Genomic DNA, 57,671 nt, shown 5'->3' with positions numbered 1-57,671 from the left:
ACAAGATAGAGCCACTCTTCGCTCACTCCATCTCCTCACCGACGGAGTGCGATGCCCTATTGCGACCTGTCACATCACTCGCAGCTATTCACTCCTTCCTGCAAACCCATGCAAATGAGCTGGCACGCTTGGTTCACCAAGCCACTGGTTATGAGTTGAGATCCAGCGAGATCACAAACATAGCCGACGAAACGCAGAAGGTTCTGCATGCCTATGTCTTCCACGAATGGCACAGAACAGATCTTGACGTCATCAACATTTCAATGGCGGACTGTGTTGCAGCCTTATCAGCCATCACGATCCAAAAGAAGATCAAAACGAAGTACACGCCCAACTGGAAAGGACAGAGCTCAAGCGAGAAAACGGTATCTCGCCTACTGAGTCACCTGGACACCTCAAGAGACATCGAAGAGCTATATGAAGAGGACTACATCCCGCAAGGCGCGATGCTCACCCTCTATCATCGATATTGCATCGCCTACGCATTACTTTTCGGTCGCAGCAACCGCATGGAAGCGTTTATGCGATTCCAGATCGCATATCTGAAGCACATGTCCATAGCTCACTCTCATTTCGATCTTGAAGCAGGCAACGAATACGAGACAGATATCAACATTTTTTGCGAAGACCTTATTCAATACATCGAAGATCAAGCCACCTCGCATGCAATGTAATTTTTAACTTGCATCACCCTTATACATATGTAGAAACTCACTCACGTCCTTCGAAGTAACAACACGAAGAACGAAAGGCATCGAAGGGAATAGAATCAAATAGAACTTACGATAGATTACAGGCAGGGTATGGTACGCGCACTTACCCTTTCTATCTAATCGCAACACCCTTTGATCGTGAGCATCTACCTACAGCCGACAAGAATCACTCTTGTCGGCTTTTTTATTCTCCAAAGAGAAAGGGTGATACAGCAATGGCAAGTTTCCACTACAGCATCAAAAGCGGAAAGAAAGGCAGTGCACGCAGGCACGCCAACTACATCGAACGGCAAGGTTCACATAGCGACAAAAAAGACCTTGTCCAAACAGGACATGGGAACATGCCCGAATGGGCAGGAGATGATCCGAAACGGTTCTGGAGCGTTGCTGACAAGCATGAGCGTGCCAACGGAGCAGTGTACCGAGAACATGAAATCACTCTTCCGAGTGAGCTCAGCACTGAACAGCAGGTCGAACTTGCCGACCGGCTTGCAAAGAATCTCGCAGGGATCAAACCCTACCAATACGCGCTTCATGCGCCTGAAGGAAAACTCGGAGGGGATCCGAACCCACACATCCACCTGATGTGCTCGGACAGACTGCCTGATGGCATCCCCCGTACACCTGAACAGACCTTCGCCCGCTACAACGCCAAGAATCCTTCCGCAGGCGGATGCCGCAAGGATAGTGGCGGAAAGAGCCCAATGGAGTTGAAGCAGCAGGTGACTGCACAGCGAAAACTTGTAGCGGACACCCAGAATCAGTTCCTTGAAGAAAACGGTTATTCAACCCGCGTAGACCACCGCAGCTTGCGTGATCAAGGCATTGCCAGGTCCCCTGAGCGCCACCTCGGCCAACGCTTCGTCAAGGAGATGGCAGACGCCGAGAAGTCGCAGTATGCTCAATGTCGTAAAGCCGTAAAGGCAGCTTCAGCAGTTAAAAATCTGGGAGAGGTAAGTGCCTAACCCAGCGATTCTGCGACAAAGTAGCAGAATCGCGATGGCACCTACTGACCACAGCAGAAAAGCCCCGGCATATCGCCGGGGCCCCCTTGGCATCAAGACCGCTTACAGTGCCCTCCGGTCAAAGTAGTGATTCATCAAGCGCAGATACGTCCTCTTGTCCCGGTACCCACTGCAGACCTGAATTGCTCCCTGACCTTCAAGAATCGAGATAGCTGCATTCAGCCTTGCTCGGTTACGTACAGGTCCACAGCGTAAAACCTGGTTCTTGGGAACGTACGTATCCGAATAAATCCCTCTCCACCACTTGGCATACAGATACCGATCCAGAGCTTGAGCATCGGCCTGATCCTGCGATACTACGAACGCTGGTGAGAACAGATGCTTGTACTCCTCAACATGCCACCGAACGATGTCGAAGGCACGATTGATCGTATCGAGGGTGATGTCACCACCCTCTCCACTGAAGTACTGCATAGACGCAGCGAGTCGAGCAACGATCTCCATGATCTTTGCCGCGAAGTCATTGATATCACTCAAGTACTCCCCGTCGCGCAGCAAAGACTCAGTTTCTGATGCCAACTCTACCCAGCGTGCCCTGGCATCGATGGAGAAGGACACCACTTCACGAGTAATGACTCCCAAAGCTGACAGCTCCTTGTACTTGTACAACAGCTCAGAGATCCGATCATGGAATGCCGGCAGATGTTCCCATACCGGCTCCACGTCCTCGATTCGCCGGTAGCCCATCATGGAGCGAGGCCACGCAACCAAATAGCGTGCCCAGTGTCCACTCCCCTTTGCGACAGAGCCTCGCCTATTGAGGAACTGCTTGAGCGGTTCGTACTGGGTCATGATGCTCACAGAAACGCGCGGATTCATCGCAATCAGATGCTCGTTATCCGCACGGTCTAACGGCATCATTCCTGGCGAATCCCAGAGACGATTGAGCAGGCCCACATTCGCCATTGCCTCGCTCTTGAACAGCATATGACCTTCGTCAGTCGTGATGGCGATGGACTCACCATCCCCCTGAACGGCCTCCATGATGGCCTTGGCCGTGATGTCCTGCCTCAGGAAGCAACGCAGGCGGGGCTGCAGAGGTTTCTTTTCTGAAAACTCCTTCAGCTGTGCCTCGAGTGCTTCGACAGACTTGCCACCAGCAACTGTTTTACTGATCGCGCTCCTTAGCCCCTTCATCTTGGCCGTCCAGAGTCCATAGTCGATCTCATAAGCCACAGTCTGCTGCTTGAACGCAGCCATCGCCTTCGTGTCTGCATCGCGGAAAGGCGCCTGCAGCAGCTCGAACACCGTGGACTTGCGCTCACCAGACTCAGCCACAAGCATCAAGTTCTGGGTTACAGGCTTGATCTGTCCGGTCGGCAACTTGACATCAATCAGACCTTGGCACGCCATCGAAATGGCATTGATAAGACCCATGCCAACCATGGCGTCGGGAACTTGCACGTTGCGAAGGAGCTCAAGGCCTGCCTCACGAGCAACATGGTGAAAAGTTTCCAGAGGATATTTGGGGGCATAACGCTGCCGATGGATAGTCATCATGCATCCTCCTCTGTCGTGCCAACAGCGGTCTGTTCTTCGGCCTCGACCAACAGATGGCCACAGCTCTGGCACCGAGCAGCATCGCCCTCCGCATGGCGACGAGAACGCTCCTCCTTGAGCAGCTTGCGGAACTGAATCAGGGTCAGATCATGCTTGTACGCAGCATTGAACTGCTCTACCAAGATCTTCTTGCGCATCTTCTTTGCGATGTGCTGTTCCAGGATCGGATAGGCCTGCCTGAAGTCCTGCTCCAGCTTGCCCTTCCCCTTGGTCGACTGTTCACTCAAAGCGTGCGTGAGCGCGTCAAGCGGCGAAGAGTGGACTGCAAAATTAGCCATCATCACTTCTCCTCCTTCGCACGACGGAACTTCACTGCACGGCCTTCTACCCATGCCATTGCCTCATGCGTCCAGTAGAACTTCGGGGACAGTTCGCTGTCATAGAGCGGAATGCCCTTCGGGAAGTCCGGATCGGTCTTCATCAGCTCGTATGCCTTGCTCCTGCTGACGCGGAGCAGCTTGATCAGCTCCTTCAGACGCAGCGTCGGACTATCCGGCCAACCTGCTTTCCCAGCACTGTTGTTCTCTTCGGCCAAAGTCATGCTTTTGTCTACGCCCTGGCGCAGACTGGACGTCATGTGCTTCATTTGTTGATTCCTTCGTTGTGTTGAACGTTTCAGGAAGGAATCCGGCCGGTTTCCTATCGAAGGTGATTGGCCTCCGACGTGATCAGTGTCGATATGCTGCTGTTGGGGGTACAGGGAAAAAAAATCCAGGTTTTTTCCAGGGACGCGCACAACCGACCAGATCAAAGAAAAATCAAACACTTACATACCAGGGAGCTTTCGCTCCCTGGCATGTCTCGTCCTTTGCGCCCACAAACCGGTCCGTTCCATCCGATGTCCGCTCAGGACCTGAACTGCCTCTTGTCCGTACCTGATACAGATCCGTACCGGTACGGCTCTCCTACGACACCAACCGAGACGCTTGCGCTTTCAGTCTGTCCTTGAGACTTCCGTTCGCTGATACCTGCACAACTTCACCCTGGCCTGATGGATAGAACTCCTCGACCACGGCCGGCACGTCTTCGTCCAGGTCCTCGAAGGCCCCGTTAGCGAAGCCCTGTCTCGCCGCCTCATCCAGTGCAGCTTGGTCGATCCCCGCTGCAGCTCTTGTTGCGTGTCGCTCAATCGCCTCTGCGACAGCCTGTTCGAGCGTCAGCCCGCTCCGAACCACCAGATCGACGTAGTAGATCGCTGATCGGTAGCTCATCGTCGTGGACTTGCCCCGCAGCTTCAGCTCGAGCGGCAGACAAGACAGCCTTCCGCCCGACACTGCACTGAGGTAGTGCAGCCGTGCTGCCAGTGTGCGGATGGTGTTGTAGGAGGTGGTGCGCAGAACAAAGCTACCCATCACATCCCCCGCCCCGTCCCCAATGACCACATTCAAGCGGGCATAGGCTTTGCAGCCCCCACTGGCAAACTGACACCCATCCGGACCAGGACAAGGCAACGTCTCCATGCCTTCAGGCCCAGCACGCCGGCAGGTGTCTCCATTGCCTACACACAGCGGTCTTCCGTTCTCGCGATTGAACAGCGAATAGTCAGCCCGGAGGTTCAGGGTTGGATCGTCGAAGAGCAGGCGCACCGGGATGGATCGCAGCTTGTTACCCTCCGATGCCTTCCGCAGCTCTTCATCCAGCGGGTGCAGCACCCAGCCATCACGGTTCTGTACCTGGCTGGTGAGGGTGAACTGGTCGTCCTTTTCGGGCAGCCGCTTGCCATTGCGCTCTACTACCCGGCCGATGGAAATACGCCCAATCACGGGCGGCGTTATGGCCAGTCCCTTCAGCATGATGTGACCTCTTTGATCGTGGTGTTGATCCGGAATCGGCGCGACCCCGGACGGACTGCCGTGTAGGCCGCAGCGATCTCCGGGTGCTCGGCTGCGAGCCGCTTGGTATCCAGTGACGTGCCATCCTTACTACGGCGGTAGATGACTTCTCCCAGTGAGCCGAACCGGGCAATGGAAGCGTCCCCCATGGCTTGCTGCAGTGTCTGCTTGAGCAGTTCTACCTGCTGTTCCTGCTCTGCAACTGCCTCAGTGAACGAGACAAGGTTGGTGAAGGTCTCGACCAATTCCGGGTCCTGACTGAAATCGACAACGGTGTCCTTGCCTGGGTACAAGCTCCGCAACGCCCTGGCCGCTGACTCCGAGCCATCGGCTGGTGGCTCGATGTCATTGATGACGTGCTCCCAGAACCGGACCTCCAATACCACCAAGCGGCTGATGATCTCTTCGTCTCGCTCAATACGGTGGATCCTCAGCGCCTGGCCACACAGCAGCACTGCCACATCTGCTGCCTGCTTCCCCGTCACTGCCAACTGATGCTGTACCTGCAGCTGCACGTACTCGGGAACCCCGTCTTTCCACAACCGAGAGCCGAACTCCCCTGCTGTCTTGCACTCAAGGATTTGGACCCCCGGGGAACCAATTACCTCTCGATCGAGGTTGGCCAGCATGTGCGGAAAGGTCGGGTGCTGCAGAACGGCGTTGACCCGACGTACCCGGTTCCCCGTGCGCTCCTGGTAGGCCGTGGCCACCATGGGTTCGAGCAGGGTTCCCCAGTAGCGGGGATCCTCTTGTCCAGGGGGGATCTCTTCCATTGGCTTGCGGCCCGTCTTCTCCTGCCACAGCTCCAGCTGGCTCTTGTAGGGGTTCAACCCGACGGCGGTGGCAGCATCCGAACTACCGATGCCGCCATTGCGGACCTCCAGCCACTGCTGGCGATCCAGTGAACGCGTATCAACCAAACGCAACGCGGTGTGCTTGCTCATTGGCAATCTCCGGAATAGAAAAGGCCGCCTTGATGGGCGGCCTTGGTCAGGTCTTTCATTTCAAGCTATCGATGTGGGCAAGATGAATGGGCGAAGCGACAGCACTGATCGCTGCAGCTCTGTCAGACCATGCCTTGAGAGGCCATCGAGACCACCTCATGGCTGGTGACAACGAAATGGTCCAACAGCCTCACGTCCACGGTGTCCAAGGCAGCCTTCAGCCGCGCCGTGACTGCCCGATCTGACGCAGAGGGCTGCAAGCTACCGCTTGGATGGTTGTGAGCCATGAGTACCGCCGATGCATTGTGGGCAAGTGCCCTCTGAACCACGATCCGAGGATGGACCTCGGCTGCATCAATCGTCCCTGAGAAAAGCCGCTCAACTGCGATGAGCTGGAACTGCGTGTTGAGAAAGGCAACCTCGAAATGCTCGCGGTTTTCGCCTCCCAGACGTAGCCGGAAGAACAATGCACCCTGGGTTGCTCCTCCCAGCACCTCCCCTGGCAACGATGCCCGTTTCTGCAGGATCTGCAGCGCCCTCGCAATCGTCCTGTCCTCACGTACCCGGATCCTGCTCTCCTCCTCATTGGATCCGGCCCCTAATGTGGTCATGTGATAGGCCTGCGCTTCCATCAGGCCACCAACTTCATCACTTCATCCCACGCGCGCTGCTTGAGCTGAGCTCCAGCACCGAACCATGCCGCATCACGGCGGTGATCATCGCTACGAGCTCGTCGGTGGTGGTCAACGTACTCCGTGACGCTGTTGAGTACGCCCCAGGCCGTTGCACGGCTGGAAGGCAACAACGCGCCTCGACCGCCGCCCTCATACAGGGCACGGACACTGGCCAGCGCCTGCTCGTTGACGACCTCAGCGGTGGTGCCCTGGCCTTGGTAGGTAAGCACCCGTCGCAACAGACCATCGACCGTATCGGGGTCAACTGGACGGTCACAGATGGCTTTCATGCGAGACACGAAGTTGTCCCAGGTCGAGACGGTGATCCCCAACTGGCGCTTCACAGCATCCGGGTCGAACTGACTGCGGTGCGGGACCTTGATGGCTCCGCTGCTGTCTCCCAGAGCGATCTGTAAGGTGTTGTTGCACACCACCCGCACCGAGGTGAACTGCGCCGTGGTGGCCAACGTGCCGTCACAGGCAGTAGCAAGCAAAAGATAGCCATCCACCCGGTCACGCCCCTTCAGCGACGTGCTCTGGCCCGTACGAGCCATGGCCCAGAACTTCTTGCCACCCTTGAGCACACCCGCCGTCTCCAGTTCAAAGCCACTGTGCTGCGTCAGATTACGGTAGAACTCCAGGATCTCTCCCGGCTGGACCACCTTGAACCGCTTGGAGACGACTGCCAACGGCTCCCTGGTATCGGAGCGATAGAGCACTTTCTGCTCCGGGAAGGAGTGGATGGCACCGATGGCATTGCTACCCGTGATGAAGCGGACCTCGGAGTCCTCGATCTGCCAATCCATGCCTGCCTGACGCTTCCAGACCTCAATGGGCTGTTGCTGTTCAAGCTTATTGCCCAGACCGTGCCACGGCTTAGCACCGGCATAGGCCATTGTTTCAACCAGATGCATCGTATTTTCCTCGCTTCTTACGGCACAAACGCACAAGGCCCGGACGATGCCGGGCCTTGTGCGTATGCCAATGCAGTATCAATTAAAAGGGTCGATGTCTTCACTGCCCGAAGACAGAGCACATCGAGCAACCGCAGCGATGATGGATGCTGCGACGACCAAAACACAGTACAGACAATCGGATCTTTCTTTCATACAGCCATATCCAAAGCAGATGCATCATCGCGGAGCATCTACACGCGAAGCCAGCAGCCGCCAGCCTCATCAAAATGATATGTGCTTGAGATTTTTTACAATCATATTAATAAAATTAAACTGAATTTCTTTTATGGAAAATCAGGTCAAATATTTATTCCAACCCTGAATATATCAACCTTGGTCTCAAGACATTTACGCAAACTGAGATCATTTACGCCTACCTCGAACCACCCTCCGGGCTTTTGGAAGAAGTCCAACCCCCGGCCAATCTTGATCACCCAGCCGTTGTCGATACGAATCTCTCGGTCGTGCATGTTCGGGTTCAACTTCACTTCCAGCTCGACATCCAATTCCAGCAGGCTCTGCTTCAACTCATCGAGCTTCTCAGCGATGTCGGCCAACTGGGTCTTATCGTCGTAGCCGGTGATCAGGCTGATCTTCTTCACGGTTCCAGCCTTCAGCACCGTTTCGCAGAAGCGCACGAAATTCTGAATCTGGTGTTGCAGACGAATGTACGGATCTTCGATCACGACAGACTTCGCGCCTTGGAGGTAGGGGCCGAGGATCGACTCATAGCTGTACCCGGTGTCGCCATAGAGGATGGTGAAGTGCTGTTCCTTGAGCTCGATCGGTGACGGCCCAACCGCAATCGAAGCCGGGGCCGGTGATACCGGGGTCGGGCCCGCTGGAGTCTCCAGTGCAGCAGGTGCCGCTTGTGCAGTGGGTTGCACTTCGACTGCCTCAGTCGGCTGCCCATCCGCCTGATTCAAGCGACGGCGAGCTGGCTCCTGTGTTGCCGATGCATCTTTGGACTCAGGGCAGAAGACCACCACCTCCTCACCGCTGGCCTTGAAGTAAGACAGATTGATCCGGGCAAACTCGTCATCCGGTTTGCGCTTGTTCATCTGCTCCTTGACGCGGCGGCGGCACTCCGTGGCATAGGCCACGTATTCCTCGAACTCCTCATCCGTCGGCGGCCCGTTGGGGTGCAGCACCTTCAAGAATGCACAGACGGTCTTCTTGATACCTTTCTCGTCGCGCCCCTCGATTGATTTACCGAGCCGAATGCGCTTGCTCACTTCCTCATACCGATTCGTGTGCTTGAACTGGTAGTGGAAGGCCTCGGCCAAATAATCAGTGATGAAGCCGTAGTTGCTGGTCAGGAACTCGCTGCTGTTCTTCGGCATCTCCCAGCCTGGAATGTACGCGGCGAAACGGTCCATCACGGCCAAGTCGAGCTCTGGCGGCAACGGCTGGAAAAGATCGTGCTCGTTAGAGTTGACCACCTGCTGCACGGACACGTCGATGTTGCCAACGAAGCTCAAACTGGCATCAGCAATAACCTCAGCCCCGCGCGAAAAGCGCCCGTTGGCCATGAAGTCCTTCATGATCTGGATGGTGTCCGGATCGCGCACTTTGATCCCGCCAACCTCGTCAAAGGCAACCGTGTCCCAGAAGCCAACCAAGCCCACCTTGCGGCGCGCGTTGTTGTAGAACAGCGTTGCCTTGGTCGCTTGGCCGCCCGAGATCAAGGTGGCGTAGGGCGAGAATTCACTGAAGAAATAGGACTTGCCGGTGCCGCGTGGTCCCAGCTCGATGTAGTTGTAGTTGGGCTCAACCAGCGCAGCCAACCTGGCGATGAAGTGCATCTGCACGCGCTTCGAGAGCTTGCTGGGTTCCAGTCCCACAGAGCGTAACACCGCCGCGAGCCACTCATCACGCGTGAATGCCCCGCGCCCCTCTGCATAACGGTCGAAGTCAAAACGAGTCAGCTGGATCGGCCGCAGATCCTCAATGGAAAACGCATAGTCGTCTTCATCTATGTCGTTGTGCGCCAGGGTCACCTCCGCCCAAATGCCACCTTCCAGCAACCTGTCGTTGTCGCGGTAGAATTTTTCACCAATCGCGATGCGTTGCGAGTTGAAGTTCTCCAGCGATGCCCAGTGGCGCTTTTCTTTTTCGACGTAACGGACATGGACCTTGTCGATGAAGCGATGCTTGCCCTTGGTGGCGACCTTGGACTGCGCGGCGTTGGCCTCGTCCGGCCTAACGTAGTTCTCCTGCAGTGACGACAGCACGGCCTCCATGCCAGCATCCATCTCTGCCTGGTCATTGCTGGCGCAATACTTGGCAAGGAGGAACTCCAGGACGAACGTCGGGACGTTGGTGCCTTTTTTGATTCGATGCAGCAGGTCTTTGCGAAGCACCTTGCCGTCGAATGTGGCGTTTAGTTTTTGGTCGAGTTCGTCCATAGGGCTCATTCTGTATAGTCGGTTTCAAGCGCCAGATTGCTGTAGGCAGCCAGAGTCGTTGGGTTCAGCGCTTTGACCGAGAACTTGCCTCTGAACTCATCATCCATTCGCAGCGCAATCTGCTTGCGCTGGCCTGGCATCAGGGTCAAAGTTCTGGTCGCGGGGTTCACATCGCCACCTGGGCGCGGCTCTCCCACCACATTGCCCTTGCTGTCTTGCGCTTCCAGCAAGATCTCCACGCTCATGTCTTGCGAGAACATGTCGTCGGCCACCAGTATCACTTCGATGACCGGCAATCGCGTAGTTATTCGTTTGGCGCCGTTCTTGTAGCTCAACTCCACCACCACCTTGCGCAGTTCCGCATGAGCAGCGGTATCCAACCTGGCCACCAACACCGGCACAACGGCCTCGGCCAGGGATGCTCCGCCGTGGAAATACAGGTGCCCTGAGCGATAAGGCGCCATGCTGCGCGGTAGTGCCACTTGGGTGAAATCACCGCGAATGCCGACCTTCTCTGCACTGACAACCAAGCTGTGACCATCCGCTGTGCCGTCGCCCAGCATCATGCGGTCATGGGCATTCACCGGCCACTTGCCTTGCGGTTTCACGCACACATCGCCAGCTTCTGCTTGCGCGTTCAGGAAGAAGCCGTGGTCGGTGACGATGACCGCCTCTTTGAAGCCCATGCCACGCAGCTTATGCAGTGCCACGCGGATCAGCTTCAGCGTGCCAGGGATCAGCCCGAGCGTTGTCTCTGGGTTGCTTTCCAGTTGGCTGTCGATTTCCGTGGAGCGAAGCACCAGCAGATCGACGGTCTCCGCGATCTTCGGCTTACCACGGACAAAATCATTAAGCGGCATTTCCGCGAAGCGATCTCCATACCGCTTGGCCAGCACATTCATGCGCTGCGGGACGTTGCCCACCGGCGCCCCCGCCAGCTTGGGCAGGAGTGAGTCGCTCTCCAGCGCCAGGGTCAAACCCGTGCGAGCTCCCGGCAGCAAGCTCGCCATGCCCACTAGGGTGATGGTCGGCAGCTGTGCGTAGGCCGCTTGCAACTCGACGGGACCGTCTTCCGCCAGCAGCTTTTCGAGGGCCACGCCCAACTCGTAACGCAGGGCGTCCACCATCAGGTAGGCCACTTTGCGTCCGCTTTCCTTGAGTCGATCAGCTACCAGCCGATCAAAGGCATCGGCATTGGCCAGGCGCCCAGTCGGCGGCCATCCCGTAGTCTCGACGTGCTTCACGAACACGCCCTGGACCTTTTCGGCCAGGCGCCGATAGCGCGCTCGAGCCTGGCTGATCACTTCATGCATCAAGCCGTGCTGGTCGAGGAAGTCGCCTGCGGCTTGCTCAAACTCGCGCTGCAAGCGATCTGCTTCACGCAGACTGCCCAGGTAGAAGTCAATCAGCTCCGCTTGCGAGCGGGCGTGATCCGGTAGCTGGCGCTCAAAATCGTCGCAGGCCTCAACCAGGCTCAAGCCAGACCGCACCAGCTCCCACTGGGCCTGGCTTTCGCCCTTGCCGAGCCATACCGAACTCTTGTGGCGGGTCAGCACACGGCGCGTGGCATCGGTGTCACCGCTGACAATGCCCTTGATCGCAGTGCGCAGGAAGGTCCGCTCTTCGAAGGGGAAGGTGTCGCGTTCGCCCAGGTCTTCAATCGCACCGCACAGATCGGTCAGGTTGAGCTCCGCCTCGGTGGTCTCGGCGCGCTCGATGTATATCGCGCGTGACTTCGGGTCGCTGCGCAGACGGTCGCACACATCCTCGACGATGGGTTTGGCTTCCATCGGTGCGTGCGGCACCCCCTTCAAGGTGTCCGGCAACGCCACCGGCAAATCAAACACGAACTCGCTGAACAGTACGTAGCGCCACAGCTCATCCGCCAGGGCGGACCAGGTCTTGCCGCGCGTTTTCACGCTCGGGCCCAGAGTGGCTCGGAGGAAATCAAGCGCCTCTTGCACCCAGCCCTCCTGCCCCTTGAGTGCCTCGGATTGACTGGCACTCGGGGCCAGCAGTGCGGCCAGAATCTCGCGGCCCGACTCCACCCGCAATGTGGCTCGCAACTGGGGCCAACTCACACCGCCGCCAATGGCGTCAATCACCGCATACTGCGGTCGTGGTTCGCGCACAAATAGGCTTCGAATTTCTGTCGCGTAATCTGGCTTAGCACGCAGGCACAGGCTCAGATACTCGTCCCCATCATCTTGCGGGAACACCGCGCCGCATTCTGCGTATACGGCGAATGGATCAGCTTGCTTCTGCTCGTCGGTTTCTGGGCGCTTGGTGGGCACATAGATCAACACACCTTCCAGTGGCGCCTTGGGTTGCCCCACCTCGCGCAGTGCCAGCAGCGCAGCCTCGCGACTTTCGATGCTGCTTTCAGATGCATCGATGACCCGAACCTTCTCGGCTGCTAGGTCGAAGCACTGCTCGCGGTAGCGCTTGTCGGCGTCATACACCACCAAGGCACCCGCTTGCTTAAGGCGCGGCCGCAGCACGCTTTCTCGAATGAATTCTGCAATCGTCATTTGTTCTCCCGCAGGCTCAGGATGGACATCACCTCCTTGAGCATCTTGTCTGTTCGCGCCGTAATGGCGGCCTCGTTCCAATCATCTCGGCTGGCCAAGTCGGCATTCAGGTACAAGCCGTTGCGGTAGCCAATGAAATCACCCTGATCGTTCTTGCGATCGCGCTTCTTCAAGAATTCCATCGTGCCGAGCTTGGAGTTGTAGCCACTCAGGGTCAGGTTGCCGAGCTGGTGCGCACAGCGCTCGCGAATGGCAGCCGCAGTGCCTTTCTGGTTCCCTTCGAGCATCGTCACCCAGCCCGGCCCCAAGTTTTCGGTCTTCGGCAGGATGTGTTCGACGGTAAAAACGGGGCGATCATTGGCGTCATGCACCCACAGGTCGCGTTTGTTTTCACGGGTTTGGTGTGTCTCTTCCAGCTTGCAGAGCATGAACCGCGTGGCGTCGTAATTCTCCAGGTACACATCGCCCTTGAGGCGCGACTCGCAAACATCTTGTGGGGCTGCCCGTCCCAGCAACCAATTACTGCTCTGCTGGATGAAGCCGTCCAGCGCCGTGATCTCGCCACCGCGAATCTGCGTCAGCAAGTGGCTGACCAGTTCCATGAACATCGGGTCGAGTTCGCGAGTGGGCGGCATATCGGTGAGGTTGCGCCAAAAGAACCACTTGGTGAGCAAAGCGGCCAGACGGCTCACCGCATCACCCTCAGTCCATTTCTGGCTCTGCGCCACCTGGCTGGCCCACAGCAAAAATGCGTAAGCCGGCGCGGCTCCCAGGCGCTGCAAGTCTTGCAAGGCCGCTGCGGCAGCGTCGCCCCATTCCGCACGCGCCACGGCGGGGTTGAGCAGTGCCGAGTAGGTTTTGCCCTTGGCTTGCAGCGCGCCGAACAGCCAGACCGGGCGCTTGCGCAGCAGGGTGTCGTAGATCGTGATCAGGTTCGAGCGCGTGGCGCGGGTGCAGCCTTTGACCTCGACCCGCTTGAGGTACTTGAACATGTTGTACAGCTGACGCAAAAAGCGCTCCTGCACCGCCGGGTCGGGCAACTGGTCGATCAGGTCTTTCCACTCGTCAAACGCTCGGTCAATGCCGTAGTCCGGGCGCTTGTCCAACTCGGCCAGCAGGTTGTTCTTGATGATGTCGATGGCCGAGAGCGGGCTGCCCCGGTTGTTGATCGACTCGAACAACATGAATGCGTCGGAATGGCTACGCACCTCGATCTTGACCAGCATGGCCGCTTTGAGCTTTTCCAGCAGGGCCAGTGCGCTGTCCTGGCTGAGCCCTTCCAGTCGCTCACAGAAGTAGCGGTAGGCGCGCGCAATGCGGCGGTTTCCGAAATTGCTCAAGCCCTTCGGCGCTTTCACCTGCTTGGGAAACAGATCGCTCAGCACCTTCTGGAAATCTGTCTTGTTCTGCGCTTGCTCGCTGGGCTCCAGACGCCACTGGCCAGAAGTGCGGACGAAGATGCGGCTTTCCAGGTTGTCCAGCTCCACCAGCAGACGGCGATCCGGATTCGGAATGGCATTCAGCTTGTCGTAGAACGCACAGAACAACAGGCTGATGGTGGTAAACCGCTGCTGGCCGTCGATCAGCTCAAGTCGGCCGCCGGCCATGCCATCTTGCTGGGTGTTCACGCAGATGATGGAGCCCAGAAAGTGCCCACTGGGCGACTCCTCCAGGTCGTTGAACAGCGCGTCCCAGTTCTTGCCGCCCCATACATACTCGCGTTGGTACTTGGGAATGAAGAACGACGTGGTCCCATCGGGGCTCAAGTAGAAGCTGACCGGCAGCGCTTTGACATCCTGAATCATTCATCACCCCCGGCCTTCTTCTTGCCGCGCGCCTTCTTGGGTTTGGCCTCGGGCTCGATGTAGAGATCCTCCAGCCCATGCGCGATAGCCAGAGACTTGTCAGTCTTGCACTTCTCTCGAACACGATCGGGCCAGTAGTTCATGGCGAGGTGCGCCCAGTCGTAGTCGCCTTTCTCTAGCTTGGCCCAGGTGTCCTTGAGCACCTTCTGCCATGGCTTGTGCCGGAACAGCGGCCACAGCGGTGCGGCGCTGATCTGCACGCCGTCGTCGTGGTTGGGGTTGTAGGTGGGCGCCAGCTTGAGCAGGGTGTCGCGCAGCTCGATCAGTTCCAACTCGAAGGCTTGCAGCGCCTCGAACTGCTTCTCGTCGTCACGAGTGCGGGCAGAACCCATATTGCGCAGCACCGTCACGTCGCCACCGACTTGTTTGAGCTTGGGCTCAACGAAGTCATTGATGGCGGTGTACAGCGTCTGGCTGGTAAGGCTGGGGTAATAGACCCACAGGGTGTAACTGCCGGACGTCGTGGACAGCGGCCAATAGATGGGCGCTTTGCGGCGACTCTTGGAGTAGCGCTGTAGATGAAAGGCGAAAAAATCCCGTTGCAGCCAACGGCGCACGTCTTCCGGTACGGGCACCTCGACGCGAACAAGAATTTCCTCAATCAAGCGCGCGAGGTCATGCGGGTGCCCTCGGTCGTCAACCAGGATGCCCGCATACGCATGAAAAGGTGCGGTACCGTCGGGGAGCATGCCGGGGCTTTTCGCCGGTAGTGGTTCGAATGGTTCTGGCTCAGCAGGCGTAGCGCGCTCACCCGTAGCCAGGCGCCAGTCGAAGCGGCCAAAGGCCACGCCGACGGCCCAGCTCAGTAAGCCAGCCGTTTGGTCGATTGGCGTAGCGCTGTCATCGTCCTCGCTCTCCTCGTCTCTGCTGGCTTCTACATCGCCCTGGTTGGCTTCGACGTGGCTTCCCTGCACGGTAGTGCGGTCGGCTTCGCTAAAGCCATAGAGATCAAAGGCAATGGCGTCGATCTCTGACTGAATGCGAGCCAGCTCAGCTTCAATGGCTGGTGGGTCGTAATCGCCCAGGCGAGCGCGCAGTGCACCGGGCAGCGCAAACGCGTGAGACGTCTCTTCGATGGTGTCCAGGGTGCGCTTTAAGCGCCAATACTCCCTCCCCAATACAGCCAATAAGTGCTTCGAATCCGTTGAGATATCGGGTATCGGCGTCCGCTGGACTGTCCCGATTTCGTACGAACGTGCAGCCGCATCCCCCGCTGCAAGCTGCAAACCTATCAATCGCAAGAAAGGGGCTGATATACAGACAGAAAGCAAACTCAACAGATCATCGTCATTATGCTCTTCCAAGAATGCAGCCGGTCCCTTATGACCGAAAACAGCACCGGCAGGCATAGCCCGCATACCGAGTTGACTTGTTGTTCGAGCCGGCCAAGTAATGCCTGGCTGTAAGTAATAGGATTCTCGGTGAAGAACCCAGTCCGCATCACCGTTCAAATATGGGTATTTCTTGAGGACTTCCGCTTCCATTTCAGCGGCGTTATTGGCCCAATTCACGAGAAGCGGGACGTCCGAGTAAACGGGAGAGTACCCACCGCCTTTAGCGTAGGGAAACCAGAGTCTCTGATCAGCACTACACTCCCACGAAGTACGGACAAATCTGAAGTTGTCGCTAGTGGCTGCCCCTTTGAATATTCTCCGACCATTCGACTCGAAAGGAGGGGTTTGGCCGAATGCCTCTAGGAAACACTGAGCCTCCCAATACGAAAATGGAGAACTCGGAACCATCGAGAATACAGATGTGTCACGGACATAAACCCTAGCATCTAGGCCGCCAGCTCTCACTGCCCGGACTACTGAGGCCAACTCTTGCTCCTTTTCAGAGCTTGCCAATAATCTCAAGAAGATCGTCACGCGGCTTTCTCCAATACGTAAGCGGCGGCTTCGACCATCGCGTCGTCCATCACGCCATGCCCCAGGTCGGCCATGACTACTGGCTTGGCAATACCCAAGGCCACCTGCTCACGCCACTTCTGGAAACTGGAGAGGAAGAAACAAGTGCGCGAGGTGATGGCGCCGATGCGACCGCCGGGGCGCAGCAGTTCCAGGCCACGCTCCACCATAATGGCCAGCAAATCGTTCTTGCTGCGCGGATAGGCTTTGGCGAGTTGATCCTTGGTCTTGGCAGCCAGCGCGCCAAACGGTGGATTCATCACCACCACATCAAACACTTCTCGGCACAGATCGATGAGCCGCAAGCCCTGTAGCGCATCCTGCGCAAATAGGCGCCCTTGGTACGTCGACTTTGCCGCCTGGGCAAACTCAGTAAGTGCCTCGCGTAGTCGCTCCTCCGCTTGCTGCCAGTTCTCCTGCTCCTGCACAGCAAACAGGCCGGTGCCTTTGCCCACATAGACCTGCCGAATCAAATGCGGCAACTCGCGCTCGACCTGGAGCAGCACTCCGAGCTCCGGCAGGCCCTTGAGCAGTCGCAGGGTCTTCTCGAACAGCTCGGCGTCGCGCTGATCGAGGTTGGTCACGAACTGCTGGCGCAACTCACGCTCTGCCGGCGGTGCAATCGCGGCCACCACATGCCCCCGCCCGATCAGCGGGCGGTCTTTGGCTTTGACACCGGCATCGTGCCAAGCACGCTGTGCCCGCAGCCATAACGCCAATGAAGCGATTTGCGCGGCACGCGGGTCGATATCCACGCCATAGATGTTGTGTTCGATGATCAGGCGCGGCACATCTCGCAGAAATGCAGCCTCATCTTCGTAGGTCTGGCTCATTGGCTTGAGTGCAGCCTGGGGTTGGGTCGAAACATCCAGCGAGCCGGGGCCGTGCTGCTGCTCCCAGGCCCAGGCCTCGCGATAGATCTCAGCGAACAGGTCAAATGCATACAGACCAAAGTGCATGGAGCCGCAGGCCGGGTCCAGCAGCTTCAGCGTGCGCGGATCGCGCAGCTTGGTAGCGGCCTGGCGCATTTCGTCGGGCTTGACCAGCAGGTACTGACAATGCTCGCGCAGATCGGTATCGCCTCCCGTGGCGTTGAACCACAGCCGACCCAAGGTGTTGTCCACCAGGAACTCGACCACGTAGCGCGGCGTGAAGAACTGGTTGCGTACCGCCAGCTCGCGGCTGTTACGCGGCGCCTGCGACGCATCGCGCATCGCCTTGCGCTCTTCTTTGGAGTTGAAGTACTGGTAGATCCAGCCGATGGTTTCGTCCTCGCTCCATAGCGGGGCGATGTCGGCATCGTTGATCAGGTTGAGCACCTGCAGCAGCGCGGCTTCGCGCGGGAACAGGCGACCCTGCGGTGAGTAGCGGTCGAATAATCCAGGCAAGTCCTGGCTCAGCTCATCGAACACACTGAACAGGTAGGTGCGATAGGCATCGCCGGTTTCGCCCAGGCCGGTGCCAGCCAGCCGGGCGTAGAGCTGAAAGCCCTTGGCCTGGAAGCCGTTGCCGACCGACTCAACCAGTAGGCCACGCGCCTCCGCCATGCGCAGCGCCGCCAGGCGGTTGAGCACGGTAAAGGCTTGCTCGCGGACGATGCGGTCCAGCCCCTGGGTAGCATTCATGTCGCCACTAGCGGTGTAGTGGGCCAGGGTGTCGCGCAGGATGCGGGCGGATTCGCGCTGGGCGTCGTTGATATGGCGCAAGCTGGCTAGCTCCGCCACGGTGCCCGCGTTCGGGTCCATGCCATAGTCGTTCTGCAGCTGGCGGGTGAATTCCTCTTCCAGCACCCGGCGCGCATCGTTGACGAAGCGCTGGAGGCGGTTTCTTGTTGTTTGGTCGAAGGCCATGTATGCCTGTCTCTTAGAAGTCAGCGGAGAGCTGCTGCTCTTTTTTCTCGATGAATTTCACAGCACGCCAGCCGGTCTTACCCTGCTTGTTGGTACGCCGAATGGCCTGACAGGTGACGTCGTATTGCACCTCAGGAGTAAAGGTCTCTGCCATCTCTGGGGCGACGAAGACGTCATCTCGGCTGGTGCTGATGAATGCAAATGTTTTTCCCTCCTGCCTATTCAAAGTGCCGCTAAAAATTTCAAACAGGCCAGGAATGGTTTGAACCTCTGATATTCGCCAATCCAGAGCTTGGCCTTCAACCTCTGCACGCCCAATCTCCACTACAGTACCTGGCAACAAGCTTGCCACTGTGGGAAACTTTTTATGCAAAAGCCCGAGGCCGGTAGCGGCGCCGGTCGCTATATAGCTGAGCCCCTTTTCTGCATTGATGTGGTCAATGACACCGCGAGTGTAGGTAAGGTTTTGTCGGTCCAGTTGTTGAAGCAATGCACGTGCACTGGACTCAGCTTTCGGCAGCGGCTGTAGAGAGTTATTGGCGAGTGCGTCTTGATACCAGTCACTGGTAAGCAGTTGATGCAGTTCCTGGGGCACCTTATAGGCGTGCTTTTCCCTGTACTGCAGTGCCAGGTTCGCCTGTAGTGCTGCCTCATTGAAACGGCCCGCAAGCGCGAGGCGCTGTGCCAAATGGATTCGAACCCTTGCGACTTCCTGCTCCTCCCGAGCCAGCTGGGTTGCATGGGCATAACAAGTCAACGCATCCTGTGGGTGCTCAACTTCCAGGATCTCGCCTAGTAGCGCCCATGGCCAAGCCGCGCGCGACTGTCGACGTAACACTGGCGTCAATCGCTTGATCGCAAGGTCTGGCTCGCCGTTGGCCAGGTGCAGTTTGCTCTGGTAGTAGTTGAGCCATTGGTCGTTTGGCTCATTCTTTAGCGCTTGTTCCAAAACGCCAAGACCCCACTCATTCAGCGTCGGATCCGACTGAGGATCGACAGCCTTAGCCACTGTCTCACGACAGACGGCACGTATGAAGCGTTTATACAAACTATCTACAGTCTTTCCTGCCTCATTGACGAAAGGCTTCTTGTCCTCTTCTGAAAAACTTTCGTTTCCCACCCAGCGGGCAAAAAGAAGAAATTCAGACCAATCCTTGGATGCCTTCCCCGCAAGGCGAAGAAATTGTGAAAAAGCACTATCGCCACGCAGTGCGTCAGCCATGTGCGAGAACTCGCGCATGTCCGGTGACAGTTGGCCAGATAACGCCGCAGGAGATAGCTGCTTTGTCTCGTAACGATCGACGATTTCTTTTACATGGTCATACAGCGCCCATGCGTAGGCTCGAAGAAACCATACGTCACCATTGTTTTGGGGGTACTCCGACCTGGCCAAATCCAGGGCTTCTGCATGCCGTTTTTGCTTGCGAAGTGCAAAGATTTCACTGGAGCTCACTGGTTTTCCTCTTTTTGCGCCGTCATCAAGCGCTGTACTTCCTCATAGAGGCCGTGGCTACTGCCTGGGCCGCCGACTTCCTGAGCAGCCGTCCAAGTAAAGGCGCCGTCGTAAGTGAAATCAATCTCACCTTTGCGACAAGCATCAGCAAAGCTCAATCGCAGCCGATACGGCATCGACTTTTGACCGATACGTTGAATTCCCGATTCGGCAATAGCTTTATCCAGACCATCCAGAAACTCTTGTATGAACTGGCTTGGCTGCTCCGTGCTGGATTTGGCAGCCAGCACACCAAGCGATGTGAGCGCATCCTCCGCCAATTGACTATCTGATAAGGCGCCAGGAACAGATCCAGAGCGACTGACCTGTAATTTGCCATTGTAGTAATACTGAACTACGGCGCGTTTGCCATTGCGCGAAAGGGTGTAGCGCTCGCAATACTGCAAGTGCTGCAACTGTTCAATTTCGATGCCTTGAGCCCCCCACACCAGGCGTAACTGCTGATGGGTTTTCATCAAGGGGGCAATAGCGGGTGTGAACGAAAGCCTCTGCCAGTCTGGATCAGTCATGAGCTCCTGAAGTCCAGCCTTTTCAGGTTTTTCAGACGCGCCTGATGAGCCAGTCCAGGCGATGTCACCGGTGGGTGTGAAGTCAGGGGGATTCACGATGATCAGTTTCTTGGCTGCTCGCGTGATGGCCGTATAAGCCCAACGAAAGAACGATGCATTGCGAGAGCCCCTGCCGGACCCGAAGTCAACAAGGACAGTATTCCATTCCCCGCCCTGCGCCTTGTGACAGGTCATGGCATAGCCGTACTTGACCTGGAGCGCGTTGAAGTACGGGTCGTCACGGATAACTTTGCGGAATTCAGCCGACTTTGGATGCAGGTCAGGGTGGCGCTTTCGAAAATCTACCAAAAGCGCCCGCTGCTCCAACGGGGTCAATTCACGGTTAGGCGAATCTAGCAAGTTCTCTAGTACCAGGCAGTTTGTCTGGATGACGCTGCCATCCGCATCACGAAAAGCAACGGTGATATTGCGGAACCACAACTCAACATGGTGGCCTCCCTTGAGATTTACTGGCACACGTTGTGCGTCTGCTCCCACCTCTATGACCTTGACCAGATCGCCATTGCTGAGTTCGTGCGTTGTTGAGTTTTTGTTTATTAACAGCGTTTCGCCCACCTGGATAGGCAGACTGGCATCGCCCCAACGACGATCTCTGATGTTACGGTTGTAGTCCAGCGCATTGGCGTTAGAGTGCACGACTGCGACGTTAGAAGTTTTTGTCTGCAACCATTGAACGACCAGATCGACGGCTCTTTGGGCATCTACCTGTTCAATATCCTGTCCATTGGGCTGCAGTGAAAATTTATTGAACCGCTCGGCCAGCATCGCGTCGCGCAACTCCGTCGCGCGGTCGAGAATGGCACTGCCCTGCGCCTGACGCATGACATTTTTCAAATCGAACGAATCCACCTTCAACTTGAATTGCTCACTCAGATACGCATCTGACAAGGCCGGTGACGCATTTTCTCCAACCGGAGGTAGCTGCGCAGGATCGCCGACGAAAAGCAGCTTGGTAAGGTGATTCTTTGTGCGACCTGATCTGTTCATTCGGGCAAAGGTCACGATATCCAGGAGCAATCGGCCTGAACCGAACTGCATGAAATCACCGTGATTCTCCTTATCTCCAACCATTGACGATTCGTCGATCACAAACAAGGAAACAACCGGTTCTTCCTCCTTCAACGGGAAGATCATCCGCATCCCCGGGTCGTTAGCCGTCTCGGCCCCTTCATTCACCTCCAAATTGGTAAGCATGTAAATCGCCCGATGGATAGTCGACCCTTCGTATCCAGAGTTTCCAGTGATTTGCTTGATCTTGTTGCCCAGAATTCGGGCTGCCCGGCCTGTCGGTGCCAGGAGGCTGCAGGAAAGGTTCATCTCCTCTAGAGTTTTGACCAGTTGGGCAACAAGTGTGGTCTTACCAGTGCCTGCACTGCCACGCAGGACAAAAGCATCTCGAGTGTCATCAAGAAGAAAGGTTCTAATGGCATCCAGCGCGGCGGACTGCTCTCCGGTCAATTGTATTTCCATGCAGCTCACGCGCCCTGACCATGCATCACAAAGTTGATTTCCGCCTCTACATAAAGGCCAAGCTGTGCCTTGATTTCCTGTAGCTGTTGGATCAGCGCATCAATGTCCGCAGCCGACGTCATCGTCACGGGAATCGCGATCGACTTTGTCAGCTTGGCCGGACCTTCTTCTCCGTTTTTGACGCGTTCTTCCTCCATGCGCTGGCGCAGACGTTCCTGGCCCTGCCGCTGGATCGACCGCTTAAGATCGTCGAGGGTGCTGTTGATGTCGTAGTCGCGAGCCAGCAGTTTCTTAAGTCCGGCCAGATCCTGGGTGGCTGACAGAGCAAGCCCATCCAACCGGTTCACGGCGTTGCCGCGCTCCTCCTGGGTGAGTTCTTCCCACTCAGTGATGCGCTGCAGATCCTCGACCCCTTCCTTCAAACGCAGCTTTTGCTGATCGGAGAGCGTGATGACCGCATCGCGCAAACGGCCCTTCAGATGGGTTAGCTGCGAATTGAAGTCGGTGGTGTGTTTGTAGAAGTCTTCTTTGCCCAAGCGCTCTGACAGGGTTCCCAAGTCTTCGGCAAGTTCGCGGCGCAGCTCTCCTGGCACGCCAGTGTCCGGCAAGGCTTCGATGTCGCGACGATGAGCTTGCAAGTCACGCAAGGTAGCGTCGAGCCCATTGTCGAACGCTCGCTTCACTTCCAGCGCCCACTTGAGATTGTCGTAAATGGCGGAGGTTTCGGCACCCAGACGCTGTGGAGCATCTGACGCATCTGTAAACAGAACATCGGCAATGTCCTGGTTCAAAGTACGGATGCGTTCGCTACCCGCCAGCCCAAGGCCGCTGAGCTTTTCAGCCAAGGAGCCGTAATCGTGCTGGAAGCGCGTGAAGTGCTTGGCCGCCGCCTTGCTGATCTCTTGCTCAAGCGGGATCACCATGTCACCGACCAGTTCAGTGAGCCGCTCTGCCGCCCGACCGAGCGTTTCGATGGACGGGCGCTCGTCGCGCAGGGCCACGCCGATCTGCTTGAAGGAGTTGTTGGTCTTCAGGGCATCGATGGCCTGTTGCCCAGCGGCCGTGACTTCGCGTCCCGAGACCTTGAGCTTGATCTCTCCAGCCATAAGCATGGCCGCGACGATGTAGCGCGTGGTGTCCGGCGACCAGCCGAACGGGGCGCTGCTGAAGTCGTCGAGCAGGCGCTTGCCATCGACCGTGCCGCGCTTGTCGATGTAGTCGTGGATGCTGATCATCGCTTTATGGTCGGTTTTGAACGAGGCACGACCGGCCACGGTTTGCACCAAACCGAGCGGGTCCAGCGCGCTGCTGATGGCCGCGGGGTTGGCGACCTTCAGGAATTTCTCGGCGGTGTCGGTTCCGGCACGTACTGGGGCTTCTACGTACCGGTCGAACACCTGGTCAGCAACGTCGGAGAGCAGCTTCTTGGCGGCCTCCAGCAAATCAGCATCCAGTGCCGACACCGCCGTGGCCTGGCCGCGGAACACAAACGAGCCGGCTTGCAGAGTTTGTTTGATCTTGCTCTGGAGCTGGGTCGCCAGCTTGGCAGCACGGTCGAGCTGGCCGGTGCAGTAGTCCTTTACCTCTTGGTCGGGCTCGTTGCGGTGCAGCTCGGCAATGCGCTGACAGCGATAGATTTCGTTCGCCAGATCGTCGAGTTCGGAATTTGCGCGAGCCAAGAGCCCGATGACGTTTCGACCCGCCCGGCTGCGGGAATCATCCAGCATCCGGTTCTTGGCGGTGTCGTAGTCACTGGCTGGCACCAACTCAACAACGGTTTGGATGGTGCTCTGATCACCGGCCAGGCTGGTGATGGCGCTGCCGGCCTGGACCTTCAGGCCCGTTGCGACGGCCATCGTGCCGTGGAGGCTGACGCGAGGCAGCGGATCGAAGGACTCGCGCAGCGCATCGTTGAAGATGCGCTTCACATCCACGGTGCGCAACGCAATCGCGCCTCGCTCCTGCTCGATATCCCGCAGCTTCTCGCTGAGGAACACGAGGTTGCCATCTTTCTCGCCGAGCGGCACATGCACATCGTTCAGCATCTCTTCGACGGCTTTCTTGACCGTGTCGAGCTGCGAAGGTGCCGTGACGGAGGGATGCATCAGGCTGGCGACGTTCTGCACCGAGACTGGCAAGTTGCCGAGGATCTGCAACACGGCGACGGACTTGGCGATGTCCTGATGTAGCTGTGAATCCGGGAAGCGAATCTGCACTTTGCCGACCGCCTGGTGGATGGACGTGAAGGCACGGCGAATGTCCTTTTCCAGTTCGTCGTACAGCGTCACCGTGGTGGCCAGCCAGCCCACGGGCTGATCGGCCATGGCCTTGGAACCGCCTTCACCTTTCAGGACATCCTGAATTACCTTGATCGCAGAGCGTAGACCGATGCCGCCGGTGGACTTTGCGAGCGCGCCGAGTAGGTGCAGCAGGATGTCGAAGTGCGCCGGCAGGAACGGGTAGAGATTGGTGAAACTCTCTTTGCTGAAGTCTGCGTCGTAGTACTTAGCGTCCTGCAGCTTGGTGTTGTGTCGCAGCGCCTGACCATGGGCATCGAAAAGCTTGCCAAGCTCGGTCTCGCCCGCTGGCGATTTACCGAGCAGACGGCGGTAGCAAATCTCTTTGATGTCGCTCGATTCAAGGTCGATCTGAATCGGGAAGCGGTCTTTCAGCTTGTAGAGCTTGTCGGAGTTCAGCGCGGCGCGCGGGTCGTCTTCCGTCAGCGTCTGCTGCGCTGTAGAGATGATCCAGGCCTTGCCGTCGCCCAGCCTCTTGAGGTTCTTCGCCAGGCCATCAAGGTTGAGGATCAGGTTGTCGCGTGAGGCCACGTACTGGCCGACTTCGTCGACGATGAAGATGATGTTCTGCTTACCACTCTTCTCGCGGACGATGTCGATCATCTCTTGCACGCGCTGGTCTTCGAACTGGAAGAAGCCTTCGGTGCTGGACGAGAATGACTTGGCCTCCGGGAAGAGTGCCGGGTACATCTCATGGGCGATTTTCGGGATCAAGCCGTCGATGGCCAGTGGGTTGTTCTGCACGCGAGCCCAGGTGGCACCTGGCAGCGCCTGGGCGATACGCTCATGGAGTTCGGGCGTGCGACCGTCCTTCTCGACCATGCGCTCAAAAGCGGCAACCTTCAGGTTGCGCGAGTAGCCAGCCCACTGCAGTACCTTGAAGTAGAGGACGGTGGAGACGTCTTCCATCGTGGCGCCAGCGAGCATTTCACTGGCGAGGTCCAGCATGACCACTGCAGCCGGGAAGCGCTTCGCTACAGTGCTGAGGAGCGCCTTGGTCTGTGGCTTGTGCAGGCGGTCTTGCAGGTAGTTGATGAACGGCGTGCCGTCGATGGTGCGCTGATCATCAAACGCCAAGCCGAGATACTTGGTGAACGAGCTCTTACCGGAGCCGTAGAAGCCAGAGACCCAGACGCCCACCTCATTTTCGCCACCGGACTCCATCGCAAGCTGCATGCGATCGAGGAGCTTGCGGAACTGCTCCTCAATACTCTCGGTGACCACGTATTCAGAGATCTCAGCCTTGAGGCGGCCTTCTTGCGAGGCGCCATAGGTGATGACCTTTTCGATGGTCCGGTAGATGTCCTTGCTTGGATCGAAGAGTGAGCGAATGGTCATAGGTTTGTCCCAGGGTTCTTTTGTCTGTTCAGCCGCCGACGTGGACGGAGCGGTAATTGCCGTCTTCCGGGTAGAAGCCGAGAAACTTCAGGCGTGTCTTGCCGGTTCGCACGCCGGGGTACAGAAAAATCGTCGGTACGTGAAACTTGCCCTGGAGCTGGCTTTCGATGGCGCCGATGCGCATAAACGGATGCAGTGCCTCAAGATCCGTTACCAACAGCAGCGCGTTCTGCTGGGCTTCGAGCGGCTGCAGGGCATCCTCCAGCCGCTTCAGCAGGCCGTTATCCGCCGTCAGGATGTCCGCCAGCGCCTTGTTGGTACGTGGCCAATCCAAGGGCGCTGACTTGTCCTCCATCACGCACAGCGACCAGAACGGGTCGTCTTTCAGTAGGGCCCAGATCTGTTCAGCGATGGAGAACGTGTGCACGTCCCAGCCTTCCTGGTGCAGCTTGGCCACCCAAGCGGGCGTTTGCCGCTTCACCTCGAGGATCTGCTCTGGTGGGAAGACAAGGTAATAAATCGGCTCGAAGCTCGCATGGCCAAGCTCGCGCCCGTGCCGGATGCGCTCGCGCAACTCGTCGAAATCAGCCTTGAGTGAGGACATCGCAGAGCGCCTCCATGTCTTGTTGTTTCCAGCTGATGCGGATCACGTCGCCAGCAGCCTGGACGATGAGCAAACCCTTCAGCGAGAGTCGTTTGATTTCTTCCAGCACGTCTTCGCGCGCCAAGCCAAATAACTGCCAGTCTTCGTGAGTCAGCAGGGCGTTATCACCGACACAGGAAAAATGCAGTTCGTAGGCCAAGTACGCGGCCACGGCTGGCGAAATACGGAACGGCAGGATGCGACGGCTTGAGCGCAGTCCACGTTCGAGCATTCCGTAGTCGGCGCAGCATCCGGTCAGATAGGCGGAGACACGCCGTACAGTGGTTTCCGACCAGCGCTTGATGGTCTTGCCGTCATCAATGCCGCGCTCGACAAAGGTCCGCGCGTCTTCATTGGTGATCTGTGTGTATCCACCGGCGTATCGAGCCCAGTAAACATGGCGCACGAAGTCGCCAAGGATCGGGTTGGCCCGACTCGTAAAAACGAGCATGAGCTGCGTCAGGTCAGCCGTGGATATCGTTGCGGACAGCCGCTTGAGATGTGCTGCTGGTGCACCACCTGCCACGAGATAGCGTGGAGCGAAGCATTCGACGACGATGTTGCGAAGTCGGCGCGCGGTAACGGTGGGGAATCGACCCGATTCCAGTGCGACCTGATGCAACTGGTTCGCCGACATGCCAGGCGACCACAGGTCGAGCAGCGTCTTGGTTTCGTTGACGAGCCCAAGGCCTGCTTGCAACTGAGTCGTGTAGGGCGTGTTGTCGGCCACGATCACCCCACCAGATACGGATAAGTTTTGGCGTTCTGTGTGAACGCCGATAGATAGGCCGCAGCGATAGCCTTCAGTGTGTCGGTGGAATCGAGATCCTTGATGCCCCCGACCGCCGTTGGACCCACGCTGGAAGTGCCGCCCGTGGCAGCCAATCGCTTCAACGCATCAAGCGCAGCCTCTTTGCTTTGTGGCGCCTGGCTGGCGAGTTCTTCTCCCACGCTACTTTGCACGGTCGCGTGCAGGTCTTGCTCGACCTCTTCGGGCAACCGGAACAGGTGGTAGCTACCCACGCTCAAATGCTCGTCGTGCAATCGTCTGGCTGCTTCCAGCACACCGTGGTACTGAGCGAGGCGAGACGTTTTCGAGAAGACCGGCTCCAGGAAGAGCTTGTTTGATGCCTCATAGAACGCCGTTGGCCACCAGGCGTACTGAGCACGCTCGCCAAGGAAGCCGACAAGCATCCTCATCTGCAGCAATGTCGGTAGGTAGGATTCTTTCATCTCAATTCTCGTCATTCGTTTGTTCTACCGACGCGACCGGCGCCGGCAGTGGTAGCTATTGTTCAGTCACATTCCGCTCCTGCTCGGGCCGCATCCAAGGGTGCATACCCTGGTGCCAGCACGGCGTTCTTGACGCCGTACAAGGCCAAGTGGTCCTTCAGCCATAGTCTGTACTCCGGCCCACGAAGGCTGTGGTCTGCGGTGCAGTCGACGCTCCACTTGCGCAGGATGTAGCCGGCAGTCGCTGCCCGAAGCTTCATCTTCACCATGCCGCCAGTCATGCCGTAATCCATCTCCGCGATCTCGGGACGGGGTTGATTGGGGTGCGGCACCAACTCCAGTTCCACGATCCTGGTCCACTGGATGTCCTGATCACTCATCTCGTGGGGCGCCACTAGCTGCGCCTTAAGCGCCACGGGGCACTTGATCCGGTTAATGACGAAATCCCGGAATTCCTGCGATTTGCGGTCGAAGGCGCGGACGAGCCAGCGCAAGCCGTTGTCGATCAACGCGAACGGGACGATCTCCCGCTCGGTGCGACCACTGGAGATGGAGCAGTACTCAATGCCGAGCGGACACTCCTGGTGGATCGCCCGGGTCACGCTCGCTAGCACGTCCAGATCCGGATGCGCGAGCCGTGACGGGCTCTCGCTCATCACCCATGCCTTGAGCCGCATAGGCTCACCGTCGCCAAAGCCCTGGGTCAACCACGACAGCACCCGCTCCGGAGGGAAGTCGAAGATGGGCTGGAAGTCCGGCCCCAATACGTAGGACTTGACCTTGGAGTCGTAGTCGATGTTGCCCGAGGCCAACTCCTTGTACAGCGCCAAGTCCCTGGATGCGGCGGCGGACTGGATGCCAAACCGCGTGACCAAGTCCTGACGGCGTATCTCCCCGATGAAGCGCACGCGCAATTCCACGAACGCGAGACGATCGCGCTGTGGCTGGGTCAAATCTGTGAAGCGTTCGTTCATCATCCGTGTGCACCCGGAAAGATCGCACATCCGGGTCAGCAATTCCTTGTGGATCCATCGGTGAAAGCCTGCTATCCATCAGCAACTACCCGGACACTAGCATGATGATCGCACAAGGGTTGCATTTTGATAACCATCTTCCTTCGAAGCCCATCTCTACCTGAATAAGCTCGACTAGCGGCCATCAGGCCACAACAGGTATCAAGATTAGCTGCCATAAGCACTGGCATGCGAACGCTTTGACCAGCAAGGCCGATGCGCGCCGCTTATAGGCTCCAAGATGTCCAGAATGGTCCAGCAGCAGCCAGCTTCCCATGGCATACCAGATGGCATACTAGCTAAGCCAGAAATGAAAAAAGCCCTTGAAACTCAAGGGCTTAGTTCAATTATCTGGCGGAGAGGGGGGGATTCGAACCCCCGAGGCGCTATAAACGCCTGCCTGATTTCGAGTCAGGTACATTCAACCGCTCTGCCACCTCTCCAGATGGTCCCCGGCGAACCGGGGACGCGCATCATACGAGGAAGCGCGGCCGACGACAAGTCATTCCGGCCAACGACGTGAAATTTTCCTGACTGCATGCCTTGCCGGATGTCCGCTCCACCGTGATGATGCCGTTCTCCCCGGCAATACCCCGCCCCCAGTACCCACCATGATCGAATTCGGACATCTCACCCACCCCGGCCTGCGCCGCGAGCTCAACGAGGACACCTACTACGGTGACGGCGAGCTGGCCCTGTGGCTGGTGGCCGACGGCATGGGCGGACACGCCTGCGGCGAAGTGGCCAGCGCACTGGCGCGCGAGACCATCGTGCGCGAGATCCGGCGGGGCGCAGCACTGGCGCAGGCGATCCGCACCGCCGACGAGGAGATCATCCGCGCCTCGCGCCGTCGCAACGACAGTCTGCCGATGGGGACCACCGTGGTCGCCGCGCGGGTGCAGGGCAACCGGTACGAAGTGGCCTGGGTCGGCGACAGCCGTGCCTACCTGTGGCGCGATGGCCAGCTGGCCCAGCTCAGCCAGGACCACAGCGTGGTGCAGGAACTGGTCGCGCAGGGCAACCTGACCGCCGAGCAGGCCCGCGCCCACCCCCACCGCAACGTGGTCACCCAGGCGCTGGGGGTCACCGACCCGACCCACCTGAACGTGGCGACCACCAGCGGCGAGCTGCGTCCGGGCATGCAGCTGCTGCTGTGCAGCGATGGCCTTACCGAAGAAGTGGATGACCGCGGCATCGCCCGCACGCTTGCCTTCGATGACGCCAGCGCGCAGGAATGCGTGGACAGCCTGGTCGCTGCCGCACTGGATGGCGGCGGTTCGGACAACATCACCGTGATCCTGGTGCGCTGCCACTGAACCATGCCGTGCCGGGTTGTGCCGGCAGCGCCGGGCCGTGCCCGGCGGCTGCATGACCGGCGCTTATGCGCTGGCGGCCTCTTCCACCTTCGGACCATCCCACAGGGCGTGGCCGGCCTTCTTGCGCAACCGCTCCAGGCGCGCGGCGTGCGCTTCCTGCTCCGAGGGTGTGGCCACCACACGCGGGCGCGGCAACAGCGCCGAAGCGTCGAACGCCTGCATCACCGCACCGCCGCCGCCTTCGTCGTCGCCCAGCCCGAAGCCGATCTCTTCCTGGCCCGAGGTCAGCGCGATGTACACATCGCCCAGGATCTGCGCGTCGAGCAGGCCGCCGTGCAGTGCACGGTGCGAGTTGTCCACGCCCAGCCGCTTGCACAGCGCATCCAGTGAATTGCGCTGGCCCGGGAAGCGCTCGCGCGCCAGGGCCAGGGTGTCGATCACCGTGCAGCGGTCGGTGATCCTGCCGAACTGCGGCCCCAGCAGGGCCAGCTCGTTGTCGAGGAAGCCCAGATCGAACGCCGCGTTGTGGATGATCAGCTCGGCGCCATCGATGAAGGCCAGGAATTCCTCCACGACCTGCGCGAACTCCGGCTTGTCGTCGAGGAACTCCAGGGTCAGGCCGGTGACTTCCTGCGCGCCCTGTTCGAACTCGCAGTCCGGCTTCAGGTACTGGTGATAGGTGTTGCCGGTCGGGCGGCGCTTGAACAGCTCGACGCAGCCGATTTCGACCACGCGGTTGCCCTTCTTCCACTCCAGGCCGGTGGTTTCGGTATCAAGGATGATCTGACGCATGGGCTCAGTTTACCGGGCTGCCGTCGCGGATCTGGATCGCCGCATTGCGGGCCAGGGTATCGACCCGCTCGTTGTCCGGGTCGCCGGAGTGCCCCTTCACCCAGCGCCAGTCGATCCGATGCCGCTGCGTGGCCGCCTGCAGGCGCTCCCACAGCTCACGGTTCTTCACCGGATCGCCGCCGGCGGTCTTCCAGTTCTTGCGGATCCAGCCCGGCAGCCACTGGGTCAGCCCCTGGCGCACGTACTGCGAATCGGTATACAGCACGATCTCGCAGGGCTCGGTCAGCGATTCCAGGCCGGAAATGGCCGCCATCAGCTCCATCCGGTTGTTGGTGGTATGTGCTTCGCCACCGCTCAGTTCGCGCTCGTGCCCCTTGTAGCGCAGCAACGCGGCCCAGCCGCCCGGGCCGGGATTGCCGAGGCAGGAACCGTCGGTGTGGATTTCGATGGTTTTCAATACAACTCCAGATCAGGTAGCAACGGTGCCGTGCCAGCGCACCGGCAACGGGGTCGGCCCAGGCAGGGCCAGCGTGCGTTTCTCCGCATGGAACAGGCAGGCCGCGCGCAGGGGCGCCCAGCCGCCGCGACGGCGGCTGCCCGCGCCCTGCCACATCGGCCCGAGATAGCGCAGGTCCTCGCATTCCAGGCCATGACGATCCAGCAGCTGGCGGATCCGCTGCGGGGTACGGACCACCAGCCCATGCTGGCGCCAGCGGGTGCGGAACGGGCTGAACGGATTGAGGCTGGTCAGCCACAGGTGGCCGCCGGGCATCAGCACGCGCTCGCATTCATCCAGCAGATGGTCGGCATCGCCTGCGGTCACGTGCTGCAGCACGATGGCGTTGACGCTCTCGTTGGGCAACGGCAACGGCAGCGCGCAGCGGGTGTCGCCGGCATAACCGCTGCCGTGGCGGTGCAGGCGCAGGCCACGGCCCGCCAGCTGCGCATCGGCCAGCCAGGCGGCACTGGGCGCGATCCACAGCCAGGGCTGGGCCGGCAGGACCGACAGCTGCGGCAGCAGCAGCTGCCGCTCCAGCACGCGCAGCGCCGCCGCCGGTTCAGTGTCGAACCACGGGGACGGGCTCGCTTGACGGGTGCTCTGCAGCGCGGGCATGGTCCAATTCTATGCGACTGACAGCCCTGCCCGCATTTGCGGACAACTACATCTGGATGCTGATCGCCGACGACGGCGCCGCCGTGGTGGTCGATCCCGGCGACGCCGCGCCCGTGCTCGCACTGGCCGAGCAGGGCGTGCGCGTGGAGGCCATCCTGCTCACCCATCACCACGACGACCACATCGGCGGGGTGCCGGCGCTGCAGGCGCGTTTTCCCGGCGTGCGGGTGGTCGCGCCGGTAGAGGAACGCATTCCCATGGCCACCGAACGGGTGGGCGAAGGTGAACGCGTTCAGGCATTGGGCCGGATGTTCCACGTACTATCCGTGCCCGGGCATACCCGCAGCCACATCGCGTTTCACACCGCTGAACATCTTTTCAGCGGAGATTCGTTGTTCAGCCTGGGCTGTGGACGCCTGTTCGAAGGTACGCCGTCCCAGCTGCTGGCATCGATGCGCACGCTGGGTGCCCTGCCCGCGCAACTGCTGTTGTGTTGCGCTCACGAGTACACCGTGTCAAATGCCGTCTTCGCGCGGCATGTCGACCCCACCAACGCTGCCCTGCGGCAGCGCCATGAGGAGGCTTTGGCCATGCGCCGCGATGATCGCTCCACCCTGCCAGTGTCGCTGGCCGAAGAACAGGCCTGCAATCCGTTCCTGCGCGTGCACACCGCACCGATCCGTGCTGCCGTCTCGGCGCACCTGGGTCGCGACGTCGTGGATGACGTCGATGTCATGGCCGGTCTCCGGCACTGGAAAGACGGCTTCCGCGCATGAGTCGCCGAAGTCTGCCGCTGGCCCTGGGCCTGGTCCTGGGGTTGGCCGGAACGGCGGGCGCGCAATCGCTGGGCGCCGGCATCAGTCAGAACTTCGCCGCCGCTGCGGCGCTGCCGCTGGACCCGGCGGCGCTGCCCGCCGCCTCGGTGCGCAACGGCCAGGAGATCTTCTCCAGCTTCCGCGACGGCCTGGCCGAACCCACCTGCGATGCCGAGGCCACCAGCCCGCGCTGGCAGAAACAGTTCGCCCACGCTCCCTCGCGCCTGGCCAACCAGGATGACGATGCACTGGTGCTGTTCGGCTACGTGGTCGAAGAACTGCGCAAGGCCGACCTGCCGACCGAGTTCGCGTTGATTCCCTTTGTCGAAAGCGGCTACCGGCCCAATGCCCGTAACGGCAGCGGCCCGACCGGGCTGTGGCAGTTCATCGCCACCACCGCACGCAACCATCGGGTGCCGATGAGCAACGGCTACGACGGCCGGCTGTCGGCGGTGGAATCCACCCAGGCCGCGGTGCGCTACCTGAAGACCCTGCATGGCATGTTCGGCGGCGACTGGCGGCTGGCCACCATGGCCTACAACGCCGGCGAATACCGCGTGCTGCAGTCCATGCGCAAGGCCGGCATGAACGCACAGAACGCCCGGCCGGCGGCCCTGCCCGGCCTGTCCCCGGTCACCCATGCCTACGTCGAGAAGCTGCATGCCCTGGCCTGCGTGCTCGAGGACGTGGAAGACAAGCCCGGCGTGATGGCCTCTCTGGACCGCACGGTGCCGGTGCTGAAGGACCACACCCTGCCGGCCGGCACCAGCATCCAGCAGTGGGCCGCACAGCGCTCGCTGGACCCGGCCCGCATCGCCCGCCTGAACCCGGCGCTTGCGGCCGGCGGGCGCCCCTCGGGCACCGCACGGGTGCTGGCCCCGGTCTCGGCGGCCGCTGCCGGCGCTGTCGAGGCACCGGTCGCGGCCGTGGCCGCTCTGGCCAGCAGCGCCAGCGTGGCGCCGGTGCCGCAGGCCACCCGGGCCGTGGCCGCCGTCGCCGACCGCCCGCGCAGCCGGCGCCATACCGTGCGCAACGGCGAGTCGGCCTGGACCATTGCCCGCCGCTACGGCATGCCGGTGAAGGCCCTGCTGTCGCTGAACGGGCTCAGTGGCAGCAGCGTGCTGAAGCCGGGCGCGGTGCTGCGCGTCGAAGACTGACGCCGGGCACAGCGCCCCCCACCGCTCCTCCTGGACCCTGCAACGCCGAGCCCACGCTCGGCGTTCTGCTGTCTGCGCCTGGCCCGCTTGCAGGCCACGCACAGGTCGCTGCGCGGAGGGCACGCGCGCCGCCCTGCGGGCATGAAAAAGGCCCGGCGGTGCCGGGCCTTGTCCTTGCCTGCCGCCGCGAGGCTTACAGGTTCGCTTCGGTGGTCTGCACCACGAACTTCTTGCGCATCGCGTCGATGTAGGCCTTGGCCGCGGCCATGCCGTCGATCTGGCTCAACTGGTCCTTCAGCTGCTTCTGCTGCTCGGCGGTCACTTCCTTGACGTCGCCCGGGTTGACCTTGTTCACCGCGAACAGCAGCGCATGGCCGTTGACGTCGACCTTGCCGTAGCTCGGCTTGCCATCGGCCGGCAGCGGTGCGCTGAAGATCGCGCGGTTGATTTCCGGCGTCGGCACCGGCTGGCTGCGCGGCAGGCCCGGCATCGGGCTCAGCTGCAGCTTCTCGCTGGCAGCCAGCGACTGCAGGGTGGCACCGGCCTTCAGCTTGGCCAGCAGCGCGCCAGCGATCTTGTCACCGGCCTGGCGCTGGCGATCGGCACGGATCGCTGCGATCACCTGCTCGCGCGCCTTGTCCAGCGGCATCGCCTGCTCGGGGGTATGGGCGGCCACACGGATCACCACGCTGTGGTTGCTGCTGCCCCCCAGCGGGATCGGATCGCTGGCAGTGCCGTCCTGCACCAGCACGTCGGAGAACGCAGCGCGCAGCACGGCCGGATCGGCGGCAATGCCGCTGGCGGTCGCGCGGGTGATCGGGCCCAGCGTCTGCAGCGTCATCCCGACCTCCTTGGCAGCAGCGGCCAGGTCGCTCGGGCTCTTGTTGATGGCATCGACCAGGCGGCCGGCCAGATCGTTGAAGCCGCGCTCGCCATCGGCCTTCAGCTGTTCGGCGGCCAGCGTGTCACGCACCTCCTCGAACGACTTGCCTTCGCCGCCACGGACCGCGGCCACCTTGATGACGTGGTAGCCGAAATCGGTCTTGACCGGGCCCACCACATCGCCCGCCTTGGCCGCGAACAGGGCATCCTCGAACGGCTTGACCATGGCGCCACGCTCGACCCAGCCGAGGTCACCGCCCTGGTCCTTGGAGCCCGGGTCTTCCGAGTTGGCCTTGGCCAGCGCGGCAAAGTCGGCACCCGCGGCCCTGGCCTCGGTGGCCAGCTTGGCGGCCTTGGCTTCGGCACCGTCGCCGGTCACCAGGATGTGCGCGGCCTGGCGCTGTTCCGGCGTGGTGAACTTGGCCTTTTCGTCTTCGTAGCGCTTGCGCAGGGTCGCCTCGTCGGCGGCGGTCGGCGCCGGCAGGTTGGCACCGTTGAGCTCGACATACTCCAGCGACACCGATTCGGCCTGGCGGAAATCCTTGCCATGGCTGTCGTACCACTGCTTGATCTGTGCATCGGTGACTGGCGCGGTATCGACCGGCACTTCCGGCAGCGCCGCCAGTTCGACGTCACGGGTCTCGCCGAGCAGCTTCAGCAGGCGCTCGGTCTCGGCCTGGGTGACGAAGCCGGAGTTCTGCAGGCCCGACGGGATGACCGACTGCTGCAGGCTCTCACGCACCAGTTCCTGGAACTGGGTCGGGGTACGCGGCGGATTGCCACCGGCCAGGGCCAGGCGGTAGTTGCTTTCGCTGAACTTGCCATCGGCGCCCAGGAAGGCGGGGATGGTCATGATGTATTCGCGCACGGCGCCGTCGCCGATCACGACACCCGCCTGCTCACCGACCAGGCGCACCACCTGCTCGTCGATCAACTGGTCGAGCACGGCCAGCTTGTTCTCGGTGCTCTCGAACGCGCGCGGATCGAAATTCTCGCCCTGCTGCTGGCGCTCGCGCATGCGTTCCTGTTCGAAACGGGTGCGGAAATCCTGCGAACTGATCTCATGGTGCTGCCACAGCATGCGCACCGGCCACCACGACGGCGCCGAGCGCCACCAGGTCGGCGGTGCGGAAACCTTGGCCACGTTCTGTGCGCCGACGCCACCGAGGTAGCTGTTGTCGATCACGAACAGGAACGGAATCATCAGCAGCCCCAGGATCACGGTGACGATCCAGCCTGAGGTCTTGTCGCGGAGTTTCTGCAGCATGGTGAGGAATCACAAGGCCTGATTGGCGAGCCCGGCAGTGTAACCCGCTTCGCCGCGTGGACCAAAAGCCGCCCGCGCAGGCCCTTGCGGCCGATCATCCGGCGCGGCGCCGGCAGCGGCGGCACCCGCGCGGCACGCACAAAGAAAAAGCCCCCGACATGCGTCGAGGGCTTTTAGAGTTGGCGGAGCGGACGGGACTCGAACCCGCGACCTCCGGCGTGACAGGCCAGCATTCTAACCAGCTGAACTACCGCTCCGCGCTTGAAACTTTGCAGGCGCTCAGTATATCCGAAGACTTCCTGAAAACCTACCCCGCTGAACACTTTTTTCAAAGTTTTTTCACGAGGATTTAAGAGTTGTGCAATGGCGGAGCGGACGGGACTCGAACCCGCGACCTCCGGCGTGACAGGCCAGCATTCTAACCAGCTGAACTACCGCTCCGTATTGCAGACCTCTTTGTTTCCTTCCCGGCCTGGACCGGGGAGAAAACAAGGCCCCCAGCTTTTCGGCCGGGGGCCTCGTTGAAAATGGCGGAGCGGACGGGACTCGAACCCGCGACCTCCGGCGTGACAGGCCAGCATTCTAACCAGCTGAACTACCGCTCCACATTTCAAACTTTACCGCGGTGCTGTGGTGGGTGCTGAGGGTTTCGAACCCCCGACCCTCTCCGTGTAAAGGAGACGCTCTACCGCTGAGCTAAGCACCCCAGCGAGCCGCTTAGTTTACAGCATCCTTCAGCGCCTTGCCAGCCTTGAAGGACGGATTCTTCGAAGCAGCGATCTTGATGGTGTCGCCGGTCTTCGGGTTGCGGCCGGTGCGGGCCGCACGGTCGCGCACCTGGAAGGTACCGAAGCCAACCAGGGTGACCGCATCGCCGTCCTTCAGCGCCTTGGTGACGGCAGCAACGACGGCGTCGACAGCGCGGCTGGACTCGGCCTTGGTCAGGTCGGCGGCTTCAGCAACGGCGTCGATCAATTCGGTCTTGTTCATTCTCTACAACTCCTTTGGCGGTGGTTTCCGCGTATTCGACAGGGAAGCAACCGCACGACGTCTGCATGCGGTTGCCATGTGGAAACGGTTCGCCGAATTCAGTGAGCGCTGACTGCGATCACTCATTCGCGAGTGCTGCTTTTATACCAGCGGCCCTACCCCCACGCAAGCTGGAAAGCCAGCAACGACGCGGGTTTCAAGCATTTCGACTGCGCCCGTCAGTGCTTGACGCGCGCGTTTCCACTCGGTTTGGCCTTGCTCCGCACCGTGACACGCTGCGCAGTCTTGCGGGCCTTCTTCGGGGCCAGCGGACGTTCCAGGGCCAGATCGAGCACCTGCTCGATGTACTTCACCGGCACGATCTCCAGGTCACGGGTGACATTGGCGGGAATGTCGGCCAGATCCTTGCGGTTCTCTTCCGGGATGATCACCGTGCGGATGCCGCCGCGCAATGCGGCCAGCAGCTTCTCCTTCAGCCCGCCGATCGCGGTCACCCGGCCACGCAGGGTGATCTCGCCGGTCATCGCCACATCCGCGCGCACCGCCACCTTGGTCAGCATCGACACCAGAGAGGTCACCATCGCCGCACCGGCGCTGGGGCCGTCCTTCGGGGTCGCACCGTCGGGCACATGCAGGTGCACATCGTGCTTCTGCAGGAACTCCGGATCGATTCCGAAACCGACCGCGCGCGAACGCACCACCGACAGCGCTGCCGACGCCGATTCCTTCATGACGTTGCCGAGCTGGCCGGTCAGGATCAGCTGGCCCTTGCCCGGCACCAGCGTCGATTCGATCTGCAGCAGATCGCCACCGACCTCGGTCCAGGCCAGGCCGGTGACCAGGCCGATCTCGTTCTCTTCCTCGGCACGGCCGAAATCGAAGCGACGCACGCCCAGGTACTTGTCCAGGTTCTTGCTGGTCACGCTCACCAGCGCCTTCTTCTTCGCGCCCTTCTTCGCCTTTGCTGCCGGCTGCGGGCCGGCCAGCGCGATCTCCTTCACCACCTTGCGGCAGATCTTGGCGATCTCGCGTTCCAGGTTGCGCACGCCGGACTCGCGCGTGTAGTAGCGCACGATGTCCTGGATCGCATCGCTGCCGATCTCCAGCTCTTCCGGCTGCAGGCCATTGGCCTTGATCTGCTTGGGCGAGAGGTAACGGCTGGCGATGTTGAGCTTCTCATCCTCGGTGTAGCCCGGGATGCGGATCACTTCCATGCGGTCCAGCAGCGGGCCGGGAATGTTGAGCGAGTTCGAGGTCGCCACGAACATCACTTCGGACAGGTCCAGATCCACTTCCAGGTAGTGGTCGTTGAACGCGTTGTTCTGTTCCGGATCGAGCACTTCCAGCAATGCCGACGACGGATCGCCGCGGAAGTCCATCGACATCTTGTCGATCTCATCCAGCACGAACAGCGGGTTCTTGCTGCCGACCTTGTTGAGGTTCTGCACGATGCGGCCCGGCATCGAACCGACATAGGTCCGGCGGTGGCCACGGATCTCGGCTTCGTCGCGCACGCCGCCGAGCGACATGCGCACGAACTTGCGGTTGGTGGCCTTGGCGATGGACTGGCCGAGCGAGGTCTTGCCCACGCCCGGCGGACCCACCAGGCACAGGATCGGCCCCTTCATCTGCTTCACCCGCGACTGCACTGCCAGGTACTCGAGGATGCGTTCCTTGACCTTCTCCAGGCCGTAATGGTCGGCGTCGAGGGTGTCCTGTGCGGCCTTGAGGTCCTTGCGCACCTTGCTGCGCTTCTTCCACGGCACGCCCAGCAGCCACTCCAGGTAGTTGCGCACCACGGCCGCTTCGGCCGACATCGGCGACATCTGCTTGAGCTTGTTGAGTTCGTTGCGTGCCTTGGCTTCCACCGGCTTGGGCATGCCGGCCTCGGCGATCTTGCGCGCCAGTTCCTCCAGCTCGCCCGGCGCATCGTCCAGGTCACCCAGCTCTTTCTGGATGGCCTTCATCTGCTCGTTGAGGTAGTACTCGCGCTGGCTCTTCTCCATCTGCGACTTCACGCGGCCGCGGATGCGCTTTTCCATCTGCTGTACATCGATCTCGCCATCGACCAGCCCGACCAGCATCTCCAGGCGCTCGCCCACGGCCAGCGTTTCCAGCAGGCGCTGCTTGTCGGACAGGCGCACGCTGATGTGCGCGGCGATGGTGTCGGCCAGGCGTGCCGGCTCATCGATGCCGGACAGGGTCTGCAGCAGCTCCGGCGGCAGCTTGCGGTTGGTCTTGACGTACTGTTCGAACAGCGACATCAGCGAACGGGCGATCGCCTCGATCTCGCGCGGTTCACGCGCATCGGCCGCATCGATCTCCACCGCCTGGCCGTGCAGCGCGCCATCGCGTTCGCTGACGCTGGTGACCTGCACGCGCGACAGGCCTTCGACCAGCACCTTGATGGTGCCGTCGGGCAGTTTCAGCAGCTGCAGCACCTGCGCCAGGGTGCCGACCTGGTAGAGATCGGCGGCCTGCGGGTCATCGGTCTCGGCCGACTTCTGCGCCAGCAGCAGGATGCGCTTGTCAGCGTCCATCGCCTGTTCCAGCGCGTGCATGGACTTGTCGCGGCCGACGAACAGCGGGATGACCATGTGCGGGAATACCACTACGTCGCGCAGCGGCAGGACCGGCAGGTCGAGGGTCTCACTTGGGGAACGGGCCATGGGGGCTCCAGGGAAGGGGAAAACCGTCTCCGGGAGGGCATCTTCCGGAGACAAAAAAAGCCGATGGCCCCGTTATGGGGCCATCGGCTTTCAGATGCAAGACGTTCCGAGAAAATTCTTTCCATTCAACAACTTGAAAGAATCACTCGGCGCCAGCGGCCTTCTGTTCAGGGGCCGGCGGGGTCTGGTAGATCAGGTACGGCTCGGACTTGTGCTCGATCACCGATTCATCCACCACCACCTTGCTGACGTTCTCCTGCGAAGGCAGGTCGTACATGGTGTCCAGCAGGACCGATTCGACGATGGTACGCAGGCCACGGGCGCCGGTCTTGCGCTTGAGCGCCTTCCTGGCGATGGCCGACAACGCGTCCGGACGGAACTCCAGCTCGACGTTCTCCATCTCGAACAGCTTCCGGAACTGCTTGGTGATGGCGTTCTTCGGTTCGGTCAGGATCCTGATCAGGGCCGGCTCGTCCAGTTCCTCCAGGGTCGCCACCACCGGCAGGCGGCCGACGAACTCAGGGATCAGGCCGAACTTGATCAGGTCTTCCGGCTCGACTTCCGCCAGCACCTTGCCCACTTCCTGCTTGCGCTCGCTGCTCTTGACCTTGGCACCGAACCCGATGCCGCCGGCGTCGTTGGAACGCTGCTGGATCACCTTGTCCAGGCCGGCAAACGCGCCGCCACAGATGAACAGGATGTTCTTGGTGTCCACCTGCAGGAATTCCTGCTGCGGGTGCTTGCGGCCCCCCTGCGGCGGAACGCTGGCCACGGTGCCTTCGATGAGCTTCAGCAGGGCCTGCTGCACGCCTTCGCCGGACACATCGCGGGTGATCGACGGGTTCTCGCTCTTGCGCGAGATCTTGTCGATTTCGTCGATGTAGACGATGCCCTGCTGCGCCTTCTCGACGTCGTAGTCGCACTTCTGCAGCAGCTTCTGGATGATGTTCTCCACGTCCTCGCCCACGTAACCGGCTTCGGTCAGCGTGGTGGCGTCGGCCATGGTGAACGGCACGTTGAGCAGGCGGGCCAGGGTTTCGGCCAGCAGGGTCTTGCCCGAACCGGTCGGACCGACCAGCAGGATGTTCGACTTCGCCAGTTCGACTTCGTCGTTCTTCTGGCGGCTCTCGATGCGCTTGTAGTGGTTGTACACGGCCACGGCCAGGGTGCGCTTGGCGCGGTTCTGGCCGATCACGTACTGGTCGAGGACCTCGAGGATCTCGCGCGGCTTGGGCAGCGAACTGCGCGCCGACTGCGCCTTTTCCTCAAGTTCCTCACGGATGATGTCGTTGCACAGCTCCACGCATTCATCGCAGATGAACACGCTCGGACCCGCAATCAGCTTGCGCACTTCATGCTGGCTCTTGCCGCAGAAAGAGCAGTAGAGGATCTTGCCGGTGTCCGTGGAACGACCTTGGCGGTCTTCGCTCATGCTTCGCTTACCCAGTTACCCCACCCGCTGAACGGGGGTTCGATTCGAGAATAGCACAGGGCCGGAGGGACACCAGTCCGCCCGACCCTGCAGGAACGGGGCCTGCCAGGGCCCCGTGGACGCCGGTCAGCCGGCCTGGATCGACTCTTCCGGACGGCGCTCCAGGACCTGGTCGACCAGGCCGTAGGCAACCGCATCGGCAGCGCTCTTGAAGTTGTCGCGCTCGGTGTCACGCGCGATGGTCTCCAGCGACTGGCCGGTGTGCTTGGCCAGCACCTCGTTCAGGCGCGAACGCAGGGTCAGGATCTCACGGGCGTGGATGTCGATATCGGTGGCCTGGCCCTGGAAGCCGCCCAGCGGCTGGTGGATCATCACGCGCGAATTCGGCAGCGCATAGCGCTTGCCGGCCGCACCGGATGCCAGCAGCAGCGCGCCCATCGAGGCGGCCTGGCCGACGCAGATGGTGCTCACGTCCGGCTTGATGTACTGCATGGTGTCGTAGATCGCCATGCCGGCGGTGACCACGCCACCCGGCGAGTTGATGTAGATGCTGATGTCCTTTTCCGGGTTTTCCGCTTCCAGGAACAGCAGCTGCGCCACCACCACGTTGGCCATGTGATCGTCGATCGGGCCCACCAGGAAGATCAGGCGCTCCTTCAACAGGCGCGAATAGATGTCGTAGGCACGCTCGCCGCGGCTGGTCTGCTCGACCACCATGGGAACCATGTTCAGGGCTTTGGTTCGGTTGTCCATTTCGTGAGGCACCTATCTTGGGGGGAAACAACCCCGCGCCAGGGGTGGCGCGGGGCATCCGGGGATCCGCCCGGGATTACTGGCGGATCGCGTCCTGGAACGACAGCTTTTCTTCGGTGTGCTGGGCGCGCTCGGCGATCCAGTCGATCACCTGCTCTTCCATCACGCGGTTCTGCAGACCAGACATCAGCTGGGGGTCGTTGCGGTACATCTCAATGACCTGTTCCGGCTCTTCGTAGGTCGAGGCGATCAGACGCATCGTTTCATTCAGGCGCTTGGGCTCCAGGCGCAGATCGTTGCTGCGGGCCACTTCGCCGACCACCAGGCCGACCAGCACGCGCTTGGCGGCGGCGTCCTTGAAGCCTTCGTGGGCATCGGCCGGGATTTCGCCGACGTTCTGGCCGTTGCGGCGGGCCTGCTCGACCTGCTGGGCCAGCATGGCGCGGGCTTCGTTCTCGACCAGGCGCGGCGGCATTTCCACCGACGAATAGGCGGCGATCAGCTGCTCGCCGACTTCACGACGCAGGCGGTTCATCAGTGCGCCCTTCAGCTCGCGCTCCAGGTTGGCGCGGATGTCGCTGCGGAACTGTTCGATGTCGCCGCCCTTCACGCCGAAGCTCTTGATGAAGGCTTCGTCGACCGCCGGCACGACCGGCTCGGACACCTCGGTGACCTTGACGGTGACCTGCACGGTCTTGCCGGCCAGCGCCGGCACGCGCCAGTCCGCCGGGAACTCGACGTCCAGGGTCTTCTCTTCACCCTTGGCCAGGCCGGCCAGGCCCTGCTCGATGGTCTCGAACATCATGCCCTGGCCGAGCACGATGCTGCCCTTCTCGGTGCCTTCGGCCGGCAGGCGCTCTTCACCGGCCTGCGACCAGGTTTCCAGCGCGACCAGGTCGCCATCCTGCGCGCCGCGGCTGACCGCGGCCCAGGTACGACGCTGGGTCTGCAGGTTCTCGATCATCTGGTCGATGTCGGCGTCGGTGATCTCGGCGGTGTGGCGCACCACGGTCAGCTTGCTGACGTCGATGTCGCCGAAGTCCGGCACCACTTCGACGGTGGCCACGAAGGAGAACTCGCCCTCGTCGCCCTTGTCGATGCGCGGGCTGCCAACGATGCGCAGGTCGTGCTCACGCACGGCGGCGTCGAAGGTTTCGCGCAGCAGGCCGTCCAGCGCTTCGCCACGGACCTGCGCGCCGAAGCGCTGCTCGATCACCTTGGCCGGCACCTTGCCAGGACGGAAACCCTTGATGCGGGTGGTACGGGCGATTTCGCCCAGGCGGCCGTTGATGTGGCTCTGCAGACGCTCTTCCGGCAGCGAGAAGCTCAGGCGGCGTTCCAGGTTGCCGGTGGATTCGATCGAAGCTTGCATGTTGACTCCTGCCACCGACGGCGCACTGGCCCCCGGCTCGATGATGGGATGAAACGGTTGTAAGGACACGACGTCTGGGACGCGCCTGCTTGCCGCAGCCCTTTAGTTTCGCCCAATTCGGGCGGCGCCGCCAGCATGGCCGGGCGCGGGGATTGACGCGGAAGCCCGATCGGGCGGGGGACGGGCCGGCCTGGTGCGAAAGGGGGGACTCGAACCCCCACGCCTTGCGGCACTGGAACCTAAATCCAGGGCGTCTACCAATTCCGCCACTTTCGCGTGGCCGGCACAGGCGTTCATTGTTGCAGGCGGGGGCCCAAAGCGGAAGCTGCGAACAAAGCTGAATACGTGCCCCGGCCCGCAACGCTGCATCGCCCGCCCCGTTCCGGCGCCGCGCCAGCGACTGCGGCAGCGCACCTTCATGCGCCGTGCCGCGCACCTGCGGACAAGAAAAAAGCCACTTGGCGGACCAAGTGGCTTTCGTCTGGTGGGCTGTCAAGGATTCGAACCTTGGACCTATTGATTAAGAGTCAACTGCTCTACCAACTGAGCTAACAGCCCGAAATCGGGGGGCGAATTATGACCTGATCCGCGCGGCCGGTGCAAGTACTTTTTTCAGACGGATCCGCATCGCCTGCCGACGCCTGCCTGGGCGGCGCGCTCCGCGCAGGCGGCCCACGCAGGGACGCAGCCGGAGCGGCGGAATCGCTGAAAACAGCAAGAAAAAAGCCACCGGGCGGACCCGATGGCTTCTGTCTTGGTGGGCTGTCAAGGATTCGAACCTTGGACCTATTGATTAAGAGTCAACTGCTCTACCAACTGAGCTAACAGCCCTTGAAACTCAGACGCACATTGTAACGTGCTTTCTGTTTATTGCAATACCGTTTCGGCAATGCCGATGCGGTTGAACCAGTGGGGTGGCTGAGGGGATTCGAACCCCCGACCACCGGAATCACAATCCGGTACTCTAACCAACTGAGCTACAGCCACCACTGAAACTTCTGCGTCACCGCCGATGCCGCCAGCGTTGAAGCCTGATGCGTTGCCCGGGGACTGTCACCGAAGTTCCGATCCGCCGAAGCGAGTCCGACATTCTGGTGGAGTCTTCATGCTTTTGCAAGCACTTCTTCACATCACCCCGTGACCTGCTGGAGTGCCGCGCCAATGGCGCGCCCGACAGGAATCGAACCTGAGGCCGCCGGCCCGGAAGTTTGCCTGACTCTGAATGCAAATCAAAGGCTTGCATTGAAGCCATTTCCGGGGCTGGACCTTCGCCTTGGGCTTGATCGCCACCAAGGTTCTGCACGGCTCCAGGCCACTTTGATGTTGCCTCGCTCGGAGCGGCTGCGTCAGCGTAGCGCCGAGCTTGCTGCAATTGCTCACGGTTGGGCGGCAGGCTGGATAGCGGCTCGGAAGGCGAGCCATCCCTCAGCCGCGCCGCGGCCGTGCGCAGCGGCAGGTCCGGATAGACAATCGGCACCGGAGCTTTGGTAGCCGGGTGAGGCAAGCTTGGCCGGGACGATGCGACCGACCGTTGCGGATACTGCAAACACGACCGCCACCTGACCGGATCGCTCGACCTGGTGTCGGCGCGGCGCTGCTCACGCGCCTGCACTCGAAGGGTTGACCTGCGCTTGGCTCTCCATCCGGAAGAAGGTGGCGCCAGCGGAGTTTTTCCTACTGATCTGCGAGGCAACCACCGATCGACCTCTCCTTACGGCGCTGGGAAGATCAGCACATGAAAGATTCATGAACAGAGAGTGCATGTGACAGCTGTGAACCTGGGGTTGGAACTTCGACCCAGGAACACTTCGCAGGGACTGTCGATCGGACCACTCTCCGCCTACGCGCCTCACACACCCATGGAGGCGCCAGGGAAAGAACTCAGCCCGCAGCAAACTTCACCATCAAGGACAAAGCGCATGGAAATCCATGGTGAGCACTGAAGCTCAAAGCAGCCCTCGGCATCGTCGAGTTGTCGCAGTCACGGCCCCCTTTCACCCTTGCTTGTTTTTCGGTGACCCTCGATGCGCGATAGGACCCTCAGCATTCAGGCACGAACGGTGAAGGCGATGTCTCGAAGAAGATTTATTGCTTGGCTCTCTGTAACCGTACTCGCGACAGGAGCGATCTGGTATGGAATCACCACACTTCGAAATGACCCAGTTCCCACCAACCCAGTTGCACAGCTGAGCAAGCCCGAGCACCTTCGGACCGCACCGGTCGCGCGCGAAAGCACGCCCAATGCACTTGGTTCCCCGCTATGGAGCGCCGCCGATCCTCAATCCGCCACAGTACATTTCAGCATACTGCGCTCACGGGCAGAAGCAGGCGACATGGTGGCGCAACGGGAACTGGCAAAGCTGTACCAACAATGTTCGGTATTCAGTCTGTCCCCAGAAAACATGTATGCGACCTTGGATGCGTATGCAGCCGCTCGTGGCGTCCCGCAAAGCACCTATACGGGAATCAAGCATCGCTTCTCAGCGACCTGCTCTGCAGTAGATGGTGGTCAAGTGATACCGCAAGACGCATACACCAGCTGGTTCGAGCGTGCCGCGAACCAAGGTGACACGTACTCCAAGGTTGCGGTGGCATCCAAGAACTTTGTAACGCTGGGGGCAGATGACTATCTATCCCTGGCGCGCGACGTGATCAATTCGGGCGATCCGGAAGCCATTTTTTCCCTCGGCGATCTTCTTGCGCTCGCTCCAGAGTCCAGCGATTTCGCAGAGTTGAAGCGTGCCACAACAGGGCCCTATGCCAACTACGCTTGGGGCGTAGTGGCGTGTCGAATGGGCGCAGATTGTGGCCCCGCATCCTATCGGTTGGATTCGCTCTGCATCAACACAGGCATATGCGGCTTGGGAAATTTTGAAGATGCCATCAGGAACGGCGCGGTTGCTGATGGGCAGCAAGAATCGCTGGATAGAGCGATAGAAGAAGTACAGAGGGCCGTTGGAAAGAAGCCATATTAAAAGGAAGTATTCATGGATCGAGTTACTAGAAGGATGAAGTGGAGCATCACTGCGCTGGCTTTCGTCACATTCGCTGCCGTTGCTGCAACTGTATCGATCAATGCGAGCGCCTTCCCCTACAACCAAGTTGCGCCAGCGCAGGAGATGTCCGTCTACAAGATGGCTGAACTCCGAGTCGGCGGCCTTGTCGGCTTGGCGGGAATGTACCGAATCACGCACGGACTTGCGTCTTTACCTGTCGGCAGCAGGATCAAGGTGACGTGGGGTGACGGGTCGGCCGAGGAAGCCGCTGTTACCTGCCTCGCCGGAAGTAATTGCGTCCAACCCCTGCCAGGAACTCAGAAACCACCAAGCGATGGCGGCGACGGCCTTGGATCAGGAAGCGGCGGTGGCAGAGGCCAGGGAGTTGGCAGGGGCGGCGGCGCCGACATTGCCGCCGGCAGCTACGGTGGCAGTGATGGAAGAAAGGGCGTCGTAACAGTCCGCCCCGGCACCCCGCTTCCGAAACTACCTAAAGGCCGGCAAGAAATTTAACGTCGACGGAAGCCGTAGGCGGCCTTGGTAGGCCGCCCTTCTATCCAGCTTCAGTCATTCATTCAGCATCGACCAAGACCTGGTCAACGCTCACGATGTGGCACGGCAGGCCGCTGGCCTTCCACATAAGCTGATCGGCATCCGGCGCCTTCGCAAGGGCGTTGGCATTACTCTACAGGACGGCCAGCGGCTCGCCTTGGTCCTCGGCGTCGGCAACGTCCTCCGCCGGCAGCCCTAATGCTCGCTGGGGGGCTATGTGGGCGAGTGGCGCAGGGTGTGCGCCAGGCTGAACGGTGGCCCCTTCCTTATGGTGACCCAGATCTCGGCGAGGCCACGGCGGACAGGTTGACGCCGAGGTTCATCCGTCGCCTGATCGACGTAATCACACAGCGCCGGCCAGGTCAGAAGCCCGGCAACAGCCCATTCCCGGTTACCCCACGAAGGCAAACCACTGGCTGCGCTACCTGCGCCGCGTCTTCGGCTGGGCACGCGAGCATGACCATGCCCCCCCCCCCCGTCGGCATCAAGAAGGTCAAGGAGAGGCGTGACCACCGCATGCCTGAGCGCGACGTTTTCCGCAGGGTTAGGACTACGCATGTCGCTGCAGCGAGCGTGGCGCGCGCGAGAAAGGAGCGCTCCCAGTCTATATATGGACGGCGATGAAGTTGACCTATCAAGCGCGCCTGCGCGGGATCGAAGTTCGAACGCTGACCGATCACCATGTGGAGGGAGAGGTCCTTCAGACCAAACGCCGCAAGGGCAGTCGCGACAATCGACAAGACCCCCACCGCGCTGGCGGACGGGATTCCTCCGTTCCGCGTGGACGAACCGCTGCGCGGCGATGAGCCAGCAGGCGTGCAACACGACGCGCGCATGTTCAACCGTGGCTGGAATGCCTGTCGTGAGGCCTTCGCCACCCTCTCCGCCCAGCCCTCCCCGGGGTGGTCAGGCGGGATTGAACTACGAACGCATGTTCGTGGACGCCTGCGCCGCGTTGTCCGATGCGTTCCAGCGCGCGCACGACCTCGCCCACCTGGCTGAAACCGTCCGCCGCGACATGAAGGCTGCCGTGGCCGATGCACGCAAGAAGGACACCACCAATGGCTGACGGCTCCCGCGCTTTCAACTTCCCCATGCCGCAGCGCTCCCGCCTGCGCCCCGGCGAGATCGTTGTGGACCTGTTCGCCGGCGGCGGCGGCGCCAGCGAGAGCCTCAAGCAGGCCCTGGGCATCGATCCCGCCCTGGCCTACAACCACGATGAGCTGGTCATCGGCATGCACGCCGCCAACCACCCGCTGACCCAGCACCACCGCGAGGATATCTGGCACGCCGACCCGCGCGTGGACGTGGCCGGCCGCCCCATCGGCTGGTTCCATGCCTCGCCGGACTGCACGCACTTCAGCCAGGCCAAGGGCGGCCAGCCGCGCAGCAGGAAGACCCGCGCCCTGTCGTGGGTGGTGCTGAAGTGGGTTGGCCAGCTGCTGCGCGCTGATCGCCTGCACGGCACCAACACCACGCCACGCATCATCTCCATGGAGAACGTCTGGCAGATCCTGACCTGGGGCCCGCTGGTTGCGAAGCGCTGCAAGGACACCGGCCGCGTCATCAAGATGGACGGCACCGTTGCAGCGCGCGGCGAGCGCGTGCCGGTCGAGAACCAGCAGCTGGTGCCGGACAAGCGGCACAGTGGACGCACTTGGCGCCAGTTCGTAGCTGCACTGCGCGCCAAGGGATATGAGGTCGAATGGCGGCGTCTCGACGCCAGCCACCATGCAACCGAAACCGACCGGGTGCGCCTGGTGCTGATCGCCCGCCGCGACGGCATGCCCATTGCGTGGCCTACGGATACGCCTACGAGGCCGATTCCAGCACCAACTGGAACAGGCGCACCACGATCATCCACGACCTTACGGGGCACCCCAGCAAACGGCCGATGCAGTTCCAGCAGGGGCCATGGAAGCCAGCCATCTGCATGCCGCACCGCGCCTGCCGCCTGGTGCTGGAAATCACCGCCGTGCGCGTGGAGCGGCTGCAGGCGATCAGTGAGACCGACGCGAAGGCAGAAGGCCTCTCGCAGACCGCGAACGGCAGTTGGTTGCCCGGCCCGTGCGACCACCCCGAATGGGCTTTCCATCAGCTGTGGGTACAGGTCTACGGCGAGCCCGCGTGGGACGCAAACCCGTGGGTGTGGGTCATCGAGTTCAAGCGAGTGGACCCCACCCATGGCTGACCAGCTGCTCACCACCGCTTCAAAGCAATCAGTCAGCTCCTTCCTGCTCGAGCTGCCAGAACACCGTGCCTGCCCCCGTGTCTTCAACTCTCTTCCAGAGAGAATTGCACGTGTAGCAGATCAAAGGAGTAATGCGTCTTCCAATTGGGCGACGCTCCACATCGCGCGGGTGGAATTGCTGCCAAGGCCAGTCACGATTTGGGGACACCCGGATCTGATCACACTCTTCGCACATCATTCCTTGCCACCCACTTTTGACGGCGGAGATTCCGCCGCGCAAATGTACCAAAGGCGGTTGCAAGGGGGCTATCGGTGATCGGGGAAATCCTCCAATTCCGTGGCCTGCAGGAACTCTGTCAGCCCGGGAAGCGCCCACGACTGGCAACGGTCGAGCGTTGGGCGCGCGATCGCCACATCCGATTTCAGTACGACGCCTGCGGTGGAATTTGGACCACCACGACGGCATTGAACGAGGCTCTTGGCCTCACAGCGCCCGCCAGCAATGGCGACACCTATTCGACCGACTTGCTCTAGCGGAAACAGCCGAGAACATGGCACGCGCTCGCAAGGTTCCTTCGAACCTCCCCAAGCACATCGACTACGGCAAGGTGCCCCAAGGCCTGTACTGGGACGGGACCGGCCGTGGGCGGTGCTATGTGCGCGACGCGCATCCGGAGGAACATGGAACGAAGTGCAAGACCGTGGCCGGCCCGGCTGCGCGTCTGTCGGACCTACACGCGATCGCAGAAGCTCGCGGTGGCGGGGCGCAAAGGGGAGCCGTCTCCTACGTCATCGATCAGCATGCCAAGAGCTTTGCATTCTCCCAACTCGGTGCGACCACGCAGCAACACTATCGCGACTACGCGAAAGCAATCAAGGTGTTCCCGCTGAAGAACGGGAGCAAGCTCGGCGACGCCGTCGTGGACCGCCTATCTCCTGGGTTCATCCGCCGGCTGATCGACATCATTGCCTAAGGCCGACCAGGCACAAAGCCAGGCGATTCAGCCATTCCTGGCTACCCGACCAAGGCGAACCACTGGCTCAGCTACCTGCGCCGCGTCTTTGGCTGGGCGCGCGAGCACGACCATGTGACCACCAACCCCGCCGCCGGCATCAAGAAGGTCAAGGAGAAGCGCGATCACCGGATGCCCGAGCGCGACGTTTTCCGCCGGGTGCAAGACTACGCTCGTGGCTGCAGCAAGCGCGGCGCGCGCGAGAAAGGAGCGTTGCCAGTTTACCTATGGGCAGCGATGGAGTTGGCCTACCAGGCGCGTCTGCGCGGTGTCGAAGTTCGAACGCTGACTGATCACCACGTGGAGGGAGAGGTCCTTCAGACCAACCGCCGCAAAAGGCAGTCGCGACAACCTGGTGCGCAAGGGTGAGCAGACCAAAATCGCGATCAAGGTCCTACAGGATCGCCGCGCTGCTATTTGGGCCAAGCGTGGAATCAACCAATTCAATGCACCACTGTCGCCAAAGTTGCGGCCGCTCTTCGTAAGTGAGGATGGAGAAATGCTCACCGGACATGGTTGGCACACAGCTTGGGGCCACTTCATGCGCAATGCGGTCAGGGATGGTGTGATTACGTCACCCGAGCGCTTTGCCCTGCACGGATTGAAGCATCGGGGGGTGACTGACTCCAAGGGAAACAAGAAGGAGGCCAGCGGGCACGTCACCGACGCAATGCTGAACGTCTACGACCACTCGCTTCCAGTCGTCAATGAAGCGGGAAGCGGGGATGCGCCTCCTCCTACCCGTTAGGGAAATCCGTAATAGCGCGATAGCGCGTCCGCGACCAGGGTTCCAGCAGCTGAGACGGAAATGTCCCACGCACCGGACGCTGCCTTCATGACGGCAGCGCCCACCCAGGACGAAACGGCAGGGCCGAGCTCCTTGCTCTTCTTGGGCTCGTCGCCGTCTGCTTTCACCGCGACTTCCAGTGTCCGCAGGTCCTCCTCTGCAACACCCTTGCTGCGCAGGAGCTTTACGAGTGAAGACAGATCCCCCTGCGCAACAGTGTTGGTCACGTTGGCGGTATTGGCGTTGCCAATCTGGATGGTCGTATTGGGACCAAATATTGCGCCGTGGAACATGCTGTCGCGCTTGTCCTTCATCGAATTGGTCTCAGGTTCATTGGTGTCGTCGCCTTGCGGCAGCGTCTTCTGTAGGTCTAACACATAGCCCAACAGCCGCGCCCGGATTTCCACCAGCACCTGATCATATGCGCCCACCCCAGGCTCACCCCACAGGGACACGAACTCATAGGTCGGATCGATAACATCCCGGAACAATGCTGCGAATTCTGGCGGATATGCCGCATGGACCCCCTCGCTAGTCCAGCGCTCAATGGCAACGACCGATTGCCGAAGGCTTGAAACCAGGATGCGCTCCCTCTGCTGATCGGATAGCGCGAATGTGGGAAGCGTTTGGTTGTTGAGGCGGTACAGGCCGTTGAACAAATTTGCCTTCGGTGTCAATTTCACCCGCCGGTAGGGTGGCAATTCGGCACCTTCCGGATATCCCGTCAGCTCCCATCCAACCCACTCATTGAGCTGATCCTGACCTATCTGACTGGCGAGGATGCGGGCTTTGATGAGCGCATTGACCAGGTTGCACTGCTCGGAACCCAGTATCGCAACGATCTCGGCGGCAGCCTTAGTGGCTGAATTCACATAACGTCCCTGTTCGAACCTGACCCCAGTCTACCTCACGCCATCGCCGCCAATTCAGGAGGAAGTTCAGGAGGGCTGTAGTTATCCACAGGGAATTCCTTGTAAGCCATTGATTTCAATGGCGCGCCCGACAGGAATCGAACCTGTAACCGCCGGCTTAGAAGGCCGGTGCTCTATCCAGTTGAGCTACGGGCGCCCGAACCGGAACGGCGTCCAATCCGACGTGACGTGGGATTGGTCGGGGTAGAGGGATTCGAACCCCCGACATCCTGCTCCCAAAGCAGGCGCGCTACCAGACTGCGCTATACCCCGGTGTTGCGATCTCCGCGGGCCAGGCCCGCGGAGTTGGCCATTGTCGCCAAGCGCGCGCCGGACTGTCAACGCGGACGGTTCGGATCGCGACCCTGCCACGGCGCCGCAGGCAGTCATCGGCTATGCTCGCGGTCATCGGCCGGATGGCCGCACTGTTCCTTCATTCGCACGGAGATTTCGCATGCGCAGCGGCAATCCGGCTCTCTCGGAGTCGACCTTCCTCGATCTGGCCAGCGGCTCGGTGGTGACCCACCCCGATCAGGCCATGACCCTCAACGGCACCGTCAACAAGACCGGCCTGCTGCTGCTGTTGACCGTGCTCACCGCGGCCTTCGCCTGGAACCAGACCGTGGACGACTACGGCCAGGTGATGGCCGGCGCCAAGCTGTACGCCATGGGCGGCGCGATCGGCGGCCTGCTGCTGGCGCTGGTCACCGTGTTCAAGAAGGAATGGTCACCGGTGACCGCGCCGCTGTATGCGCTGGTCGAAGGCCTGTTCCTGGGCGCGATCTCCGCAGTGTTCGAACTGCGCTTCCCAGGCATCGTGTTCCAGGCAGTGCTGCTGACCTTCGGCACCCTGTTCGCGCTGCTGATCGCGTACCGCAGCGGCCTGATCAAGGCCACCGAGAACTTCAAGCTGGGCGTGGTCGCCGCCACCGGCGGCATCGCCCTGCTGTACCTGGCCTCGTTCGTGCTGGGCTTCTTCAACATCAACGTGCCGGTGATCCATGACGCCAGCTGGCTGGGCATCGCCTTCAGCCTGTTCGTGGTGGTGGTGGCCGCGCTGAACCTGGTGCTGGACTTCGACTTCATTGAAACCGGCGTGGCCCAGCGCGCGCCGAAGTACATGGAGTGGTATGGCGCATTCGGCCTGATGGTGACCCTGGTCTGGCTGTATGTGGAGTTCCTGCGCCTGCTGTCGAAGATCCAGCAGCGCTGAGCCGCAAGATGCCATGGACGACAAAGGGCGCCCCTCGTGGCGCCCTTTTTCGTTCCTCCCTCAGCGCGCCAGCAGCACCGGCAGCGACGACGCCAGCAACGCGATGCCTGACACGGTCAGCAGGCCCAGCACGAGCTGCCGGAAGCGTGCCTCGCTGATGCCGATGTAGACCCGCGCGCCCAGCAGGGTCGGCACCAGCATGGCCGGTGCCACGATGGCGAAGTACGGCAACATCTGCCGACTCACCAGGCCGCTGCCGACATAGATGGCCATGGTCACCGCCAGCATCGCCAGGTTGAAGTTCTGGATGACCGCACGCTGCTCGTCCTTGCCGAAGCCGCGCAGGGTGCTCCACAACGTCGGCACCGGCCCGGCAAAGCCGCCGATGCCGCTGAGTACGCCACCGGCCATGCCAGCGATCGCGTCACCGAGACGACCGCCGACGCGGACCGGAGGCAACGAGCGCGCCATCAGCATCACCGGACACCACAGCGCCAGGAAGCCGCCCAGCAGCGCCTTGAACCAGTCCATGTCCAGCTGCGGCAACACCATCACGCCCAGCGGAATGCCCGCCAGCCCGCCCAGCACGAACGGCAGCAGCAGGCGAAGGTTGAAACCGCGGCGCACGGTGAACACCGCGACCAGCTGCCCGACCAGCGCACCAAACACCGACAGCGTCGCCGCCAGCCGTGGCTCCAGTCCCCATGCCCAGAACGACATCGCCACCATGCCAAAGGCGAAGCCGGACAGGCCCTGCACGAATCCGGCGACGATCGCGCCCAGCGCGACCAGCAGATACACCGACTCCATCACCACCTCGGTTGCTGTCGCGCGGCTACCCTGCCGCGCCCACCTGCGCAGCGTAGTGCGCCGCGAGGTGATCGACCAGCGCACGCACCTTCGGCGCCAGCGCCCGCGCATGCGGATACAGCGCGAAGTAGCGGCGCTGCCCGGCATGCCACGCCGGCAGCACGCGGATCAAGCGACCGGCGCGCAGATCCTCCTGCACGGTGAGCGCAGTGAACAGGCTGATGCCCATGCCGGCCAGCGCGGCGGCGTACAGCGCCGGCGTGGCGTCCACGCGCAGGCGCTGCCCCGCCTCGATGCTCGCGGTGGCACCGCGCGGCCCTTGCAGCGGCCAAGGCGACATCGTTGCGGTAGGACTGAACCCCAGCAGCGTGTGCTGCGCGAGGTCCGAAGCCTGCCGGGGCAGACCGTGCTGCGCCAGATAGGCCGGTGCAGCGACCAGGATGCGCGGGCAGCTGGCCAGCTCGCGTGCGACCAGCTGGCTGTCCGGCAAGGAAGGCGCGATGCGCAGGGCCAGGTCGAAGCCGCCACCGACGACATCGACCAGTTGATCATCGGCCGACAGGTCAAGGGCGACCTGCGGGTAGCGCTGCAGGAACGACGGCAGCCAATGCGGCAACTCCTGGCTGGCCACGACCTGCGGCACGCTGATGCGCACGATGCCACTGGGCTGCGCCTGCCCGGCGCGCACGCGATCATCGGCTTCCTGCAGGCGATCCAGCAGCGCTGCTGCCTCGCGGTAATAGTCGCGACCGGCTTCGGTCAGTGACAGCCGGCGGCTGTTGCGATCGAGCAGTCGCACCTGCAGATGCTCTTCCAGCTGCCGCAGTTGCCGTGACATCGCCGAGTGGGTAGTCCCCAGGCGTTCGGCAGCCGCAGTGAAGCTGCCTGCGTCGACGATGGCGCGCAGCGCACGCAGGGCGGCGAAGTGATCCATCGGCAGGTGGCTCCACGTGGCGGGGCCCGCGGCATGCGGGCCCCGCCAGCTTATCAAGCGCCGTCGCCGGCCTTGCGCACGGGCAACGCCAGGATGGCGTCGGTGCTCATGACATCGCCGAAGGCATCTTCGATCTGCGCCAGCGAAGCGTCATGCAGCGCGCGATGATCGATGCGCTGGCCACCGGCCAGGTCCAGGTCGCGGCTGGCGCTGGCATCGGAGGAGACAATCACCCGGTAGCCGCGCGGAGCCGCCGCCGCGTCGCGCGCAGCACCGGCCACACAGGCATGAGTCTGCAGGCCGGTGACGATCAGCGTGTCGATACCGGCATCCTTCAGCACCGTGTCGAGCACCGCGGCCGAGTTGCCAGCGAACACGCTGACGTTGTCCTTCTGCACCACGGTCTCCCCCATGCGCGGCTGCAGGTCGCGATGGAAGGCGGCATTGACGCTGCCCTGCGCGAACAGCGGCGCGCCCGCCGGCAGCACGTGCTGCACATGGATCACGCGGATGCCGTGCGCATCGGCGAACGCGACCACCCGCTTGGCCTGGCGCAGTGCGGCCACGCCATCGGGAATGACCATGCGGCCACCGGCAAAGCCCGGCGCGGCCTTGGCGTCGAAGTACTCGTTCTGGAAGTCGATCACCAGCACGGCGGTCTTCGCTGCATCCAGCGAGGCAACCGTCGGCGCCCCGGCCATGTGGCGGATGGTGGGATGGGTCGGTTCGGCGGCGGCGACCGGTGCGGCGGCAGCCATGCCGATCAGGCTGGCCAGGCCGAAGGCGGAGAGATTCATGGGGCGACTCCTGTGCAGTGGAAAGTGAGCACAGGATGCGGAGCGGGTGGCGCACGAACCAGCCACCCAAAGGAACATGATCTGTGCGACTGGTGCACAGATAGCTTTTGTGGAGTCGAGCCATGCTCGACTACGCAGGAGCAGTCGAGCATGGCTCGACACTACCAGGCCAGCTTGACCCCATTGAGCCGCACGACCATCGCGTGGTCGCGCCCCAGCACCACTTCGGCGGTATTGCTGCCCGCGCGCACGGCACCTGCAAGGCCCGCCGGATACTTCACCGGGACGCCGGCCAACGTCTGCACATGCTGGGCCGGAGAGATCCTGCTCCTGATCACGAACTCCGCGCAGCTGCCTTCGAGCAGATACACAGGCGATCCTGCCGGAAATTCGATCAGCTGCAGGTTGCGCGCCTCGCTTTGCCGCATGCTGCGAAGGGGCGCCCCTTGCGTCCGCAGGCGGCGCAGCGCGCGCTGGGCGCGGGACCACGGCCAGTAGAAGATGGCGTAGATGGCCACGACGATGGCATAGACGGCAACGGCCGCCACGACCCACACGGCCGCCTCAGGCATCTGAAGGAATCCTGTCGGTGAAAAGCCGCAGTTGAAAACGCAGACGGGCCGTACAAGGACGGCCCGTCTTCAACGCTTGCAGGCCCGGACTGGACATCGCTGAGACGATCTCCAGCCGGAACGCCGGCCGCTTACAGGCGGCTGGCGATGGCCTGGGCAAAGCTCATGGTGGTGCCGGTGCCGCCCAGATCGCCGGTCAGCGAATCCTTGGCTTCCATGGTGGCCACGATGGCCTTGCGCAGGCGCTCGGCGTTTTCCGGCTGGCCGACATGGTCCAGCATCTGCGCGGCGGCCAGCAGCAGCGCGCACGGATTGGCCTTGCCCTGGCCGGCGATGTCCGGCGCGGTGCCGTGCACGGCTTCGAAGATCGCCGCGTCCTTGCCGATGTTGGCGCCCGGGGCCAGGCCCAGGCCGCCGACCAGACCGGCGCACAGGTCGGAGATGATGTCGCCGAACAGGTTGGTGGTGACGATCACGTCGAACTGTTCCGGACGCATCACCAGCTGCATGCAGCAGTTGTCGACGATCATTTCCTGGAACTCGATGTCCGGGTACTGCGCGGCCACTTCACGGGCGACGTTCAGGAACAGGCCCGAGGTCGACTTGATGATGTTGGCCTTGTGCACGGCGGTGACCTTCTTGCGGCCGGTGCTCTTGGCCAGCTCGAAGGCGTAGCGCACGATGCGCTCGGAGCCCTTGCGGGTGATGCGGGTGCCTGAGAACGCGGTCTCGCCGTCGGCCGACACTTCCTGGCCTTCGGCCAGGTAGGCACCTTCGGTGTTCTCACGAACGGTGATCAGGTCGACGTTGTTGAAACGCGACTTGGTGTTCGGGAAGGTGTGGGCCGGACGCACGTTGGCGTACAGGTCGAAGTGGCGGCGCAGGCTGACGTTGATCGAGGTGAAGCCACCACCGACCGGAGTGGTCAGCGGGCTCTTCAGCGCGACCTTGTTGCGCGCGATCGATTCCAGGGTGACTGCCGGCATCAGGTCGCCGTGCTTCTCCAGGGCCACCAGGCCGGCGTCGGCGTCTTCGTACTCCAGGCCAGTCTTGAGCTGGTCGAGCACGAACAGGGTGGCGTCCATGATTTCCGGGCCAATGCCGTCGCCGCGGATGACCGTAATTTTCTGCGTCATTGATCGATGTTCCGAACAGGGGGAAAAACGCCGTCCGGACGTGCCCGGAAACGCCGGCGCAAAGGAAGTTTCACCAGCAATTATGCCTGAGCCGGGGCCGAGGTCCCAAATAGACCATGGTCCCAGTGCCCGGCTCAGGCAGAATTGCCCGCGCATCCCACCTTATCCCCGCGCCTGTCGGCGCGCCCCCTTGAACAACAAGGGGGCTCCTGCGCTGTTGGATCGCGGTAAGGGCCTCTGCGCGCAAGGTAGCGCCGGGCCATGCCCGGCGGCTTTTCGTTCAGGTACCCGCCGGGCGTGGCCCGGCGCTGCCTCAATGCTCGTGCGCTGCCGGGGCGGCGGCGCCGCCTTCAAGCTGGTCGAGGAAATCGACCGCGCGGCGCAGGTGCGGGATCACGATCGAGCCGCCGACCACCAGGCCGACCGAGAAGGTCTCGAAGAACTCTTCACGGGTTACGCCGGCGTCCTTGCACTGGGCCACGTGGTAGCTGATGCAGTCATCGCAGCGCAGCACCATCGAGGCCACCAGGCCCAGCAGTTCCTTGGTCTTCACGTCCAGCGCGCCGGCCTGGTAGGTCTGCGTGTCGAGGGCGAAGAAGCGACGCACCACCTGGTTCGGTTCGCCCAGGATGCGTTCATTCATGCGCTTGCGGAAATCGGTGAACTCGGCGATGCGGTCCTTGCTGCCGTCGTCGGCCGCGCTCATGCCTGGCCCTGCCCGGCCAGCAGCGGCTCGAGCTTGCCCTCGCGATGCAGCGCCATCATGTCGTCGTAGCCGCCGACATGGACCTCGCCGACGAAGATCTGCGGCACGCTGGTGCGGCGGGTCTTGGCCATCATCTTCTCGCGCTCGACCGGG

General features: G+C 61.3%; 49 protein-coding genes and 11 tRNA genes (2 of these 60 only partly in view). 13 read left to right on the top strand and 47 right to left on the bottom strand.

Going from position 1 to position 57,671, the window contains the following annotated elements:
- Both Q5Z10_RS04640 and Q5Z10_RS04635 read left to right on the top strand, forming a co-directional pair.
- Positions 1-674, top strand: partial view of a hypothetical protein gene (locus Q5Z10_RS04640; RefSeq protein ID WP_303638108.1) — the 3' end only. 775 nt of this gene lie to the left of the window's left edge; only the last 674 of its 1,449 coding nucleotides appear in the window; the start codon falls outside the window, past its left edge; the stop codon is at positions 672-674.
- Positions 675-928: 254 nt separating this feature from the next.
- Positions 929-1,678: a MobA/MobL family protein gene (locus Q5Z10_RS04635; RefSeq protein ID WP_080356156.1), complete on the top strand. Its 750-nt coding sequence runs from the start codon at positions 929-931 to the stop codon at positions 1,676-1,678.
- 102 nt (positions 1,679-1,780) lie between these two features.
- On the opposite strand, the gene Q5Z10_RS04630 is transcribed toward Q5Z10_RS04635, so the two are convergent.
- From Q5Z10_RS04630 to Q5Z10_RS04535, 20 genes are all read right to left on the bottom strand, one after another.
- Entirely contained in the window at positions 1,781-3,238 is a 1,458-nt protein-coding gene (locus Q5Z10_RS04630; protein ID WP_049450090.1) for a YfjI family protein, read from the bottom strand.
- A complete protein-coding gene (locus tag Q5Z10_RS04625; RefSeq protein WP_049450092.1) occupies positions 3,235-3,579 on the bottom strand; it encodes a hypothetical protein in 345 nt (114 codons plus the stop codon). The genes Q5Z10_RS04630 and Q5Z10_RS04625 overlap by 4 nt, the downstream gene beginning before the upstream one ends.
- Positions 3,579-3,884 (bottom strand): helix-turn-helix transcriptional regulator, encoded by a 306-nt coding sequence (locus Q5Z10_RS04620; RefSeq protein ID WP_004146436.1) that lies wholly within the window; start codon positions 3,882-3,884, stop codon positions 3,579-3,581. The genes Q5Z10_RS04625 and Q5Z10_RS04620 overlap by 1 nt, the downstream gene beginning before the upstream one ends.
- A gap of 319 nt (positions 3,885-4,203) precedes the next feature.
- Entirely contained in the window at positions 4,204-5,091 is an 888-nt protein-coding gene (locus Q5Z10_RS04615; protein ID WP_004146434.1) for a recombination directionality factor, read from the bottom strand.
- Complete coding sequence (locus Q5Z10_RS04610) at positions 5,085-6,074, bottom strand: YqaJ viral recombinase family nuclease (RefSeq protein ID WP_049450097.1); 990 nt, start codon at positions 6,072-6,074, stop codon at positions 5,085-5,087. Before Q5Z10_RS04610 ends, Q5Z10_RS04615 begins: the two co-directional genes overlap by 7 nt.
- Positions 6,075-6,196: 122 nt before the next feature.
- Positions 6,197-6,706 (bottom strand): JAB domain-containing protein, encoded by a 510-nt coding sequence (locus tag Q5Z10_RS04605; RefSeq protein ID WP_004146430.1) that lies wholly within the window; start codon positions 6,704-6,706, stop codon positions 6,197-6,199.
- The gene (locus Q5Z10_RS04600) at positions 6,706-7,662 is read right to left on the bottom strand and encodes a DUF932 domain-containing protein (RefSeq protein ID WP_049450099.1); all 957 of its coding nucleotides are present in this window, start codon (positions 7,660-7,662) and stop codon (positions 6,706-6,708) included. Before Q5Z10_RS04600 ends, Q5Z10_RS04605 begins: the two co-directional genes overlap by 1 nt.
- A gap of 341 nt (positions 7,663-8,003) precedes the next feature.
- Positions 8,004-10,112 (bottom strand): BREX system Lon protease-like protein BrxL, encoded by a 2,109-nt coding sequence (gene brxL / locus Q5Z10_RS04595; protein WP_032968948.1) that lies wholly within the window; start codon positions 10,110-10,112, stop codon positions 8,004-8,006.
- A gap of 5 nt (positions 10,113-10,117) precedes the next feature.
- On the bottom strand, positions 10,118-12,643 hold the full coding sequence (locus Q5Z10_RS04590; RefSeq protein ID WP_303638107.1) for a PglZ domain-containing protein: 2,526 nt from the start codon (positions 12,641-12,643) through the stop codon (positions 10,118-10,120).
- Positions 12,640-14,448, bottom strand: a complete 1,809-nt coding sequence (locus Q5Z10_RS04585; protein ID WP_303638106.1) for a DUF262 domain-containing protein — start codon at positions 14,446-14,448, stop codon at positions 12,640-12,642. The genes Q5Z10_RS04590 and Q5Z10_RS04585 overlap by 4 nt, the downstream gene beginning before the upstream one ends.
- Positions 14,445-16,019, bottom strand: coding sequence for a type II restriction endonuclease subunit M (locus Q5Z10_RS04580; protein ID WP_197653666.1), 1,575 nt, complete (start codon positions 16,017-16,019; stop codon positions 14,445-14,447). The genes Q5Z10_RS04585 and Q5Z10_RS04580 overlap by 4 nt, the downstream gene beginning before the upstream one ends.
- A gap of 353 nt (positions 16,020-16,372) precedes the next feature.
- Complete coding sequence (locus tag Q5Z10_RS04575) at positions 16,373-18,265, bottom strand: Eco57I restriction-modification methylase domain-containing protein (protein WP_049450105.1); 1,893 nt, start codon at positions 18,263-18,265, stop codon at positions 16,373-16,375.
- Positions 18,266-18,278: 13 nt separating this feature from the next.
- On the bottom strand, positions 18,279-19,718 hold the full coding sequence (locus Q5Z10_RS04570) for a DUF7017 domain-containing protein (protein WP_049450106.1): 1,440 nt from the start codon (positions 19,716-19,718) through the stop codon (positions 18,279-18,281).
- A complete protein-coding gene (locus Q5Z10_RS04565; RefSeq protein WP_070426723.1) occupies positions 19,715-21,805 on the bottom strand; it encodes an ATP-dependent DNA helicase in 2,091 nt (696 codons plus the stop codon). The genes Q5Z10_RS04570 and Q5Z10_RS04565 overlap by 4 nt, the downstream gene beginning before the upstream one ends.
- A gap of 17 nt (positions 21,806-21,822) precedes the next feature.
- Positions 21,823-25,452, bottom strand: coding sequence for a BREX system P-loop protein BrxC (gene brxC, locus Q5Z10_RS04560; RefSeq protein ID WP_049450109.1), 3,630 nt, complete (start codon positions 25,450-25,452; stop codon positions 21,823-21,825).
- Between the two features lie 28 nt (positions 25,453-25,480).
- Entirely contained in the window at positions 25,481-26,056 is a 576-nt protein-coding gene (locus Q5Z10_RS04555; protein WP_049450111.1) for a BREX protein BrxB domain-containing protein, read from the bottom strand.
- The gene (locus tag Q5Z10_RS04550; RefSeq protein WP_049450114.1) at positions 26,037-26,825 is read right to left on the bottom strand and encodes a DUF1819 family protein; all 789 of its coding nucleotides are present in this window, start codon (positions 26,823-26,825) and stop codon (positions 26,037-26,039) included. Before Q5Z10_RS04550 ends, Q5Z10_RS04555 begins: the two co-directional genes overlap by 20 nt.
- 2 nt (positions 26,826-26,827) lie before the next feature.
- Complete coding sequence (locus tag Q5Z10_RS04545; protein WP_032968954.1) at positions 26,828-27,328, bottom strand: BrxE family protein; 501 nt, start codon at positions 27,326-27,328, stop codon at positions 26,828-26,830.
- 62 nt (positions 27,329-27,390) lie between these two features.
- Complete coding sequence (locus Q5Z10_RS04540) at positions 27,391-28,302, bottom strand: BrxR family transcriptional regulator (protein WP_223224815.1); 912 nt, start codon at positions 28,300-28,302, stop codon at positions 27,391-27,393.
- Positions 28,303-28,693: 391 nt separating this feature from the next.
- Positions 28,694-28,784, bottom strand: a tRNA-Ser gene (locus tag Q5Z10_RS04535).
- Between the two features lie 168 nt (positions 28,785-28,952).
- On the opposite strand from Q5Z10_RS04535, the gene Q5Z10_RS04530 reads away from it, so the two are divergent.
- Positions 28,953-29,657 carry a PP2C family protein-serine/threonine phosphatase gene (locus Q5Z10_RS04530; RefSeq protein WP_303638105.1) on the top strand — a complete coding sequence of 235 codons (705 nt, stop codon included), beginning with the start codon at positions 28,953-28,955 and terminating at the stop codon, positions 29,655-29,657.
- Positions 29,658-29,720: 63 nt separating this feature from the next.
- Here the strand turns inward: Q5Z10_RS04530 and dnaQ are convergent, their stop codons facing one another.
- The 3 genes from dnaQ to Q5Z10_RS04515 are packed head-to-tail and all read right to left on the bottom strand — an operon-like array spanning position 29,721 to position 31,563.
- The gene (gene dnaQ / locus Q5Z10_RS04525) at positions 29,721-30,449 is read right to left on the bottom strand and encodes a DNA polymerase III subunit epsilon (RefSeq protein WP_303638104.1); all 729 of its coding nucleotides are present in this window, start codon (positions 30,447-30,449) and stop codon (positions 29,721-29,723) included.
- A 4-nt stretch (positions 30,450-30,453) separates the two neighbouring features.
- Complete coding sequence (gene rnhA / locus Q5Z10_RS04520) at positions 30,454-30,906, bottom strand: ribonuclease HI (protein ID WP_303638103.1); 453 nt, start codon at positions 30,904-30,906, stop codon at positions 30,454-30,456.
- Positions 30,907-30,918: 12 nt separating this feature from the next.
- On the bottom strand, positions 30,919-31,563 hold the full coding sequence (locus tag Q5Z10_RS04515) for a class I SAM-dependent methyltransferase (RefSeq protein WP_303638102.1): 645 nt from the start codon (positions 31,561-31,563) through the stop codon (positions 30,919-30,921).
- 11 nt (positions 31,564-31,574) lie between these two features.
- On the opposite strand from Q5Z10_RS04515, the gene gloB reads away from it, so the two are divergent.
- On the top strand, positions 31,575-32,339 hold the full coding sequence (gloB, locus tag Q5Z10_RS04510) for a hydroxyacylglutathione hydrolase (RefSeq protein ID WP_303638101.1): 765 nt from the start codon (positions 31,575-31,577) through the stop codon (positions 32,337-32,339).
- Positions 32,336-33,535, top strand: coding sequence for a lytic transglycosylase domain-containing protein (locus Q5Z10_RS04505; protein ID WP_303638100.1), 1,200 nt, complete (start codon positions 32,336-32,338; stop codon positions 33,533-33,535). The genes gloB and Q5Z10_RS04505 overlap by 4 nt, the downstream gene beginning before the upstream one ends.
- Positions 33,536-33,728: 193 nt before the next feature.
- Here the strand turns inward: Q5Z10_RS04505 and Q5Z10_RS04500 are convergent, their stop codons facing one another.
- From Q5Z10_RS04500 to Q5Z10_RS04435, 14 genes are all read right to left on the bottom strand, one after another.
- Positions 33,729-35,684 (bottom strand): peptidyl-prolyl cis-trans isomerase, encoded by a 1,956-nt coding sequence (locus tag Q5Z10_RS04500; protein WP_303638099.1) that lies wholly within the window; start codon positions 35,682-35,684, stop codon positions 33,729-33,731.
- A gap of 180 nt (positions 35,685-35,864) precedes the next feature.
- Positions 35,865-35,941, bottom strand: a tRNA-Asp gene (locus tag Q5Z10_RS04495).
- 107 nt (positions 35,942-36,048) lie between these two features.
- Positions 36,049-36,125, bottom strand: a tRNA-Asp gene (locus tag Q5Z10_RS04490).
- 87 nt (positions 36,126-36,212) lie between these two features.
- A tRNA-Asp gene (locus tag Q5Z10_RS04485) sits at positions 36,213-36,289 on the bottom strand.
- 26 nt (positions 36,290-36,315) lie between these two features.
- Positions 36,316-36,390: transfer RNA gene (locus Q5Z10_RS04480), tRNA-Val, on the bottom strand.
- A gap of 11 nt (positions 36,391-36,401) precedes the next feature.
- A complete protein-coding gene (gene hbs / locus Q5Z10_RS04475) occupies positions 36,402-36,674 on the bottom strand; it encodes a non-specific DNA-binding protein Hbs (RefSeq protein WP_004146343.1) in 273 nt (90 codons plus the stop codon).
- Between the two features lie 218 nt (positions 36,675-36,892).
- Positions 36,893-39,343, bottom strand: coding sequence for an endopeptidase La (gene lon, locus Q5Z10_RS04470; protein WP_303638098.1), 2,451 nt, complete (start codon positions 39,341-39,343; stop codon positions 36,893-36,895).
- 142 nt (positions 39,344-39,485) lie between these two features.
- The gene (clpX, locus tag Q5Z10_RS04465; protein ID WP_303638097.1) at positions 39,486-40,775 is read right to left on the bottom strand and encodes an ATP-dependent Clp protease ATP-binding subunit ClpX; all 1,290 of its coding nucleotides are present in this window, start codon (positions 40,773-40,775) and stop codon (positions 39,486-39,488) included.
- Positions 40,776-40,901: 126 nt separating this feature from the next.
- Positions 40,902-41,528, bottom strand: a complete 627-nt coding sequence (clpP, locus tag Q5Z10_RS04460; protein WP_303638096.1) for an ATP-dependent Clp endopeptidase proteolytic subunit ClpP — start codon at positions 41,526-41,528, stop codon at positions 40,902-40,904.
- Between the two features lie 76 nt (positions 41,529-41,604).
- Positions 41,605-42,900 carry a trigger factor gene (tig, locus tag Q5Z10_RS04455; protein ID WP_303638095.1) on the bottom strand — a complete coding sequence of 432 codons (1,296 nt, stop codon included), beginning with the start codon at positions 42,898-42,900 and terminating at the stop codon, positions 41,605-41,607.
- Positions 42,901-43,091: 191 nt separating this feature from the next.
- Positions 43,092-43,176, bottom strand: a tRNA-Leu gene (locus tag Q5Z10_RS04450).
- A gap of 206 nt (positions 43,177-43,382) precedes the next feature.
- Positions 43,383-43,458, bottom strand: a tRNA-Lys gene (locus Q5Z10_RS04445).
- A 197-nt stretch (positions 43,459-43,655) separates the two neighbouring features.
- Positions 43,656-43,731, bottom strand: a tRNA-Lys gene (locus Q5Z10_RS04440).
- A 79-nt stretch (positions 43,732-43,810) separates the two neighbouring features.
- A tRNA-His gene (locus Q5Z10_RS04435) sits at positions 43,811-43,887 on the bottom strand.
- Positions 43,888-44,924: 1,037 nt separating this feature from the next.
- Between Q5Z10_RS04435 and Q5Z10_RS04430 the strand changes: the two genes are divergently transcribed.
- The 7 genes from Q5Z10_RS04430 to Q5Z10_RS04395 all read left to right on the top strand — a co-directional run bounded on the left by Q5Z10_RS04430 (position 44,925) and on the right by Q5Z10_RS04395 (position 50,400).
- Positions 44,925-45,875 carry a hypothetical protein gene (locus Q5Z10_RS04430; RefSeq protein WP_303638094.1) on the top strand — a complete coding sequence of 317 codons (951 nt, stop codon included), beginning with the start codon at positions 44,925-44,927 and terminating at the stop codon, positions 45,873-45,875.
- Between the two features lie 12 nt (positions 45,876-45,887).
- On the top strand, positions 45,888-46,409 hold the full coding sequence (locus Q5Z10_RS04425; RefSeq protein ID WP_303638093.1) for a hypothetical protein: 522 nt from the start codon (positions 45,888-45,890) through the stop codon (positions 46,407-46,409).
- Positions 46,410-47,364: 955 nt separating this feature from the next.
- Positions 47,365-47,517 carry a hypothetical protein gene (locus tag Q5Z10_RS04420; protein WP_303638092.1) on the top strand — a complete coding sequence of 51 codons (153 nt, stop codon included), beginning with the start codon at positions 47,365-47,367 and terminating at the stop codon, positions 47,515-47,517.
- Positions 47,510-48,955, top strand: coding sequence for a DNA cytosine methyltransferase (locus tag Q5Z10_RS04415; protein WP_303638091.1), 1,446 nt, complete (start codon positions 47,510-47,512; stop codon positions 48,953-48,955). Before Q5Z10_RS04420 ends, Q5Z10_RS04415 begins: the two co-directional genes overlap by 8 nt.
- A gap of 235 nt (positions 48,956-49,190) precedes the next feature.
- Positions 49,191-49,613: a hypothetical protein gene (locus Q5Z10_RS04405; protein WP_303638089.1), complete on the top strand. Its 423-nt coding sequence runs from the start codon at positions 49,191-49,193 to the stop codon at positions 49,611-49,613.
- Between the two features lie 114 nt (positions 49,614-49,727).
- Positions 49,728-50,021: a hypothetical protein gene (locus Q5Z10_RS04400; RefSeq protein ID WP_303638088.1), complete on the top strand. Its 294-nt coding sequence runs from the start codon at positions 49,728-49,730 to the stop codon at positions 50,019-50,021.
- Positions 50,008-50,400 (top strand): site-specific integrase, encoded by a 393-nt coding sequence (locus Q5Z10_RS04395; RefSeq protein ID WP_303638087.1) that lies wholly within the window; start codon positions 50,008-50,010, stop codon positions 50,398-50,400. The genes Q5Z10_RS04400 and Q5Z10_RS04395 overlap by 14 nt, the downstream gene beginning before the upstream one ends.
- Here Q5Z10_RS04395 and Q5Z10_RS04390 read toward each other — a convergent pair.
- From Q5Z10_RS04390 to Q5Z10_RS04380, 3 genes are all read right to left on the bottom strand, one after another.
- A complete protein-coding gene (locus tag Q5Z10_RS04390) occupies positions 50,397-51,311 on the bottom strand; it encodes an AbiTii domain-containing protein (protein ID WP_303638086.1) in 915 nt (304 codons plus the stop codon). The genes Q5Z10_RS04395 and Q5Z10_RS04390 overlap by 4 nt on opposite strands.
- A gap of 119 nt (positions 51,312-51,430) precedes the next feature.
- Positions 51,431-51,507 (bottom strand) — tRNA-Arg (locus tag Q5Z10_RS04385).
- A 39-nt stretch (positions 51,508-51,546) separates the two neighbouring features.
- Positions 51,547-51,623 (bottom strand) — tRNA-Pro (locus tag Q5Z10_RS04380).
- A gap of 181 nt (positions 51,624-51,804) precedes the next feature.
- On the opposite strand from Q5Z10_RS04380, the gene Q5Z10_RS04375 reads away from it, so the two are divergent.
- Complete coding sequence (locus tag Q5Z10_RS04375; RefSeq protein WP_303638085.1) at positions 51,805-52,563, top strand: Bax inhibitor-1/YccA family protein; 759 nt, start codon at positions 51,805-51,807, stop codon at positions 52,561-52,563.
- Between the two features lie 60 nt (positions 52,564-52,623).
- Here the strand turns inward: Q5Z10_RS04375 and Q5Z10_RS04370 are convergent, their stop codons facing one another.
- The 7 genes from Q5Z10_RS04370 to grxC all read right to left on the bottom strand — a co-directional run.
- Positions 52,624-53,373 (bottom strand): sulfite exporter TauE/SafE family protein, encoded by a 750-nt coding sequence (locus Q5Z10_RS04370; RefSeq protein ID WP_303638084.1) that lies wholly within the window; start codon positions 53,371-53,373, stop codon positions 52,624-52,626.
- A gap of 25 nt (positions 53,374-53,398) precedes the next feature.
- Positions 53,399-54,307 (bottom strand): LysR family transcriptional regulator, encoded by a 909-nt coding sequence (locus Q5Z10_RS04365; protein WP_303638083.1) that lies wholly within the window; start codon positions 54,305-54,307, stop codon positions 53,399-53,401.
- Between the two features lie 53 nt (positions 54,308-54,360).
- A complete protein-coding gene (locus Q5Z10_RS04360) occupies positions 54,361-55,104 on the bottom strand; it encodes a cysteine hydrolase family protein (RefSeq protein WP_303638082.1) in 744 nt (247 codons plus the stop codon).
- Positions 55,105-55,265: 161 nt separating this feature from the next.
- On the bottom strand, positions 55,266-55,676 hold the full coding sequence (locus Q5Z10_RS04355) for a hypothetical protein (protein WP_303638081.1): 411 nt from the start codon (positions 55,674-55,676) through the stop codon (positions 55,266-55,268).
- A gap of 131 nt (positions 55,677-55,807) precedes the next feature.
- Positions 55,808-56,812, bottom strand: coding sequence for an isocitrate dehydrogenase (locus Q5Z10_RS04350; RefSeq protein WP_154262480.1), 1,005 nt, complete (start codon positions 56,810-56,812; stop codon positions 55,808-55,810).
- A 313-nt stretch (positions 56,813-57,125) separates the two neighbouring features.
- Positions 57,126-57,518, bottom strand: a complete 393-nt coding sequence (locus Q5Z10_RS04345; protein ID WP_005408260.1) for a carboxymuconolactone decarboxylase family protein — start codon at positions 57,516-57,518, stop codon at positions 57,126-57,128.
- Positions 57,515-57,671: the 3' portion of a glutaredoxin 3 gene (gene grxC, locus Q5Z10_RS04340; RefSeq protein ID WP_303638080.1), read on the bottom strand. It continues 134 nt past the right edge of the window; the window shows 157 of its 291 coding nt (coding positions 135-291); its start codon lies beyond the right edge, outside the window; it ends in the stop codon at positions 57,515-57,517. The genes Q5Z10_RS04345 and grxC overlap by 4 nt, the downstream gene beginning before the upstream one ends.

The organism is Stenotrophomonas sp. 704A1, assembly GCF_030549525.1.
GTDB lineage: Bacteria > Pseudomonadota > Gammaproteobacteria > Xanthomonadales > Xanthomonadaceae > Stenotrophomonas > Stenotrophomonas tuberculopleuritidis.
Note: the sequence above shows the minus strand (reverse complement) of the source record. Positions and strands in the feature narration are given on the sequence as shown.

Coding starts and splice junctions, on each gene's coding strand:
- Q5Z10_RS04635 (WP_080356156.1), top strand. CDS start 929: ATGGCAAGTTTCCACTACAGCATCAAAAGCGGAAAGAAAGGCAGTGCA.
- Q5Z10_RS04630 (WP_049450090.1), bottom strand. CDS start 3,238: ATGATGACTATCCATCGGCAGCGTTATGCCCCCAAATATCCTCTGGAA.
- Q5Z10_RS04625 (WP_049450092.1), bottom strand. CDS start 3,579: ATGATGGCTAATTTTGCAGTCCACTCTTCGCCGCTTGACGCGCTCACG.
- Q5Z10_RS04620 (WP_004146436.1), bottom strand. CDS start 3,884: ATGAAGCACATGACGTCCAGTCTGCGCCAGGGCGTAGACAAAAGCATG.
- Q5Z10_RS04615 (WP_004146434.1), bottom strand. CDS start 5,091: ATGCTGAAGGGACTGGCCATAACGCCGCCCGTGATTGGGCGTATTTCC.
- Q5Z10_RS04610 (WP_049450097.1), bottom strand. CDS start 6,074: ATGAGCAAGCACACCGCGTTGCGTTTGGTTGATACGCGTTCACTGGAT.
- Q5Z10_RS04605 (WP_004146430.1), bottom strand. CDS start 6,706: ATGGAAGCGCAGGCCTATCACATGACCACATTAGGGGCCGGATCCAAT.
- Q5Z10_RS04600 (WP_049450099.1), bottom strand. CDS start 7,662: ATGCATCTGGTTGAAACAATGGCCTATGCCGGTGCTAAGCCGTGGCAC.
- brxL (WP_032968948.1), bottom strand. CDS start 10,112: ATGGACGAACTCGACCAAAAACTAAACGCCACATTCGACGGCAAGGTG.
- Q5Z10_RS04590 (WP_303638107.1), bottom strand. CDS start 12,643: ATGACGATTGCAGAATTCATTCGAGAAAGCGTGCTGCGGCCGCGCCTT.
- Q5Z10_RS04585 (WP_303638106.1), bottom strand. CDS start 14,448: ATGATTCAGGATGTCAAAGCGCTGCCGGTCAGCTTCTACTTGAGCCCC.
- Q5Z10_RS04575 (WP_049450105.1), bottom strand. CDS start 18,265: ATGGCCTTCGACCAAACAACAAGAAACCGCCTCCAGCGCTTCGTCAAC.
- brxC (WP_049450109.1), bottom strand. CDS start 25,452: ATGACCATTCGCTCACTCTTCGATCCAAGCAAGGACATCTACCGGACC.
- Q5Z10_RS04555 (WP_049450111.1), bottom strand. CDS start 26,056: ATGTCCTCACTCAAGGCTGATTTCGACGAGTTGCGCGAGCGCATCCGG.
- Q5Z10_RS04545 (WP_032968954.1), bottom strand. CDS start 27,328: ATGAAAGAATCCTACCTACCGACATTGCTGCAGATGAGGATGCTTGTC.
- Q5Z10_RS04540 (WP_223224815.1), bottom strand. CDS start 28,302: ATGAACGAACGCTTCACAGATTTGACCCAGCCACAGCGCGATCGTCTC.
- Q5Z10_RS04530 (WP_303638105.1), top strand. CDS start 28,953: ATGATCGAATTCGGACATCTCACCCACCCCGGCCTGCGCCGCGAGCTC.
- dnaQ (WP_303638104.1), bottom strand. CDS start 30,449: ATGCGTCAGATCATCCTTGATACCGAAACCACCGGCCTGGAGTGGAAG.
- Q5Z10_RS04515 (WP_303638102.1), bottom strand. CDS start 31,563: ATGCCCGCGCTGCAGAGCACCCGTCAAGCGAGCCCGTCCCCGTGGTTC.
- gloB (WP_303638101.1), top strand. CDS start 31,575: ATGCGACTGACAGCCCTGCCCGCATTTGCGGACAACTACATCTGGATG.
- Q5Z10_RS04505 (WP_303638100.1), top strand. CDS start 32,336: ATGAGTCGCCGAAGTCTGCCGCTGGCCCTGGGCCTGGTCCTGGGGTTG.
- Q5Z10_RS04500 (WP_303638099.1), bottom strand. CDS start 35,684: ATGCTGCAGAAACTCCGCGACAAGACCTCAGGCTGGATCGTCACCGTG.
- hbs (WP_004146343.1), bottom strand. CDS start 36,674: ATGAACAAGACCGAATTGATCGACGCCGTTGCTGAAGCCGCCGACCTG.
- lon (WP_303638098.1), bottom strand. CDS start 39,343: ATGGCCCGTTCCCCAAGTGAGACCCTCGACCTGCCGGTCCTGCCGCTG.
- clpX (WP_303638097.1), bottom strand. CDS start 40,775: ATGAGCGAAGACCGCCAAGGTCGTTCCACGGACACCGGCAAGATCCTC.
- clpP (WP_303638096.1), bottom strand. CDS start 41,528: ATGGACAACCGAACCAAAGCCCTGAACATGGTTCCCATGGTGGTCGAG.
- tig (WP_303638095.1), bottom strand. CDS start 42,900: ATGCAAGCTTCGATCGAATCCACCGGCAACCTGGAACGCCGCCTGAGC.
- Q5Z10_RS04430 (WP_303638094.1), top strand. CDS start 44,925: ATGCGCGATAGGACCCTCAGCATTCAGGCACGAACGGTGAAGGCGATG.
- Q5Z10_RS04425 (WP_303638093.1), top strand. CDS start 45,888: ATGGATCGAGTTACTAGAAGGATGAAGTGGAGCATCACTGCGCTGGCT.
- Q5Z10_RS04415 (WP_303638091.1), top strand. CDS start 47,510: ATGGCTGACGGCTCCCGCGCTTTCAACTTCCCCATGCCGCAGCGCTCC.
- Q5Z10_RS04405 (WP_303638089.1), top strand. CDS start 49,191: ATGGCACGCGCTCGCAAGGTTCCTTCGAACCTCCCCAAGCACATCGAC.
- Q5Z10_RS04375 (WP_303638085.1), top strand. CDS start 51,805: ATGCGCAGCGGCAATCCGGCTCTCTCGGAGTCGACCTTCCTCGATCTG.
- Q5Z10_RS04370 (WP_303638084.1), bottom strand. CDS start 53,373: ATGGAGTCGGTGTATCTGCTGGTCGCGCTGGGCGCGATCGTCGCCGGA.
- Q5Z10_RS04365 (WP_303638083.1), bottom strand. CDS start 54,307: ATGGATCACTTCGCCGCCCTGCGTGCGCTGCGCGCCATCGTCGACGCA.
- Q5Z10_RS04360 (WP_303638082.1), bottom strand. CDS start 55,104: ATGAATCTCTCCGCCTTCGGCCTGGCCAGCCTGATCGGCATGGCTGCC.
- Q5Z10_RS04355 (WP_303638081.1), bottom strand. CDS start 55,676: ATGCCTGAGGCGGCCGTGTGGGTCGTGGCGGCCGTTGCCGTCTATGCC.
- Q5Z10_RS04350 (WP_154262480.1), bottom strand. CDS start 56,812: ATGACGCAGAAAATTACGGTCATCCGCGGCGACGGCATTGGCCCGGAA.
- Q5Z10_RS04345 (WP_005408260.1), bottom strand. CDS start 57,518: ATGAGCGCGGCCGACGACGGCAGCAAGGACCGCATCGCCGAGTTCACC.